Source organism: Thermococcus sp. LS2 (genome assembly GCF_012027375.1).
In the GTDB taxonomy this organism is placed as follows: Archaea; Methanobacteriota_B; Thermococci; order Thermococcales; family Thermococcaceae; genus Thermococcus_B.
Window position 1 is genome coordinate 1 of the sequence record NZ_SNUI01000010.1, and the last position, 57,671, is coordinate 57,671.

The following is a 57,671-nucleotide window of genomic DNA, read 5'->3' on the forward strand; positions in this document are numbered from 1 at the left end:
TTTGCTGATTGTTTTTGTTTTGAATTCTGTTTTTTCGTGTAGTACTATTATCAGGTGGATTTTATCCTGATCAAGTTTCATGTTCTTGTGCTTAATATGTCTTGCGAAATAATTTTGGGATACAACAAGATTGGGTGAGCATCAAAAAACTTATAAGTAAAGTTCTACAAAAATGGTGCGATGTCCATGAGGGGGGATTTATTTATCCTCGGCTTTGCATTTTGCCCATGATAACTTGGGCTGTTCTGTTAGCTTAGTCTATTCTACAAACTTTAGGAGGTTTTTAACATGATAAGGGAACCAGAATTTAGAGAATACAATGCCCAGCTATTGGAAGAAAAGATGGAAAAGTTTTGGGCTGAAAACAACATATACGAAAAGGTGAAGCAGAGCAGAGCCAATGGGCCAAAGTACTACTTTTTGGATGGACCACCATATGTTAGCGGTGCAATACACCTTGGTACAGCTTGGAACAAGATAATCAAGGACATGATAATAAGATTTAGAACCATGCAAGGTTACAACGTAAGGAGACAGCCGGGTTTTGACATGCATGGTCTTCCAATTGAGGTTAAAGTAGAGCAAGCTTTAGGACTGAAGATAAAGAAAGATATAGAAGAGAAAATTGGCGTTGATAACTTCATAAAGAAGTGTAGAGAATTTGCACTCAAAAACCTCAAGATAATGACCGAGCAGTTTAAGATGCTCGGCGTTTGGATGGACTGGGACAATCCATATATGACAATAAAGAACGAATACATCGAATCAGCTTGGTTTACCCTTAAGAGAGCTTGGGAGAAGGGCTTACTTGAGAAAGACATGAGAGTTCTTCACTGGTGTCCAAGGTGTGAGACAGCTTTGGCAGAGCATGAAGTCAGAGGCGAGTATAAGATAAGGGAAGACCCAAGCATATACGTTAAGTTCCCGCTTGAAGACAAAGAAAATGAGTATCTCCTAATCTGGACGACTACACCATGGACTCTGCCAGCCAACCTGGCCGTAGTGGCTCACCCAGAGTATGATTACGTTAAAGTTAAGGTCGAGCTTGACGGAAAAGAGGAGTACTGGTATCTAGCAAAGGCACTTGTGGATAAAGTTCTTGAGGAGATAGGAGTTAAAGGAAAGATTGTTGAGGAGTTCAAAGGAAAAGACCTTGAAGGACTCAGATACTTCCACATATTCCTTGAGGAGTATCCAAGGCAAAAAGAGTTTAGAGAGAAACATGAATGGGCTCACCGCGTAATTCTTGGCGATTTTGTAACACTCGAAGAAGGTACTGGATTAGTTCACACAGCTCCTGGACACGGTGAGGAGGACTTTGAGGTTGGAAGAAAGTATGGACTGCCAGTGTATTCCCCTCTTGATGATGAGGGAAGATATGTAGAAGGCAAGTGGAAAGGCGTTTACGTCAAGGATGCAGACCCAGAGATAATAGAGTATCTCAAAGAGAAAGGTCTTCTCGTGAAAGCTGGAACTATAGAGCACAAGTATCCGCACTGCTGGAGATGTAAGACTCCTCTCATATTCAGAGCAACAGAGCAGTGGTTCCTCAAGGTCAGTAAAGTAAAAGACCAGATAATCAAAGAAAATGATGAGAAAGTCACGTGGTATCCGGATTGGGTCAAGATAAGGTTTGACAACGGCGTCAGAGACAGTGGGGACTGGGTCATCAGCAGACAGAGATACTGGGGAATACCCTTACCAATATGGCAGAGCGAGGACGGTGAGATATACATTGTGGGCAGCTTTAGAGAGTTAGTTGAGCTTTCCGTTGCTATTGAAGTGAACGGCGAAAGGATTGAGCTTCCAGAGAGCTATGAAGAAAAGATCAAAGTCATAGAAGAGAAGCTCGGTCCAGAAGACTTGCACAGACCTTACGTTGATGCCTTCATAATAAAGGTGAACGGCAAAGAAATGAGGCGTGTAAAAGACGTCCTTGACGTGTGGTTTGACAGCGGAATAGCATCATGGGCTTCTCTCGGTTATCCGAGGAAGAAAGAGCTGTTTGAGAAGCTCTGGCCTGCTGACTTCATAGTTGAGGGTGAAGACCAGGTTACAAAGTGGTTCTACTCCCAGCAAGCTGCAAGCGTCATAGCATTCGACACAGTTCCCTACAGAAAAGTTGCAATGCACGGCTATGTTTTAGACGAGAAGGGCGACAAGATGAGCAAGAGCCTTGGAAACATCATAAGGCCAGAGGAAGTTGTGCAGAAAGAGGGAAGAGATGCTTTCCGCTTTTACATGCTCTGGGCAACGACTCCTTGGGAGAACTTGAGATTCAGCTGGAAGGGATTAGCTCAAGTCAAGAGGATGCTTAACATACTTTGGAACGTCTACATACTTGCAGCAACTTACATGAGCCTTGACAAGTTTGAACCAGAGAAGGTTAACCCAGAAGAGCTGCCTTTCAGGGAAGAGGACAAGTGGATTCTAAGCAGGGTGAACAGCTTAGTTGAAACTGTTACAAACGGAATAGAGACATTCTATCTTACAAGAGCGACAAGAGGAATCTATGACTTCGTCGTTGAGGACTTAAGCAGATGGTATGTGAGATTGATAAGAAAGAGGCTCTGGGTTGAGGGAGACGATCCAGATAAATTGGCTGCATACTGGACTCTCTGGAAGGTCTTTGATGTGCTGTTAAGACTTATGGCACCGTTTACACCATACATAGCCGAGGCAATCTACCAGAATATGGTTGGCAGAAAGGAGAGCGTTCACCTAGAGGACTGGCCTGTCAAAGAATTCACGGATGAAGAGCTTGAGACGGAGATGGCAATAGTTAGAAAGATAGTTGAGGCGGGAGCGGCAGCGAGGCAAAAAGCAAAGATAAAGCTCAGATACCCAGTCAGGCAGATACTCATAGAGACAGAGGATGAGCTTACAAAGAAAGCTGTGGAAAGATTGAACAGAATTTTGAGAGACCAGCTCAACGCTAAGGAAGTCAAAGTCGCAAAGGTAGAAAGAGAAATAAAAGTCAAGCCAAACTTCGCAAAGCTCGGTCCGCACTTCAAGGGAGATGCAAAGCTCATAGCCAAGTGGATTGACGAGCAGAACGACAGAGAGCTTTATGAGAAGCTCATGAAGGGCAAGCTCAAGGTTGAAATTGAAGGCAAAGAATTTACTCTCGAAAGAGACCACATAGTTGTTGAAGAGCATTTGCCAGACTTTCTCGTTGGTGAAGAGTTCGATTACGGAAAGGTCTTCGTTGACAAGACGCTTACAAGAGAGCTCATGATGGAAGGGCTTGCAAGAGAATTCGTTAGAAGAATACAAGAGATGAGAAAGAGGCTTGACTTAGACGTCAACGACAGAATAAAGGTTTACATTGAAACCACAGAAGAGAACAAAGAGCTGCTTAAAGACATGCTTGACTACATAAAGAGGGAAACGAGAGCAGTTGAAGTGTTCTTCGAGGAGCCAAAAGGCTACGTCGTTGATTGGGAGGACGTGAGTGCAAAGATTGGAATTGAGAAGGTTGAGTGAGCTTTTGTTTTCTGATTTTCTTCAATTTCTCTTTCCGTTATCATCGTATAGGACATTTACGGATTCTGAGGAATGAGTTCTAGTTTGAGTCCATATTTCCTGAAAACCTCAAAGTCATTATCACAGGTGAAGAGTATCTTATCATGTGCTATTGCACTTGCCGCTATTAGAAGGTCTTTTGCTGGTGGCAATTTGCCCTTACGCTTCAGATCGCGGTAGATTTTTCCGGCTATTTTAGCACTTTCTTCTTCAAACTCCAACTTTGGGAGCTTTTCTAGCATTAGTTCTTCCCTCTCCTTCAACGTTCCGCAGTGAAGTTCAAAGAGCGTTATCGTCGATACTCCATAGATAAGTCCCTTCTTGACTAAAGCATTAAGAACCTTTTTGTTTCCGCGGAAAATTTCTATTATCACGCTTGTATCAAGGAGTCCATCCATTCTTCTGCCTCCTTTAATTCATGTTTCAACTCATCGATTTCCTCTTCACTCCTTGTGCCGAAACCTATCATGAGAACATCAATATTCCCTCTCTTCTTTATTAGCTCCCTTAAGAGCTCTGAGAAGCTTTTCTTGCCCTTCATCCTCACGAGTTCCCAATACACGTCGTCTGCTATGGTTATCGTCTTGCCCATCTTATCACCCTATCATGCATGTATGCATGAAGATAAATAAACGTTTCGAAACCCTCACAACTACCCAGTTATTTACAGTAGCAACTTTGTATAGCAACGCTAATTTATTGGCGTCCTCTCAACCTCAATCCTATCCCATGTTGGATACTCCTCCACGATATAAAACCCAACATCCCCCTCTATTGCATCAGCCAATTCAAGGGCAACTTCAATCGGCATTTCAATCCTTCTCTTTTTCCTGTTTAAGTAAAGCCACTCCTCTGGAATTTCAGCATCTTCAACTAAAAGGTTGTAGAGTTCATCCAAATCTTCATATTCCGCTATTGCAAACTTCAGCGTTCCATCCTCAGTTATTTCCATGTAAGGCTTTGCAACATTTTTCGCCATTCTCCTCAATCTATTTTTCAGTTGCACTGCATCTTTCAGCTTTGCAGTGCAGAGATGATAGCTAAGTGAGGTATTCTCTTCTCCCCATTTGAGGATTTCAAGTCCAAGCTCTAGGCTTCCTTTAATTGCTGAACTCTCATCACTTATTGGCTGATACCCTCTGCTGATGAGTGCTTTCAGATTTGTCTCGCTGAACTCAAGCTCATTTATGTTTAGAAATTTGGCTCCAAGCTTGTCTAAAAGTTCGGCAAACCACTTTATCCTTTCCCCTTGTCTTGGAACAGCCGGAACTTCTCCGCCAACGTCCCAATCAAAATCAAAAGCGTTCTTTATGTTCTCAATTTCAACTTTGAAAAGCTTCGAGTTCGGATTGAACAAATCTGGGTGAAAGCGAATCTCATCTAAGCCAGCATCGTAAAGCTTCTCTAAATTTTCCTTTGTTGCTAAAGCCCCAGTAGTGTAGAGATGGATGTGGAACTTTTCGCCAAAATTCTCCTTCAAAACTTTGATGTATTCTACTGTTCTATCTAGCCTCGCCAAAGGATCTCCACCTGTAACTCCAGCTCCTAAAGCTTCTTGGATTTTGGCTTCTTCAATTATGTCCTCAATTTTCTTTACTGGCCTCTCATTAGCATAAACAACGTCTTTTCTACGCCAAGGACTCAGGGGACAGTAGAAGCAATCTCTTGGACATACACCCGTGGTAAAAAGCACTAACTTGGCTCCTTTAACACAGAGCTTGCATCCTTCGGGCAACTCACCAACGACATATGAGTAATACCTGCTCTCTCTCATTTTATCACCTTATGCAACATCAACTTGCTCATAGTGGGGTAGATCTTTCTTGTGCCTTATGAGCATTTCGTAGAAAAACTCCTTCATATCAGGGCTCATGTTGTCATCCATCAGCAAATCAGCTTTTCCTTTGTATCCACTCTTCTCTGCCTCTTGTATCAAATTGTTTATAACAGGTATAAGTTGCTGAATTAAGGTCCTTACAAGCTCTGGATATGCATCTTCATCAATTTCCTCATCGCTCTCAAGACCGAGGTAAATTATGTATCCTTTCATCTGTAAAGCTAAGACAAATTCAGTCTCCGTTATCTCAACAAATGAGAAGTTGTAGCTCTTTGAGTCAGTTCTTGCAATCATAACTCCCTTAATTGAAAGCGTAACAACCTCATCGTCAATTTCAAAGATTAGATCTTTAGCTAAGTCTCTCTGGACTATCGCATAGAGGTTTATCATTCCACCACCTCCACTATATCACCCTCTCCCGGTGGCAGAATTGCCATCAAATCTTCTTCAGCAACTTTATATCCCCATCTCTCGAGGATTTTCTTAATCTTCTTCACAAGCTCGCTCTTCTTCAAGTCACCGGGTCTTATTACGATGTATCTTTTTGTGTGGGCTTTAACAGCATCAACTGGGCCACACATTACCAAATCTTCTCCCTCGTAGTTTATTACCCCAACTGCCAGCTTGAGAGGAATTCCATGATACCAGTTTCTCTTTCCATAAATCATAAATGCACCTTTTCCAAGATATTCTCCGCTTGGAGCTTTTTTAGTAACTTGATTTGGATATGCCCAGTAGGCATCTGCTGAGTAAACGCCTTCGCTCCATGCTTTTGACATTGAAACAGCAAACTGACATGCTTCAAATATAGTCTTTTCACTCGCTTTCTGTCCGTCTTTGATTACAACGTGAGGTGCTCCGTGAACATCAGCGTGACAATACAAGTCATTTTCGTCCATGTGCTTTTTAACTACCATTTCATTGGTCGTTGCATCTTTTCCTCCTATAACGAGAAATCCTTCGCTGCTTATGAACCATCTGAACTTCTCAAACCACTTCTTCTTTCTCTTTTCCAGCTTTTTGACTTTGAGTTCCTTTTTCATCTCTTCCTCAATCAGCTTTTCAATTTCTTGAAGTTTCTTCTTGGTGTCTTCATAAGCCTTCTTTGCTCCTTCTAGCTTGTGCTTGGCTTTTTTAGCTTTCTCATAATAAATCTCGGCATTTTCACCAATGCTTTTGTTGAGATACAGCCTAATTTTCTTGCCATCAATCTCAATTGTGATAGCCTTCTCCTTGGGGTCTATTGATTTAACCATTAGAGCTATCTTATTTCCAGCTTTCTTACCTTCCTCTATGCGTTTTTTGAATTCTTCCCAGCCGAGTTTTTCAACCGCTTTTGAAAACTCTCTCAAAAGATTATCAATGAAGGTGAAATTCGCATATATTAAATCGCCAAGCTCTTGGTTTTTCTTCATCTCAGCTTCAAAGCCTTTCATTTGCTCTTCTTGCCTTCTAAGCGTTGCCAATATTTGCCTCTTTTTCTCTTCTAAACGCTTAGTTCTCTCAATTTTTGCTTTTTCTACAGTTATCTTTCCAAAGTACTCATCTAGGGCTTCGCTGAATGTTTCAAAGTATTTTTTCTCATAATTTTCATACCATTTGAGCTCAATTGGGACTACATCAATCATTGTTCCATCTTTATATATGATGTTTGGCTTCTTTGGAGCGTTGAATACCTCTTTCATCTTTTCAAAAATCAGCTTAAGCTCCTCTTCGCTCAACTCGTTTGCTTTCTTTTTCTTGTCAATTTCAGCTCTCAGAAGAATTTCTTCTGCGTAGAGACCTCCCATGTTCAGCTTTCTTGCAAGTGCCCTTACAATCTCAACGTCTTCGCTTTTAATTAATTCAAGGAATCTCTCCCAGCTCACTTCTATAGGACTTTCCCTTGCTGGGGGGAGTTTATACTCATGCTTTGGCTTTATTGCTCTATCCTTAAATTCTTCATACCTCAAAGCGCCAATGATAATGTTGTTTTCATCAACCAGAACTATGTTTCCTCTCCTAAAGAGCTCGGCTATGAGAGTATAGTTACCAATCCTAATCTTTACAATTCTGTCAAAGTCATGCTGCTCAATTTCATCAAAAAAGCCGCCGCTTAAGTGTTTGCGGAGAAGCATCGTGAACGATGAAGGCATCTTTGGAGCTTCTTTTATGTAGCTCGTCAAGTGAATTCTTTTGCCAGCCTCAATGATTAAATCTTTTCTTCCCTCGCCTGCTTTGTGGAGCTTAATCCTAATCTCGCTTCCATCATGATAAATCTTGTCAATTCTCGCGCCTTTAAGAGACTTAAGCTCTTCAACTATGTATTTGATGTCAACGCTGCTCATTTCTTCTTTCATTAGTCTCACCTAAGGATGCTTGTCATGATTAGTTTTTAAACTATATCTCTGTTTCAGAGTCTATTTAATAGAGTTGTTATACTACAAGTATTAAAAATCGAAAAGTTTAAGCACTCTATGAGAAATTCACATCTAAAGTGGTGAAAATGAGGAAAAAGCCTCTCATTTTTTGCTTCTTTATGCTCCTCTTTACCCACTTAGCTTATTCTTTGGCCATTAACAACGCTCTAATCGGAAATCCAACAATTTTTAATATTACAAATTCATCAACTCAACTTTTAGCAGTTTATTTCCCTTCAGAAGATATATTTGAGCTGTTGAACTTGACATCATTTCCATGCAAAATCGATGTTTGCTCTAACTTCACCATGATTCCCCTTCACTGCTCTTCTCAAGGATGTCTCTTTTATGGATGTGAAGGCTGCAATAGGCCCTTGCCTGGTAGGGTATATGATCACTATGGCTACCTTTATCCTAATGGAGAATTTAGGGAATTGCTCAGCTTTCGGAATGATGGAGCAGTAAGCATTTTCTGGAACCAGGATTACTACCTTATACTCCATCCCTTCTACTGCTTCTCTATGTGGTGCAATTTGGAGCATTTTGATTCCCTTCTCTGGCTGTCCACTATTGAGGATGGACGAGTAAAGGTGGAAAAGTATGGGTATTTAACGGGAGATTTCAAAAATGCATCTTCACCTCTGTTGGCTCAAAAAGGCTATCTGTATTTTGTTCGCGATCTTAAGAATGGTGCCTTAGCGATTTTTAATCAAAACTTTACCGAAGCTGTAATTCTCATAGATGCGGTTCCAGTGCTAAAAATAACGTCGCGGTCCCCTCTTAGTAATTCCCAGTTAATTTATGACTCTGAAAGGCTTTATCTGCTCTACAACAAAACCCTTTATATGGTAAAACCTTCGAAAGGCGATTATCACTTTCCAGAAGATTTCAGAAAGGTTGCAAGTTTTTCGGACAACTTTATCTCCATAGGAGCATATAAGGGAAGGCTCTTTTTAGTTAGCAACAATGGAACATACCTCTATGATGCAAAAAATGCAAGCCTTAGTATTGTTGTGAGTTCCAAAGCCCAAATGTCTGGGTTTCACAATGGTGAAGCTTTGCTTTTTGCTAATAGCACGCTCTATGATGTCTCAGACAACATTGTTCGAGTGGGGAAAATAAATCTCAAAACCTTCAATGCATCTGAATTTCACAAGCTCTTTTACATAACACTTGACTGCCGTAAGGAGCACTTTGAGGAGGGTACTAATGTTTTCTGGAGTTCTAAGGGTTGGTTGATTTACAATGGTTCTTCCCTTTACTTCTTTAATGGAACTCTTAAGAAGGTCTTGGATAATGTTTCGTGGATAAGATGGATTGGTTGGGATGGAAAGGAATTCATCTTGGCAGGCAATAGCACCATCTTAAAATTTGATGGACAAAGAATTGAAAACCTAACTCCAAAGCTTAAGGAATTTCTGGGAACTACTTCCCCACCTTCAAGTCCAACGCAAGTTTTTAACTTCAGCGAGGGTACTATTTTAATTCTGATAGTTCTATTATTCCTGTTATTCCTGATGGGGATTTATCTCGTCAGTAGAAAGAGGAAATGGTAGAGCATATGAGAATTATTTCACCATCATGAACCATTTTTGAGCTATAAAAGGTATTTCCATTCCGAAATTGTTAAATACTCAAAAATAATTAATGATCAATGGAATTTAAGCTTGGAGGTGTATTTTATGGTGAAGGGATATTTTACGTTTGTATTGCACACTCACATTCCTTATGTGAGAAAACACGGCAAATGGCCGTTTGGCGAGGAGTGGATATTTGAAGCAATAGCAGAGAGTTATATCCCTCTTTTAATGGAATTTGAGCGCTTAAAAAAGAAAGGCGTTAAGTTTCAGCTGGTCATTGGGATAACCCCGATTTTAGCGGAGCAGCTTGCAGATGAATATGTGAAAGCTGAGTTTGAGAAATATATGGAGAGAAAGCTCAACGCTATGCGTGAGGATTTGAAGAAGTTTGAAGACGCTAAGTTGAAGAAAGCTGTTGAATACACGCTCAATTATTTTGAAGAAGTCTTTGAGTATTGGAAGAGCATCAATGGTGACATAATCGGGAAATTCGAGCAGTTCCAAGATGAAGGATACATTGAAATCATAACTTCTGCAGCAACTCATGGTTATCTGCCTCTCTTGGGAAGAGACGAGGCGATTGAAGGACAGCTCATAAATGGGATATTAACTTATGAGAAGCACTTTGGAAGAAAGCCAAATGGCATATGGCTCCCAGAATGTGCCTATCGTCCAGAAGGCTTTTGGCAGAGTCCAAGCAGTGGGGAAATTTTGTGGAGAAAAGGCTTGGAGAAGTTCTTAGAGAAGTACAACCTTAAGTTCTTCTTTGTTGAGAGTCATCTCATTGATGAAGGGCCTGCAAGCTTTGGTTATGGAAAAATCCTTCCAGCCAAGACTCCGAAATTAACGTTGAGACCATATTTCATAAAAGGCACAAACATAGCGGTCTTTGCAAGGAACAGAGAGACTGGACTACAAGTTTGGAGTGCTGATTTTGGATATCCCGGCGATTTTTGGTATAGAGAGTTCCACAAGAAAGCTGAGAAGAGCGGGGGCCAATACTGGCGCGTTACTGGAAAGCACATTGATTTAGGTGATAAAGAGCCCTATGTTCCAGAAAAAGCTTTGGAAAGAGTTGAGGATCATGCAAAGCACTTTGTTGGTTTAGTGAAGAGATTACTTGAGAATTATGAGAAAGAGACGGGAGAGAAGGGCATAATAGTTGCTCCTTATGACACTGAGCTCTTTGGTCATTGGTGGTTTGAAGGTGTCAAGTGGCTTGGTCGTGTATTAGAGTTAATGAGTGAGGAGGGAATAGAGACAACTACGATTTCAAGATTCCTTGAAAGTTATAAAGGAGAGAGGTATGAGATAGAACTCCCAGAGGGTTCATGGGGGATGTATGGGACTCATTATACATGGTGGAATCCTGAAGTTGAATGGATGTGGGGGCATATACACAAAGCTGAGGACAGAATGGTCGCTTTAGTGAGCAAATACCTCCATGAAGATGAGTTCGGTAATAGGATTTTAGAGCAGCTTGGAAGGGAGCTTTTGCTGATTGAGAGCAGTGATTGGCCGTTTTTAATTACAACAGGTCAAGCTAAAGAGTATGGAAAGAGAAGACTTCTCGAGCATGTAAATGCTTTCCACCGCTTGGCAAATGCCTTGGAGGAGTACTTTAAGAATGGTGAATTCAAGGGGATGAAATTCCTAGAGGAGATTGAGGAGAAAGACAATCCGTTCCACCCGATAAACATTGAGGTCTACGTCAGCGAAGAACCTCCAACTGTTCCCGAGCGTGTAGAACCCCCAGAGGTTCCAGAAGAAAAAGAAAGTTCTAAGTGAGGAAAAAATTAGAGTTTATGCATACACAGTAGTCCAGAGGGCTTATGAAAGAGGAAAGATGAAGCACTTAAGAGATCGCCTAAACCAAAATAAAGAGGGGAGAAAAGCCCAAAGCGAGCTTTTGAAAATAAAAGAGATTAGCCCGAGGATCCTTAAAAAGCCCGAAAAGTTGGAATAAAGACGGTTGAAGACTTGAAGAGCACTGATTTAGAGGAAGTTACAAGAAGAACAAGAATCTCAGTAAAGAGATTGAAGAAGTTCGTAGCTCAGATTGAAAGCTGAGCTTTTTATGCTTTTGCTTTTTGCAATGTTTTACCTTTCTATAAATCAATGAAAACTTTTATTTTCTTCTAAGTCAAAAGTGTTTTGGTGATACTTGTGAGAAAAGTTGAAGCTATCATTAGGGAAGAAGATTTTGAGAAAGTTAAAAGTGCTCTTAAGCAGCTTGGCATTATCCCCTTAACTGTGTATCCCGTTAAGGGCAGAGGTGTTCAAGGAGGAGTTCCTCCCTATGATTTGTTGCCAAAACTCAAGATTGAGATTGTAGTTAAAGATGAAGATGTCGAGAAAGTTGTTGATGCTATAGTGAGGAATGCAAGAAGAGGAATCCCTGGGGATGGAAAGATATTCATTCTGCCAGTTTACGATGCTATAAGGGTAAGGACTGGAGAAAAAGGAAATAATGCTTTGTACTAAAGGAATGCATGTCTGTGCTTGTAAAGACCATAGGCTGCATAGCTCAGCAGAGTAACTTCAATTATCCCCATTACAAGCAGAAATATTATTGCAAACTGAGCAAAGCTTACACTTTTTCCCATTTGCTCAGCTATTCTTACAAGCTCTCCTGGGGTTGTTAGCGCCCAGATGCTGTATCTAATTGTTAAAGCTCCCATTACAAGAGGAATTGGGATAACTGCATATGCTAGCATTAGTCCAAGGCTTCCTCTCTTTTTCATGCTGAACAGTGAGAGCAAAGCAGGTATAACCAATATCAGCGCGGTTATTGCATATGCCGGTCCAAAAATACCGGAGATTATGAAAAACGGAATCATCCCATAGAGATATGCCTTGTAAACTTTGCTCAGCTCTTTTATCTTTCCGGAGAAGTCGTAGGGGGCAGCTTTTGAGTATCTATTTATTCTCTCAACATCTCTGATGTATTCTTTCTCTCCAAGTCTCTCTATTCTCTTATCGTATGTGTTGTTCTTCAGCTCGACAGCCTTTTTACGGAAGAACTCAGCAAGTTCTACATTGTCAATGACGACATCACTAGAAAGCTCTTCAAAATTTCTTGCAGCTTCATCCAGCAATCTCAAAACTTTCTGCTTATTTTTTTCTGAAAGTGCTTTTAGGTTTAACACCCTTTCCTTTGTCTGTCTGAGAACCTCTGCAGTCTCCTTAAGAATTCCTGGGCTCTTCACAAAATACACCTCCTAAAGTTAAAAAGGAAAAGAAGAGGCTTTAAGCCTTTTGCTGCTGCTCAGCCTTGAGGAGCTTGGTAATGCTCCAGTACATCATGAAAAATATTGAACCCCATGCAAAGAGCAGGAAAGCCAACGCACTGGCTTTCATTTTCCACCACCTCACATCTTGATGATGACTTCGTTCTTCTCAAGCTCCTCTCCGTACTTCTTCTTGATTGCTAAGTATGCTTCGATGGCACCTATGACAAGGATTATGAGGATCACTATTCTTGCTCTGGTGATGAGGCTGATTATCTCTGGAGTGTAGTCATAGCCGAGTACTTGGGTTACATAGTACTCTGAAACAGAGAAGGCTCCATTTCTGATGTAATCCAAAGTGTTTCCGCCAAGGAGGAACAGCATAAATATTGGGGCAATGTACATTATGATTGGCTTGAACCACTCTGGAACCTTGATGAATGCACCCTTGTGGAGCTCTTCCCAGAAGTTGTCTGGCTTGAAGAGCCATACACCTACAATGACGTCGAAGAATCCAAGCAACACTAGGAAGTATGAGCCGACCCACATGTCAAGCTCACTCAGGTAGACTAAGCTGCTGTCCAATGCAACTGGCAGTCCGAGGAGGAACAGGAATACAAACACTACCCATGTGCCGACTTTTCTGTCAATCTTGAGGTCTTCCTCAAGCATTGCGACTAGATAGTTGTACGTTGCGATAGCTGATGTGAATCCTGCAAACCAGAGTAAGAGGAACCACATTGCACCGAATATTCTTCCTCCGGGCATGTGCATGAAAACGTTTGGCAGTGCCATGTAAGCTAATCCAACACCACCCTTGATTGCTTGCTCAGGTCCTAAGTATGCGAATGCAATTGGAATAGCCAATGAACCACCGAGGATTACTTCAGCAAATTCGTTGAGTGAGACAGTTGCCAAACCGGAGAGAGCAACATCATCTTCTGGCCCAAGATAGCTGGCATAGTTGTGAATGATACCCATACCCAAACTCAATGTGAAGAATATCTGTCCCGCAGCGGCTAGACTTATCTTGAAGAAGTTTTGCTTTAATGCCGTGAAGTTGGGTGTCCAGATGTATTCTAAACCTTTGATTGAGCTCCACTCTGGCTTAACTGGTGAACCAAGTGTTAAAGCTCTGATAACCAGTAAGATAGCGAACACATACAATAGTGGCATCATTACCTTGACCCATCTCTCGATACCTTTGCTGACACCCTGCCCAACTGCTATGCCCAAGAGAACCATCGTTATGCCCCAGAAGAATATTACCGCTTTGGTGTTTGCCACATAGTTAAGGAAGAACTGAACTGTGTCCTTTCCAAAGTATGCCCCAGTTAGGCTGTAGTATGTGTAAGCCGCTGACCAACCGATAACTTGGTAGTAGTATGAGCTGAGCAGTGATGAAACTGAGAATGCTAACATACCACCGATGATACCGAAAATCAATGCGCTCTTTGGTTTCAGACTCTCTCTTGCCATCAAGTAGAACATTGGTCCCAATGTACCGTGTCCGTATTTTCCACCGTATCTTCCTGTTGTCCACTCGATCCACATGACTGGGATTCCAAGGAAGAAGAGCGCGAGGAAGTATGGTATCATGAATGCACCGCCACCGTTGCTGGCAAGCTGGTATGGGAATCTCCAGAAGTTACCGAGACCAATGGCGTTTCCTGCCATAGCTAAAATCAAACCAAGTTTGGTTGCCCACCTATCTCTTTGCTCCATAGTGCTTCACCCCAACCTTTGATATACCAAAACACTACAGCAATGCTCAAATATTTGCAATTACACTATACACTTGTACTCATTAATAAAGCTTTCTCTTTTTTGATTTCGGCAAAAGACGATTTACTTGAGCTTAAAAGTAAGTAAACAGCATTTTTGTCATTTTTTCAATACCATGAAGAAAAGTAAAAGATTTTTGGTCTTTCCGGTAATATTTCCAATTTGATATCCGTTCAACTACAACGTGCATAAAAACTTTTAACATTTACCCCATAATTTCATATCGCCCGATGATTGGAACGAGAGTGAGCTGAGCAGTGATGACCGACTTCTCTCTGAGGGTATCTATTTTGTTATTCTATTTTGTTATTATTTTTGTTGTTTGTCAAAAAATTTCATATATTTGAAATTTTAGAGCATTGATAATCTTTCATGTGCATTGATGTATGTAAAATCAGACCCTTGACAACTTCTTTAAGCCGAAAAGTTTTGGAACTTTTCCCGTTTTGTCTGAAATTTCCATACATAATCTTTTGTTTAGAAATAAGAGTTTTCCAAGCTTTTTCAGCGAAAGGTTTATATAGGTAATTGTCCAAAAATGTATCGCCAATCACCTAACTTGGAGGGATGAACATGGTTGAGCAAGACCCATTTGAAATTGCTGTTAAGCAGCTTGAAAGAGCTGCCCAATATATGGACATAAGTGAAGAGGCTTTGGAGTTTTTAAAGAGGCCTCAAAGAATTCTTGAGGTAACAATTCCCGTTGAGATGGACGATGGTTCTGTAAAAGTCTTCACTGGTTTTAGAGTTCAATACAACTGGGCTCGTGGTCCAACAAAGGGTGGAATTAGATGGCACCCCGAGGAGACTTTGAGCACTGTTAAGGCTCTCGCTGCTTGGATGACCTGGAAGACTGCTGTTATGGACCTCCCATACGGTGGAGGTAAGGGTGGTATAATCTGTAATCCAAAAGAGCTCTCTGATAGAGAGAAGGAAAGACTTGCAAGAGGTTATATAAGAGCTATTTATGACATTATCAGCCCATACACAGACATTCCAGCTCCAGACGTTTACACTAACCCACAAATCATGGCTTGGATGATGGACGAGTATGAGATGATTTCAAGAAGAAAGACCCCAGCCTTTGGTATCATTACAGGTAAGCCACCAAGCGTTGGTGGTATCATAGCAAGAATGGATGCAACAGCTAGAGGTGCTTCATTCACAGTCAGAGAGGCAGCCAAGGCTCTTGGATGGGACACCCTTAAGGGCAAGACCATCGCAATCCAAGGTTACGGTAACGCTGGTTACTACATGGCCAAGATCATGAGCGAAGAGTACGGAATGAAGGTTGTTGCCGTTAGCGACAGCAGAGGCGGTATCTACAACCCAGATGGACTCAACGCTGACGAAGTCCTTGAGTGGAAGAAGAAGACTGGTAGCGTTAAGGACTTCCCAGGAGCAACAAACATCACAAACGAAGAGCTCTTAGAGCTTGAAGTTGACGTCCTTGCACCAGCTGCTATTGAGGAGGTCATCACCAAGAAGAACGCTGACAACATCAAGGCTAAGATTATCGCTGAGCTTGCCAACGGTCCAACTACACCAGAGGCAGATGAGATACTCTTCGAGAAGGGCATCCTCGTAATCCCAGACTTCCTCTGTAACGCTGGTGGTGTTACAGTCAGCTACTTCGAGTGGGTGCAGAACATAACTGGCGACTACTGGACAGTTGAAGAGACAAGGGCAAAGCTCGACAAGAAGATGACCAAGGCATTCTGGGATGTCTACAACACCCACAAGGAGAAGAACATCAACATGAGAGACGCAGCTTACGTCGTTGCCGTCAGCAGAGTCTACCAGGCAATGCTCGACAGAGGATGGGTCAAGAAGTGATTTCCTTCCTCTTTTCTTATTGTTCTCTTCTACGAAAATTAGCTTTTGCTTTTCTGAGAGATTAATTGAAAAATCGAATAGAGAAATTAAGCTTTAGCCCAGTACTCCTTCTCCTCCACCATCGCGTTAATCATCTCATCCTCATCTTTAAACATCGTTCTCCTCGATGGATTCTGCATGCCATAGAACTCCATGAATGGACTTGGTCTTCTCTTGAATGGATAATACAGATAAATTGCTGCCAATGTTCTGTAAGCTTCTGCCATCTCACTTATAACCCCAGCAGAGATCCCTTCAGCATAGTGATAGACAGCTATTGCTTTGCTAACATCAACTAAGTTGAAATCTCTCTCTACTAACTGCCTCCTTAAAATGTTAGTTGCCTGCTCTATATCTTCCCTATCAAGCTCCTCAACTTCTTCTCCGTCAAAGATGTTCTTAATCTTGATTTTCCTTATCTCTGGATTCCTCTCGACTTGGTTGTCATACTCCGCAACAATCCACCAGTCATCTAAAGCACCAGGGTCGAGAACTGTGAAATATCTGCTGAGCTTTTCATAGAATCCTCTAACGCGGTGATAGTATTCCTCTTCATGTCCAGTCATTGGGTAGCTGAGATAAACGAGAGGCTTTTCTTTCTCGTGGAATATTAAGTCTATGAACGTTTGATAGGGATGTCTTATTCCGAACTGAATGATATAACGAACCTCTATCCCCTCTTTTTTCAGCTCGTGAATGAGGGTTTTAACGTGGTTTATTGCATCCTCACGCCACATAACTAAGGTGGTCAGCTTTATGTTATCCTTTTCATTTCCAAATCGCTCGAACCATTCTGGGTCGTTTATAATCCTTCTCCTGACGCTTAGAATGTCGTCAAGCATTATTACAACCCTATCTGGTTTCAGCAGTTTCAGATTACTCAGTGTGAAGCCTAAAACGCTCCCGCTTCCCCACCTGAAGAGAGAAGGCGTTGAGACTAAGTGGAACTTTTTATCACTCTCGTCTATGTCTTTCCTTATTTTCTCAAAAGCTTCATCTCTAATATCGTTCATTAGGTCTGGATGGCTTATTGCAAAGTCAAGAACGTTCTTCCTTGTAATTTTAACACCTCTTTCTTTTCCTACCTCTTTGAGGTACTCAAAAACGTGATAATAGGCATAGCTCTCTCCTTCAGCAAGCTTTAGGGCTTCCTCAATGTACTCATCTCTGCCGTTTAATGGCGGCCCGGTTAAGAGAATTACCTCTTTCATTTTATCACCTCCATCAAAGTTATTGGAATTTTGTTAATTAGGTTTATAAACAAAATCCTAAAATGCGAAAACTTTAAATAGTATTTGAGGTTAGGGGGTTTTGTAGGAGTTCTATCTGTTCTACCATTGCTAAAGGGGTGTTGCACTTGAGTAAATTTAAAGGGACAACGACAGTAGGCATTGTTTGTAAGGGTGGAGTAGTGCTAGCAGCAGATATGAGAGCAGCCCTTGGAAACATGATTATGGCAAAGAATGTTACAAAAATCTTCCAGATTGATGAGCACTTGGCATTAGCAGGAGCAGGAGATGTTGGAGACATCTTGAGCCTTGTCAGAATGTTGAGAGCAGAGACAAGGCTTTACAGAGCTAGGGTTGGCAGGGAGATGAGTGTTAAAGCCTTAGCAACATTGACAGCCAATATCCTCAATGGAACTAGGTACTTCCCGTACTTTGGTTGGTTCTTAATTGGTGGTTATGAAGAGAAGCCGAGGATTTATTCTGTTGATATGGCTGGAGGAATGACTGAGGATAAATATGTCTCAGCTGGTTCTGGTATGGAGTTTGCTTATGCCATTTTGGAAAATGAATATAAAGAGAACATGCATGTTGATGAGGGCGTTAAATTAGCTGTTAAGGCTATAAATACTGCCATTAAGAGAGACGTCTTCACTGGAGATGGAATAATGGTTGCCACGATTACGAAAGAAGGATACAAGGAGCTTAGCAGAGAAGAAGTTGGTGAGATTCTTAAAAGCCTTTAAGTTCAGAGGTGATTACGGTGATAAAGAGGGAAAGTTCTGTAGATGAAATCCTAAGGGAAATGAGAGAAATCATAAATCAGATGGTTCCTAAGGAAGCGAAGATAACGGATATAGAGTTTGAAGGACCCGAGCTTGTGATTTATGTTAAAAATCCTGAAGCAATAATGCAGGATGGAGATTTGATCAAAAACCTTGCTAAGGTTCTTAAAAAGAGAATTAGTGTGAGACCTGACCCTGATGTTCTCCTCCCGCCCGAGAGAGCTGAAGAATTGATCAAGGAGATTGTTCCAGCTGAAGCTGAAATCACGAACATAAGCTTTGACCCCTCTGTTGGTGAGGTTATTATCGAAGCTAAAAAACCGGGATTAGTGATTGGAAAGAACGGTGAGACGTTAAGGAAAATAACCCAAAAAGTTCACTGGGCGCCAAGAGTTGTTAGAACTCCGCCATTGCAGTCTCAGACAATCTATTCAATTAGGCAAATACTCCAAACAGAGAGCAAAGATAGAAGAAAGTTTCTCAGAAATGTCGGAAGAAACATCTACAGAAAACCAGAGCTTAAGAGTGAATGGATCAGAATTACTGGTCTCGGGGGATTTAGAGAGGTTGGGAGGAGTGCTTTGCTCTTGCAGACAAATGAAAGCTTCGTATTGGTTGACTTTGGAATAAACGTTGCGGCGCTGAATGATCCTAAAAAAGCATTCCCTCACTTTGATGCTCCTGAATTTAGATATGTGTTACGTGAGGGGCTTTTAGATGCTATAATCATCACACACGCTCACTTAGACCACAGCGGATTGCTGCCATACCTCTTCCGCTACAACCTATTTGATGGACCAATTTACACAACACCGCCAACGAGAGATTTGATGGTTCTGCTTCAGAAGGATTTCATTGAAATACAGCAGAGCAGTGGCATTGGACCTCTCTACAGACCTAAGGACATCAAGGAGGTTGTAAAGCACACGATCACACTTGACTATGGAGAAGTCAGAGACATTTCCCCAGACATGAGGCTTACGTTGCACAATGCTGGACACATCTTAGGTTCCGCCATAGTTCACCTCCATATAGGAAATGGACTTCACAACATAGCTGTCACTGGAGACTTTAAATTCATTCCAACAAGGCTATTTGAGCCTGCTAATGCAAGATTTCCAAGACTTGAGACATTAGTCATGGAATCAACGTATGGTGGAAGCAACGATTATCAGATGCCAAGAGAAGAGGCAGAGAAAAAGCTCATCGAGGTAATTCACCAAACAATAAAGAGGAAAGGAAAAGTGCTCATTCCAGCAATGGCAGTTGGTAGGTCCCAGGAGATTATGATGGTTCTCGAGGAGTATGCCAGAGTTGGTGGAATTGAAGTACCGATATACCTAGATGGAATGATCTGGGAAGCAACAGCAATCCACACAGCTTATCCAGAATATCTGAGCAAAAGCTTGAGGGATCAAATATTCCATGAGGGATACAATCCATTCCTAAACGAAATATTTAAGCCAGTGGCAAATGCAAGGGAGAGGCAAGATATAATTGACAGCGAAGAGCCAGCAATCATAATAGCCTCATCTGGTATGCTTGTTGGAGGGCCAAGCGTTGAGTACTTCAAACAGCTAGCGCCAGATCCAAGGAACGCTATAATCTTCGTCAGCTATCAAGCAGAGGGAACACTCGGCAGACAGGTGCAGAGAGGTCTTAGGGAAATTCCAACAATTGGGGAAGGCGGAAGGACAGAAGTGATAAAGGTAAACATGGAAGTCCACACAATTGATGGATTCTCGGGTCATGCTGACAGAAGGGAGCTCATGAGCTATGTTGCAAAGGTTAGGCCAAGACCTGAAAGGGTAATCACAGTCCACGGTGAACCACAGAAGTGCCTTGACTTAGCATCTAGCATTCACAAGAAATTTGGACTCTCGACAAGGGCACCCAACAATCTGGATGCAATAAGGTTAAAGTGACCTTTTTCACTATTTATCTTTTGGTGATAGCATGAAATGTCCAAGATGTGGGAGAGAGTGGATTTCTTTTGTTCCCCCTCAATGCTTATGCGGTGAGCTACTTGAGATAACCTATGATTATTCCAATGTTGATCCCAGAGAGTGGAAAAAACGTGATAGAGGAGTCTGGCGCTATAAGGAGCTTTTACCAAGGGTTAATGAGATTATAACTCTTAAGGAGGGGGGAACTCCTTTAGTAAGAGCTAAAATTGGTGAAAAGCTGAATCTCAATGTCTATATAAAAGATGAGACCCGAAACCCTACCGGCTCTTTTAGAGATAGGTTTGTAACTGTTGGAGTTTCTTATGGTCTTCCTTATGCTGATAATGGTTTTATAGTTGCAAGTGACGGAAATGCGGCCGCTTCTTTGGCTGCTTACGCTGCAAGAGCCAACAAGGAGGCTTTTGTTGTAGTGCCGAGAAGGGTTGATAAAGGGAAGCTCATCCAGATGATAGCTTTTGGTGCAAAGATAATCCGCTATGGAGACAGTGTTGATGAGTGCGTAGATTACGCTAAAGAGCTTGCAAAGCTCAATGGTTTGTATGATATAACTCCAGAAAACAACATAATTGGATTAGAGGGGCAAAAAACTGTAGCTTTTGAGCTTTGGGAAGAGATAAACCCAACCCATGTTGTTATCCCAACGGGAAGCGGGAGTAACCTCTACAGCATTTATAAGGGTTTTAAAGAGCTTTTGGAGATTGGAGCAATAGATGAGCTGCCGAGACTAATAGCTGTTCAAACAGATAGGTGTAATCCAATAGCAAGTGAAATTTTGGGAATAAAACCAAAGAGGGAGTTTACGAAAGCCTTGGGACTTTATGTTAAAGACCCAGTAAATCGAGAGAGAGCAGTTAAAGCTGTGAAAGAAAGTGGTGGAACAGCTGTTATAGTAGGGGAAGATGAGCTTGACTTAGGGGAGAGGCTGTTAGCCAAGGAGGGAGTATTTGCTGAATATGCATCTGCTGTCGTAGTTCCAGCTCTCCTTAAGCTTAATGAGGAGGGGTACTTTGAAAAAGATGACAGAATTGTTCTCATTGTCACTGGCTCTGGGCTCAAGGGCTATTACATAGAAGAGCGTGAGAAGTTCTCCATTGGTGGAACTAAGCTTAAAATTCTCAAATTGCTGAAAGAAAAGCCTATGTACGGCTATGAAATATGGGAGAACTTAGAAAAGCCAATGAAGTATCAAGCTGTTTACCAGCACATTAGAGAGCTTGAGAGCTTAGGACTCATAGAAGAGGCGTATAAGAAGGGAAGGAAAATTTACTACAAATTGACTGAGAAAGGACAGCGCTTGCTAGAGAACTTTGAAGAATAGAAAGAATTTTAAAGACCTTTAAATACTAAGCCTTTTAGGTGGGAAACGTGAGAGTTGAAAATAAAGTGTCACTTGCCATCTATGTAATGGGAGCTTTGGGCGGAATAATCAGTGGTGTACTCTCTGCTAATGCTAATCTTGGCTATGTCGCTGGTTTACTTTTGTATTTCCTGACTCCTAAAGTGATTAAAGCTACTATTAAGGACCTACCTGGAGAGCTACAAGATGACAATGTTCTCCTTAGGAAATCATTTTGGGGCTTCCTGTTGTTCTGGTTCTACTTCACGATACTTGTGTACAACATAGTGCTCCCACAACAGCCTGTGTTCTACTCAAATCAGAGCTTATTGTATAACGCAACAAAGGGATGAGAGATGAACACTGAAGATATGAAAAAGCTGGTTGCAAAGGAGGCTTTGAAATATATTGAGGACGACATGATAGTTGGATTAGGTACTGGTTCTACAACAGCGTATTTCATCAAAATGCTTGGTAGAATGATTATGAACGAGGAGCTTTTTGATGTTTATGGACTGCCAACTTCATATCAAGCGAGAATTTTAGCTCTAGAAAGTGGAGTTCCTGTTGTCAGCTTAGACGAAGTTGATGCAATAGATATAGCCGTTGACGGGGCAGATGAGGTTGACCCGCATTTGAATCTAATTAAAGGCAGAGGAGCAGCTTTAACAATGGAGAAGATCATTGAGTACAGAGCTGGAACTTTTCTCGTTCTCGTTGATGAGTCCAAGCTTGTAGAATATCTCGGACAAAAAATGCCTGTTCCAATTGAAGTGGTTCCAGCAGCTTGGAGGGTTATAAAGGAAGAGCTTGAAGTTTTCAATGCTACAGCTGAGCTCAGAATGGGCGTTAAGAAAGACGGCCCTGTGGTTACAGACAACGGAAATTTCATACTTGATGCTAAGTTTGAGAGGATTGAAGACCCTCTGGATTTAGAGATTGAGCTTAACAACATTCCCGGCGTCGTGGAGAATGGGATCTTTGCTGATATAGCTGATATTGTCTTAGTTGGCACTAAAGAGGGCGTTAAGAAATTAGAACGTTAAAAATAAAAAGAGAGCTAAGCTTCAATTATTCTTTGCTTTTCTTTTTACGGGGGCTCAACTATTACACAAAGAATTCATCGCCGCTCTTGTTCTCTAATCCTGGATGAATATCAAACCTAACGACACCTACTGGCACTTTGCCTCCTACAGCTTCAGTGACTTTTGCTACCCCAACATGTCCAAATCCGCCGCAAAGTTCAATAGCAACGATCCCATCTTCAACAAGTTCTTTTGCCACTTCACAAGCTTCGTTATAATTTTTAACTCCAACTACGTGGAGTTCTACAATCGGCGTTGCAACTACAGCTCTGTGCTTTTTAGGGTCTGCCTCAGGGGCTACAAATATAAAGGCTGCTTTAAGCTCCCCCATAGCCTAATTCCTCCTTAAGTTTCCACAATTAACTTCATTTACTCTTCCCACGACCAAGAGGGCGGGAATCCAGTTCTCTTTGATGGGAAGCTCAGAGGTATCGCAAATCCCCAATGTACTCCAGCATATGCTAATACAAATGCTTGTATTAAATAGTAAGTATCTTCAGGTCCCGTTGGAGGCCATATGGATTTGGTTATTGCAATGCTTACCAAAACTGCTATGATTTGTATTATGATCACGCCTATGAATCCCACAATAGCACCCAACGTTGGTGGCTTAATTTTCCTCCAGGGCCAGCCCTCAAATATTACAAATACGCTCCAGTTAAAGCTACATCCCGCTCCAAACCATATTAGGAAGTATAATGAGTACCCGCCTATTAGTGAAGCATATGGATTCTCTAGAGAGAAGTTAAAGTATCCGAGTAATGATGCAAATGCTATTATTAGGAACACTACAGCCAGATTTATTGCCCAATATGTGATGCCTCTTTCACCCTCATTCATATCCTTAGTCCAGTATGCTATAATGCCTGAACCCAAAAGCCATTGGGTAGGAATGAACCACCATGCAGGCATAAGTCCCGGTTTGGGTAGTACTATTATTGTCACTATGACTAGTGAATACCATAGTAAAAGACCCAATACTGCTTTTTTAGGCGGTGCTACTTTACCCCATAGGTTGAATGAAAAGTTCGTCACTACTATCCAAAAGAACAATCCTGCTAATATTGGGAAGCCATAAGTTTGCAAGTCAACTATTTTGCTAGCAGTATACCAACACAGCACTCCTAAGATCCAAGCTACACTGAGCATTGTAATGCCACGAGCCCACCAATTCTTGATTTTGTTAAATGGCCAGTACCCCCATACCACAAATGCAAAGATCCACCATAGAGGCCATAGATATGTTCCAACGATATCAAGCCATTCTAGTCCACATATCGAAACCCTAGTAAATATCATGTGCCCAATCCACCAGTTTAGAACAGAAGCTATAATTACAGCGAGCATTACGGGCCAATGATACCCCCACTTAGTGCTCTCACTTTTTTCTTTCTCATCAGCCATATTTTCCACCCCTCACATTTTGTTAAAGATAAAAAGAAAGAAAAAATGTCTGAAATCACTCTATCCATGGAATTTTAGCGTCAGTTGGATACACTGCATCTGGTTTTGGCCACTTGAAGTCTTTGGGCGGCTTGTAGATTTCCGCAATAAACTTCAGGTCATCTTCGGTGGTTAGGTATGTGTAGATAAAACCGTGCCATGTGCCGCCTTGTAGGATTCCATGACCCTTAGAACGGAAGAACTCCATAGCTTTATCATAATCCTCAACTGCAAACGCCACATGATGGAGACCCTCACCATGGGTGCGTAGAAATTCTGCATAAATGCTCTTGTCATCTTTAGGTTCTATTAGCTCCCATTGAACCTTTCCAATGTTACAGAGAGCAATGCGCATGGCATAATCCTCTCTTTTATCTCTGATGATCATGTCTTTTACTGTTTCAGGGTTAAAATCGTATATTGCCCATGGACCTATACCATACTCATCAGCATATTTTTTAACCGCTTCATCTACATCTCTCACCACAACAGCCACTTGAAGTACATCTGTAAATATTGGCTTCTCCACTATTCTCACCTTCTTCTCAATGTTTAAAAAATAAAAAACAGAATCAAAGAACCTCTCTAACAGCTTTTTCAATCTTTTCAGAACTTGGTATCCATTCTTTCTCGAGAGCCGGGCTGAATGGAACTGGCGTTGCTGGAGGTGTGATTATCTTAACCGGGGCTTTTAGAGCATCAAATGCTCTGCTTACAGCTAATGCAGCAATATCGGTTGCAAAGCCACATCTTGGATATCCCTCATCTACAACAACGAGCCTTCCAGTCTTCTTTATAGAATTGAGTATTGTGTCAACATCTAAAGGCACCAAAGTCCTTGGATCAACTACTTCAACGCTTATTCCCTCTTCTTCGAGCTTCTTTGCAACTTCCAGAGACTTGTGAACCATTGCTGCTGTTGCCACGATTGTAACATCTTTTCCCTCTTTCTTAACGTCAGCCTCTCCTAGTGGAATTGAGTATGGTTCTTCTGGAACTGGCCCTTTAATCGCATAGAGGCCCTTATGCTCTATGAATACTACTGGGTCGTCGTCTTCTATTGATGAAATTAGCAGCCCTTTTGCGTCGTAGGGTGTGGATGGCATGACGACTTTAAGACCTGGAACATGTACAAACAAGGCGTGAAGTGATTGTGAGTGCTGTGCTGCTGCCGAGAAGCCTGCTCCACAAGTTGTTCTGAGAACCATTGGTATTTTCGCCTTTCCACCAAACATGTATCTCATCTTTGCTGCTTGGTTGTAAATTTGATCATATGCAACTCCCAAGAAGTCTATGAACATCAGCTCAACCACTGGCCTTAAAAGACCTGTTGCCGCGGCACCTACAGAAGTCCCAATGAACCCACTTTCTGCAATTGGCGTGTCTCTAACTCTTTCGGGTCCATATTTATCATAGAGGCCAGCTGTGACTCCATAGATTCCACCGTATACTCCTACGTCTTCACCCATGACGACTACTTTCTCATCCTTTGCCATCTCATAGTCCAAAGCTTCGTTTAAGGCTTGAGCGAATGTGATTTCTCTCACCACTGCCATACTAGCACCCCCTTGGTTGGTGTTGAGAAGACGTCTTCGACAACATCCTCCTTGGTTGGCCATGGACTCTCTTCTGCAAACTTAACTGCATCTTCGATCTCTCTCTTTACTTTCTCCCAAATTGCATCAAGCTCCTCTTTTGTAGCAATGCCCTTGCTCAAGAGTTTTTCTTCAAAAAGCTTTATTGGGTCTTTGTTCTTCTTCCACCACTCAACCTCGTCCTTTGATCTGTAAACCTCAGGATCGCCCTCAAAGTGTCCTCTGAACCTGTATGTCTTCACTTCTATTAGTGTTGGCCCTTCTCCCCTTCTGGCCCGTTCAATAGCTTCTTTGGCCACCTCATAAACAGCCAAAACATCTTGTCCATCCACTGCAACACCCGGAATCCCATATGCTTTTCCCCTTTCTGCAACGCTCTTAATTGCCTGTTGCTTTGAGTATGGGAGGGATATTTGGTATAAATTATTCTCACAAACAAATACCACTGGAAGCTTCCATATTGATGCTATGTTTATTCCCTCATGGAAGTTCTGCTGGTTTGAAGCACCTTCGCCAAAGAATGCAACTGCAACACTGTCAAGACCGTTTAGTTTTATTCCCAAGCCTGCACCTACTGCATGTGGAATTCCGCCACCAACGATACCATTTGCTCCCAATTCACCAATATCAAGGTCAGCAATGTGCATTGAACCTCCTTTACCTTTACAAATCCCCGTCTTCTTTCCAAAGAGCTCAGCCATTGAAGCTTCTATACAACCCCCTTTTGCAATGTAGTGTCCATGTCCTCTGTGGGTGCTTGTAATGAAGTCATCTTTCCTCAAGTTTGCCATCACGCCTACTGCCACGGCCTCTTCGCCAACATATAGATGGACAAATCCTGGAATTTTTCCTTGTGCAAAGAGTTCTGCCACTTTTTCTTCATGCACTCTAATCTTTACCATGGTCTCATACATCCACAACAGGGTTTCTTTTGGAATTTCCTCTACAACCATTTTGTCTCCTCCATAGGTTTTAGATTGTATCGACTAAAGTCTGTTCCATGAGTTAATCAAGAACAGATTTTTAGTCCATTAGTAATTTGTAAAACTACTATATATGTTTTTCGCAAAGATTATATACCTATAGCTATTATTAATAGATGAGAATATTGTTATACTGGAGGTAGAATTATGCCAAAGATTAATATAATTATGCCAAAATTTGGAATGACTATGCAGAAAGGAACAATAGTGGAGTGGAAGAAAAAACCGGGTGAAAAAGTGGAGAAAGGGGAAGTTATAGCGATTGTAGAATCGGAAAAAATAACGGGAGAAATAGAAGCCCCAGCATCTGGGATATTAGCGGAGATTTTGCACGGAGTAGGCGATGAAGTCCCTGTGGGCGAGAAAATAGCCATAATTGAAACAGAAGAGTGATCACATGGTAAGTGAAGAAGTTAGAATGCTGGCCGAGCAATACGATATTGATTTGTCAAAGATAACGGGCTCAGGACCAAATGGGGAAGTTACTCTTCAAGACCTTGAAGCTTACATAAAAGAGCACTATTTTCCAAAGGTTAGGCAAGAAGTCAAGATTCTTGGAATTAGAAAGGTTATAGGGGATAGGCTTTCCAAAAGCTACAGAGAAGCAGTTCATGTAACACTTAACATGGAGGTTGAGATGGACAAGATTATTGAAACAAGAGAAAAATTGGCAAAAAAACTTGAGAAGAAGCCATCATATACTGTTTTAATGCTTAAGTGTGTTGCAAAAGCAATTAGAGACTCCATAGAGATAAATGCAACAATGGAAGGTAATAAGATAATAATCTACGATAGCATAAACATCAACATAGCTGTTGATAGTCCAATAGGTCTTATCACACCTGTTATTAGGGATGTGGACAAAAAAAGCTTGGAAGAACTTTTAAGTGATTATCAAGATTTGGTTGAGAGGGCCAAAAAAGGCATCCTTAAGGAGAAAGACTTTGTTGGAGGAACTTTTACGGTAACGAACCTTGGCATGTTTGGGATTGACTCTTTCACCCCAATAATTAACCCTCCACAGATAGCAATTTTAGGACTTAATAGGATTGTGAAAAAACCTGTAATAAAAGAGGGGGAGATTAAGATTTGCAACGTCATGAATCTATCTTTAAGTTTTGACCATAGGGCAATAGATGGTGCTCCAGCGGCTAGATTTCTACAAAAGGTTAAGCACTACCTAGAAAACCCAGAGGAAGTGTTTGAAGTTGAATGAATGGAAAAGATATGTCATAGAAATTGGTATGGGGATTGATCAGCATGGTCAAGACTCAACAAAGGTAGCTATAAAAGCAGTTAAAGACGCTATAAGTAGGGTTTGCACCGTTGGATTGCTTGAGTTGTTTGAGCTTGATTTTGAAAGAGATGTAAGAGTCGAAGCTGCTATAGGCGTTCCATATCCAGAAAAAGTCGATGTTGAAAAAGTCCGTAAAGCTATTCCATTAAAGTGTGAGAAAGTCATTAACGTTGTTAATGGCGGATTAAAAGGCCCAGGGATAGCCCTTGAAGAGTTTGGAGATAAAACGAACGAGATATTAATAGCAATAGCATTTATTACGATTTATGTGAGGAGAGAATGCAAATGAAAAAAACTACTGTTGGCATCATCGCAAATCCAGAATCTGGGAGGGATATAAGGCGATTAGTGGCGCATGCAAGTGTTTTTGACAACATGGAAAAAGTCAATATAGTGGAGAGACTTTTACTCATAATGCAAGAATTAGGAGTTGAAAGAGTTATTGCTATGCCAGAAACTTTTGGAATTGTCCCAGCGGCCCTTTATTCATTAGGAGATCGTCTATCTATGGAAGTTGAGGTTCTCTCAATGAAAATCTTGGGTGATTGGAGGGACACTTTAGAAGCAACAAAAATAATGAAAGACCAAGTAAGTGCCATAATAGTAATCGGGGGAGATGGAACCAATAGAGTAGTTGCAAAAGCTTCTGACAACGTTCCAATAATGCCGATCTCAACCGGAACTAACAACGTTTTCCCATACATGATAGAAGCAACAATAGCAGCTGAAGCAGTTGCGGCAATAGCTACAGGTATTGTAAAGTCCGAGGAAGGAACTTACAAAGCTAAAAGGGTCGAAATTTTTGAAGATGGTAAACTAAAAGATATAGCGTTGATAGATGCTGCTGCAACCATGCACTCCTTTGTGGGTTCGAGAGCTGTTTGGAAACCCGAGTACATAAAGGAAATCGTCGTGAGTATATGTTTGCCTTCAAATATTGGGCTAAGCTCAATTTCAGGGATAATAAAAGAGATACGTGAAGATGAGGATTTGGGTTTATATGTTGAGCTTGGAGAGGGAAAGAAGATAAGGGCACCAATAGCTCCTGGAGTTTTAAGAGAAGTTAGTATTAAGAGCTATAGAACCTTAGAGCTCGGAGAAGAAGTTGAAATAAAGACTACTCCCTCTCTATTTGCTTTGGATGGTGAGAGAGAAGTTGAAGTGGAGGGAGAAGTTACAGCAAGAATTACAAGAAATGGTCCAAGAGTTATAGATTATCAGAAGACACTGAAGATTGCAACTGAGAGGGGATTCTTTGACGGCTAACTTTCTAGAATCTCATTTATTTTCTTTTCAATTTCTTTTTCATCTATTTTAGGGGGCACTTTGAAGTTCCATTCGTCTTTCAAGTACTTTTCTTTGAGGAGAATATTGGCAATGTTGAGCTCTTCTTTTCTCGGTTCATCAAAATAGTAGTCACTCATGAGTATTTTTGAATAGCTGGAGATTAAAGCATTCATTATTTCATCAGCATTAACATTTCCAAGAAATGATGAAAGGTTGGCAACTCGGTACTTTACGGGATCTATTGATGGTTTAATGTTCTTTGGAATTTTTAAAAGAAGGTAAAGCATTTTTAAGTCTGAATTTACTAAAATTGAACCATGCAAAAACAATACGCCCCATTTTATGCTTGCTGCAGTGCCAGAAACTTTTCTTTCGTTCACTACGATGTCATTGGTATTTTTCACATATGCATTAACTCCCAGCTTTTTTAAAGCAAGCAACGTGCCTTTTAGGAGTTCATTGTAAAGATAAGAGATCGGGAACTCAACGTCTCTTTTTATTACTAAAGAATAATTGACACAGCCAATATCATGATAGACAGTTCCTCCTCCGCTGAAGCGTCGAACTATCGGGATTTTTCTTTTTTTAGCCACTAAAAGATTGATATCTTCCTCGGGATTTCTAAAGTACCCCAAAATCAGAGCTTTTTCATTTCTCCATATTCTTAACGTATCCTCAACTAAATCCTTTGACCTAGCTCTCGCTAAAGCTTCTTCAAAAGCTAAGTTTAGGTAAGGATTATCTGGAGTTTCATGGGTAAGTATTCTTAGCATGTTTTAGAATTTGGGAGTTGTGGGTTAAATAGTTTGGTGATTTCGGTTATGATGAATCAAAACCTTAAAAGTGAAAATTTAGTTCTCGGAAAAATGTAAACCATAAGGTTTTTAAAACTGCACTATTGTATAGAGAGATGGAGTGCGGGGGTTGCCGAGCCTGGTCAAAGGCGGTGGACTCAAGATCCACTCCCGTAGGGGTTCCGGGGTTCAAATCCCCGCCCCCGCACCACAACAAACTCTTCTGAGAAAAGTTTGATCAAAGTCCGTTTATCCTTCTCCACAATGTCACTCTTTGAGTGGATTCTTAACCAATTAACGATTCTAAGGTTTCACTCAAAAAAATGTCCTACGGGGGCGGAAAGAAAAGAAACCACTTAAAACCCTACCATTAGTGGAATCCACGCTTATTTAGGTATAATCTAAGGATAAACAAACCTTTTGTGTCCTTTAAATAGTTTAAACATTTTGATCAAACTTTTCCAAAGTTTGCTTTAATTAGCAGCTTTTCTGATATCTCCTTCGATAATTCTCTTCATCCAAGAACCTTTGAAAAACCACAGCAACGCTACTCCAGAAGCTATAAAGTTGCTCAACCCCATGCCCAAGAAAACGCCTTTTGAAGACATGAAAATGTAGTATCCTAAAATGTAGCTTAATGGAATTCTAAGCCCCCAAAGCCTTAGAATTCCCAATATCATGCTCTTCTTTGTATGTCCTGAACTCCTAAAGACATTATCAACAACCATGAAAATGCCGTTGAAAAATGGCACTGAAATGAGGAAGTACTTCAGCACTATTGCGCTCTCCGATATTACCGCGGGATCATTTAAGAATACCCTAAAAACTTGAACCCTAAAAATCCCAATTAAAAGAATCGCAATGCTTGCAATGGTGAAGTTGACCATCATGGTCCTTTCAGCAATTTTCTTTGCCCTCCCATACTTCTCCGCCCCAATATTTTGGGCAATCATCGTTCCCATTGCCATTGAGATTCCTCTTGAAATGCTCGTCAGAAAGTTCACCAAACGGGTTGTTATGGTGTAAGCGGCGTAAGTAACGTCTCCAAATCCAAAGATAATCCTAGTTAAAATTACAAATCCAAAGCTGTTGGCTGAAGAGCCTATGCTTGAAGGCAGGCCTACTCTGAATATTTTTGCGTAGAAGCTCCAGTCGGGTTTTAAATCTTCTTTTGTTAAGTGAATGCCTACTTTCCCAGTTAATAGGAGATATGCCCCAATTATTGAGCCGGTAGTGTTTGAGATTATTGTAGCTAATGCAGCTCCAGCTACGCCAAGTTCTGGAAAGCCAAATAAACCGAAAATTAGGAGTGGATCAAGAACTATATTCAAACCCACTGTAAAGAAGCTTATCTTAACAGGAGTTTTTGTGTCTCCAGTTGCTCTCATGAGGAAGCTGAATGCCATGAAGCTGAAAGCAAATGGTATTCCAGCAAAGATTATCCTCGTGTAGCTTAATGAATATGGATATACGTTTTCGGTAACCTTCATGAACCTCAAAGCATAGGGAACTATCAAGTAGCCAACAACAGCGACTATGGAAGCAAAGATAAACATTAACGAATACAGCGCTCCAGCAGCTCTCTCGGCTTTCTTATATTCTTCTGCCCCTATATACTGCCCCACAAATGCAAATCCCGCTGTTGCAAAACCCATTCCAAGGCTCATGAGTGTTCCAATTAGAGGCCATGCAACACCCGGCGCAGATAGTGCTTCTCTCCCAATTCTGCCTAACCAAAAAGTGTCTGTTATATTATAGAGTACTTGAATTATGTTGTTCACTATTAAAGGCCAAGCTAGCCTAAAAAGGGTCTTTTCTATATTGCCCTCAACGATTTCTTGTCTCATCTCTTGTATTTTTGACATAGTAAAATATGAATCGAAGCGTTAATATATAAGATTAATGGTCTATTATCCTTCTCATCCAAGATCCTTTAAGGAACCAGGCGAGAGCTACCAAAGCAGATACAACATTGCTTAAACCCATTCCTAACCAAACACCAACTGTACTTGCTGTCAATTTACCCAGCCAATAAGCCAAAGGTATTCTGAGAACCCAGAGCCTTAACATTCCTAGCACCATACTCTTCTTTGTGTGCCCAGAACTCTGGAAAACATTGCTTACAGCAGCCAATATTCCAAAGAAGGGAAGTGAGAAGGCAAAGTACTTTACAAACACTGCACTCTCTGCTAAAACAGCAGCATCGTTTATAAATGCTCCAAAGATTTGGGGTCTAAACATCACCACAATTAGTGTCCCAATGCTTAAAATGATGAAATTCGTCAGCATAGCCTTCTCTGCAATCTTTTTAGCTCTTTCATACTTTTCAGCTCCAACATTTTGCCCAACCATAGTTCCCATTGCTTGACTTATTCCATTTGCTATGGCAAACATGAAGTTTGTCAGCCGGTTGGCTATTGTATAAGTCGCAAATGCAACAGTTCCATAGTAGTAAATAATTCTCGTAAGAACGATAAAGCCAAAGGCATCTGTGGAGAAGCCTATACTTGAGGGTAAACCTACTCTAAATATTCTTGCATAAAAGTTCCAATCAGGCTTAAGATTTTCGAGGGTGAGATGTATTCCTACTTTACCAGTGAATAGCAAATACCCTCCAATTATCGAGCCTACGCTATTGGAGAACATAGTTGCAACAGCAGCGCCAACAACACCCAACTTTGGAAATCCAAACCATCCAAATATCAAGAGCGGGTCTAAAACGATGTTTAGGAAGACTGTGAGCATGTTTATCTTCACTGGGGTTTTTGTATCTCCTACAGCTCTTAAAAGGAAGTTGAAAGCAAAAAGCGTGAAGGAGAAGGGAATGCCTATGAAAATAACTCTGATATAGTTCAGAGCGAATGGATAAACTTCTGGAGTGACTCTCATGAATCTGAGTGCATAAGGGGTTATTATTAATCCAAGCAGTGCAATAAGGACTGCAAATATCATCATAAGGGAATACAAAGCACCAGCAGCTTTGTTTGCCTTATCGTATCTTTTGGCACCGATATACTGGCTGACAAAAGCAAATCCAGCAGTTGCGAAGCCCATTCCTATGCTCATGAAGAACCATACGAGGGGCCAAGCTGTTCCTGGAGCAGAAAGCTCTTCCCTTCCAAGTCTCCCAAGCCAGAAAGTATCTGTAAGGTTGTACAAGACTTGAACCATATTATTAATGATGAGAGGATAGGCTAGCTTGAGAAGTGTTCTCTCTATGTTCCCTTCAACAATTTCTCTGCGCATCTCATGTATTCTCTCATCGTTCATCTCAATCAAATCAAAATCGAAACGTTATTATAAAAACCTTATTGTGGATAAAGCATCCAAGAGAACACAAAGGAGATTATATGAAAATTGAACACTAAATCCGAAATGAAAAGCAAAATTAACAAAAGGAGAAAAGTTAAGGGGCCTCAGAAGAGGTCTTCTTCGTCCTTGAAGATTTGCCTTCTTGCAGCCTCAAGCATTATCTTGCGCTCTTCTTGTGCAACGACCTTTCTGATTAATTCAACGGCATCTGGGTTGGCTGAGATGCTGTCAATTCCAAGTCTGACGAGGATTCTTGCCATCTTTGGATCACTTCCAGCCTGTCCACAGATGCTTGTCTCAACGCCGTACTTCTTACAGACCTTAATGACGTGCTTGATGAGCTTAAGCACAGCTGGGTGTGTCTCATCGTAGAGCTTTGCAACTCTCTCGTTGTCTCTGTCAAGAGCGAGTGTGTACTGGGTGAGATCGTTTGTACCGAAGCTGATGAAGTCAATTCCTTCCTTGATGAGGTCCTCGATGATTATTGCAGCTGCTGGAACCTCAATCATGACACCAAAGGCAACATCCTTGTGTGGCTCAAGGCCGACTTCTCTTGCAATTCTCTTTGCTTCTCTGATCTGGTATGGGTGGCTGACGAGTGGAAGCATTACACCGACGTTGTTGTAGCCTTCCTCAACGACCTTCTTGATTGCAGTGAACTCTGCCTTAAGGAGCTCTGGCTGGTCGAGGCTTCTTCTAATTCCTCTCCATCCGAGCATTGGGTTTCTCTCGTCTGGCTCGTCCTCTCCACCTGGCATCTCCTTGAACTCGTTTGTTGGAGCGTCTAATGTTCTGTACCAGACTGGTCTTGGATAGAATGCAGCTGCAACTGTTCTGATACCGTCAGCGAGTCTCTCAACAAGCTCGTCGAACTTTCCTTCCTTGATGAACTTGATTGGGTGCTGTCCGATTGTAAGGATCATGTGCTCGGCTCTAAGCAGTCCAACACCATCTGCACCTGTTGCAGCAGCTCTTTCAGCAACTTCTGGCATTGAAACGTTGACCTTGACCATTGTTCCTGTGACGAGTGGAGCGCCTGCAACGACAACTTTTCCTTCTGCCTTCTCCTCTTTCTCCTTCTTGACGAGGCTCTTGACGATTCCCTTGTAAACTACACCTCTTGTACCATCAACTGTGACGTAGTCGCCGGTCTTGAGCTTCTTGGTTGCCTCTTTTGTACCAACAACACATGGAATTCCGAGCTCTCTTGAGACAATTGCAGCGTGGCTTGTTCTTCCACCTTCATCTGTTACAATTGCAGCAGCTCTCTTCATTGCTGGAACCATATCTGGGTTAGTCATTGTTGTAACGAGAATGTCTCCTTCCTTAACCTTGTCGATCTCGCTAGCATCAAAGATCACGACAACCCTACCTGCGCCAATTCCTGGTGAAGCACCGAGACCCTTAAGGATAACCTCTGCCTCTTCGACTTCCTCAACTTCTTCTCCGCTGACTTCTTCTTTGAGTGTTGTGATTGGTCTTGACTGGACAATGTAGAGCTTTCCATCATCCTTGTCATAAGCCCACTCGATGTCCTGTGGCCAGCCGTAGTGCTCCTCAATCTTCTGGCCTATCTTGGCAACTTCAATGATTTGCTCATCAGTCAATACTTGCTTCTCAACCCACTCTGGGCCGAGGTATTCAGCGACCTTAACGTAAACGGTTCCCCTACCGGTCTCTGGGTTTCTGACAACCATGACTTCCTTCTTTGCAATGAACTTCTCCTTAATTGTCCATGTCTTCTTGTCAACTATGTACTCGTCTGGAGTAACTGAACCGCTAACTACAGCCTCACCAAGTCCCCAAGAAGCGTTAATCATGATTTCATTTCTGTTGTTTGTAACTGGGTTAGCTGTGAACATAACACCGCTCTTCTCACTGTTGACCATCTTCTGAACAACTGCACTCAAATAGACCTTCATGTGGTCAAATCCTTGCTTCTCTCTATAGAAGGTAGCTCTTGCAGTCCAGAGTGAAGCCCAACACTTCTTAACCTTGTCAATGACATCATCAGCACCGAGAACATCTAAGTATGTCTCCTGCTGACCAGCGAATGAAGCCTCAGGTAAGTCTTCAGCGGTAGCAGATGAACGGACAGCAACATAAACCTCATCCTTACCAAATCTTTGGCTGAGCTCTTTGTAAGCTTCCCTAATTTCCTTTTCAATTTCTTCTGGCATTGGGAGTGAAATAATCTTCTCCCTAATCTTGGCAGTGTTTTCTTGCAATTGCTTTGAGTCGTCAACGTTGGTCTTGCTGATTATGTCCATAATCCACTCTTGGAGTGTTCTTCCGTCTTCGACCTTAACATTCTCAACAAAGTACTTGTATGCTTCAGCTGTAACACAGAATCCTGGTGGAACTGGAATTCCAGCTCTTGTCATTTCTCCAAGGTTTGCGCCCTTACCACCAACAAGTGGCACATCTTCCTTGCTCAGTTCTTCAAACCACTTTATGAATTTGTATGCCATCTCAATCCCTCCTTTTTAGAACAACCGAGAGTGATATACGGAGGAGGATTATTTAAAATTAACTGTCCAGATATGGCTTTTAGATTTATAAAACAAGAGAGTGAGTTTCATTTTTTAAAAAGAAATCCAAAAATTTTTGGTTAAAAAGCTAAAAAGGGTGATGTTCTAAAATGTTCTCTACTATTTCTATTGCACGTTCAAGCCCATAGCTGTACTCTAATGCCCTTAATATGTCAAGGGTAGCTTGTAAGGGTCTCGGTTCTTTTTGCAAGTCATAAGTTTCTTCGATTATTTTGAGCATCTGCTCTTCTTTGTCTTTCATGCCAGCAACATGATATATGAAAAGGACATTTGCATAAGTTGCTCTCGAGTATCCATAACCGCTCTCTCCTTTGAATCTTCCGTTTTCTTCTTGCTGTTCTGAAATCCACTCAGCGGCTTTCTTAATTGCTGGTAAAACCCTTTCGTCTCCACTGAGCTGATAATACCTTGCTAATCCAAAGGCTGTAACAATAGTTCCGCCTAAGCTCTTCTTCCAGCTTCCATCATCCCTCTGCTCTTCAAGGATCTTTTCAATCAAGTTGTTTGTTGTAGTTTCATTCAGAACCCCAAGCTCGTAAAGTATTGGTAACATCTGTGCCTCAGCAAATAAGTCTCCTTTCTTGTCTTTTGGTGTTGTCATTATGTAATCTTCCTTTACTCTGCTTTTTAGATAGTTGAGGGTCTTATTTTTTCCTTCGAAAGGCAAATCTTTGAGAGGCTCCATCGTGAACGCTGTGTATAATGTGAAATCATTTGGCGGAATTCCTTCGGGAAAGCCTCCGTTATCTAATTGTTTATATGTCAGCCACTTAAGTAGCCATTCATATCTCTCCTTGAACTGCTTGTCACTGGTTTTTTGGTAAAGGTAAGCATATAGCCGGGCAATTCTTGCATTTAGGAAGAAATCGGCTTTGTATCCATCGTCAAAATCGGCATAATTAAAGCCAGTCCAGAACTTCTCCAAAAAGCTGACAACTGCTGAGTATTCTCCAGTATAGTTTAGTGGGTTTAGGTCATAAAGCTCCAGAGGTGGGTTTGGAATGAACTTGTAGATTTCAGAGTTTCCGTTAACAAAAAGAGTCTTGAAGTGGGTGTCATAGGCTATGTATTCCATAAGGCCGTATTTGATTAGACCCAAGCTTCTCATTCTCCTATCCGAATAAACATAGGTTACATTGTACTTTTCCATGAGCTTATACACTCTTTCTCTCTGTGTCGTTCCAAACATCGTTACAACGTCATTATATGCCTGTATGGCTTCTCTTGGATTGGGTGCTTTCTCAAAAAATCCTTGATAAACCTTCTTCCACATAACTATATCTTTTCTGTGAGTGTTTCCAATTAAAAGGTAGCCAACATCCCACCACGTTAGAAATACTGCATCTGGAGGTGTGTTCTCTCTAATCCACTCGAAGGCCTCCCTGTCCTTCACCGTTGGGGGGATTATGTATTTATATGAGGAATATGCTCCCTGAACGATTGGAACCAGTATAAGTGCAGCAATGATTACTGCTCTCGTTTTCTTGCTCAGAACGATCCTCTTAAACAGCTCAGCACCTTTTCCGCTTGCATCTTTGATTACAGCATTCAGCCAAGTGTTCAAATTAGGGAGGAACTCATCATGGAAGAACTCAGCGGCCATAATTGAAAGTGGCAAGGAAGCATATGGATCTCTGAATCTGAAAGCTGTAGCTCCAGCAATCATGAAAGCCCAAGCCCAGAGTGCAATTCCTTGTCGTATAGGGTCGCTTTTGAGATATTTTTTAGTTGCAAGGACTCCAAAGATTAACTGAACAACACCAATCCATTTAAGATATCCCAGAGCTGTAACTTCCTCTTTTGGCATTCTCAGCAGGAGACCAGCGATAAAGTGGTTTATTGGGGGGATGAAGTATAGTACTACACCTATCAGCACAGCTAGGGCAAAGTAGTGAAGGTTTTTCTTTATCCAAGGGATTAGGTGAATAAAGAGCATTATTACAGCAACTGCAACGAAGAAGACCCAACCCCTGTGGGTGAGCATGTAAATTGGCAATAGAACTAGTAATCCTATTATATATTTATAGTCCCAGCTTTTGAGAAACCTCACAAGAAGTATCATTCCGGTTATGAAAATCACAAGTCCAAGGTTTTCTGGGATGTAAAGGCTTGTTCTATATACAAAATTTGGAGCAAAGGCTAGAAAAGTCGTAGCTAAAAGGGCTTTTTTGTTGTCTCCAAAAATCTCCTTTGAGAGCAGATAGAAGAGACCTACACTTATCGTGCCATAAACTGCTGGGAGAATGAAGAACACATACTCAGTTGGAAAGAGCTTGTACACAATAGCCCCAACTATGTGGAAGAGAGGAGGATAGCTGTATGCTTTAAGCCCGAGGAGCGAGCCAATGTCCTTTGAAATTACGCCTATCCCTTCGTTGACAATTCTCAGGGTTATATCCCTATGTAGGTATTCGTCGTATACCGCCAGCAGCAGATTTCTGTGAGGTATGAGCCTTATTATGAATGAGATTAGGAGCAATAGAATGAGGTATATTTTTTCCTTCTTCACTTTTAACACCCCTAACTCTTTTAACATAAAGTTCGCTTTATTAAATTGGTGGTGAGATGAAATCCTTAAAACTCTTTAGCTTGGCGTTCTTTTCTTATCTTCTTCTAATGCTCTGCTCTCATTTAGTCCTTAAAGAGTATTCTGCTTCTCGAGATATGCTTCCGCTTTCTCTTGCAGTAATACTTATCTTTTACTGCTGTTTTGTGGTTGGATATCTTAGACCTTTATATCTGCCAAGTGAAGCTGTGTGGATTGCGATATTTTTGCTGGCAGTATATTTTGCACGATATGTTGTGTTAGCCCCAGCTGCTGTAGTGTTTTTGTATATCCTTCTCAAATATGAGCCAGAGTTTTTTAAGAAGTTCTCTTGGTTTGTCTTTTTGCTAGGTGTCGGCATCGTTGGTTCCACTTATCTCTTTGTTGGGGTTCCTTTCTTTGAGTATCCCATTAGATTTGAACTAACGGAGGTGCTTACACTATCTGCATATTTGTTCTTAACGGCGATAGCTTTCGAGCAGAGGGGAAGAATTAGAAGCTTGTACTTCTTTGTATCTTTTATTTTGCTGTTCATGTCAACTTTTCGTTCTCTCTTGATTCTCGTGTTTTTGGCTTATGTAATCCCTTATTATCTCTCTGGAAAAATTAAAATGCAGGAGATACTCCTAGGGGTTCTTGTTGGAATAGCTGTTTTAATTTTAAGCGGTAATCTTGAGAGACTTTTGATAAGAGTGGGTTTTACTTTTCTTATTTTTGAAAATCTCGTTAAAATTTCACTCCCCTTTGGATTTTATCACGGTTCCTTGCTTCTTAGCTACTCTCCTGGTAGGAAAATAGCATTTATGTTCACCCTCGCTAGGAATATATACTCGTCTTTTATTTTTGGACAAGCTGTTGCTGATTTTGGGATATTTGGAGTAATTGAAGCCTATCTTTTGGGGGCTATACTCAAGTACTCCGAGAAAGATTTGAGCTCTCTGACAGTTGTTCTGTCTCTTTTAATTTATCTCATCGAGGTTGGTATTGATGCTTTTGTGCTAGCTATTATGCTGTTTTTTGGCATAATCTATGTCCAGAAAATCAACAAAACGAGCCTCAATTCTTTTAATATGTGAAGTCGAATTTAGTAACTGGTGGTACTGTGAAGTCTCTAAAGCTCTTTAGCTTGGCCTTTTTCATCTATATCCTGCTTACCCTTTGTGCCAATGTTTTTCTTAAGGATAAGTTATATGCTGCTGAGCTAGACATGTCCAGAATATGGACTGCTTCACTGGTTGCAATTTTATTCTTTGTTTTTCTTGTAGCTGGATATCTAAAGCCCGCTGAGCTTCCTGCTTGGGCTTACTGGTTGATGCTTTTTGTGCTGTCTTTTGCTCTCCCGCTCTATGGTGCCATTGCAGTGGCGTTTATCTTCTTATTTTCAATGAAATACAATCCGTTTGAAAAGCATGCCCACATTTGGTTGGTTTTTTCAATAATTCTGTTAGTTTCTATTTACCTTTTCAAAGGAGTCCCGCTTTTTAACTGGAATTTAAGGTTTGAATTAAGTAAGATTCTTGTGTTTTTAGCTTTTCTAAGTGGAGTCTCGCTAGTTTATGTGAATTGGGATATTAGATTTAAAACTCTGGCTTTTTTGATTCTTGAAATGCTGTTTTTCCTTGGAACATTTAGATCGCTTATGCTCCTTATATTCCTAATGTACATTCTACCTTTTTACTTTGAAGAAAGGCTTACATTGGATAAAATCTGCCTCGCTATTCCAGTGTTTTTACTAATTCTTTATCTCAGCGGAGGCTTGGAGGGGTTATTAGTTAGAATTGGCTTTACGTTTTTAATTTTCCATAACTTAGTCCATGTATCCATGCCCTTTGGATTTTTCCATGGGAGACTTTTGCTTCATAGTGATCCAAGATGGAGAGTTGCTTTTATGTTCACTCTAGAGAACCACTACACTTACTTTCTTTTTGGTCAGCTGGTAGCGGATTTTGGAATTTTTGGAGTGCTAGAAGCTTATCTCGTTGGAACGTTGCTTAAGTTGTCTGAAAGAAATGTCAAGACAGCAGTAATTGTTCTTTCAACTCTAATCTATGCTATTGAAAGTGGAATTGATGCATTTCTGTTTTCAGTCTTAATTCTCTTTGGTGCACTTTACTCTAAGACAAATATCGAAACACTAAAATAATTATCTTTGTTAAATTATTTTCGGTGGTTTAAGATGAATCCCATTGAAGAAGCTTTGAAAATAAAAGACCAGATTATAGCGTGGCGCAGGGATTTCCACATGTATCCAGAACTCAAATATGAAGAGGAAAGAACCTCCAAGATTGTGGAAGAACACTTGAGAGAGTGGGGCTATAAAATTAAGCGCGTTGGAACAGGAATAATAGCTGATATCGGAGAGGGTGATAAAAGAATAGCTCTTAGAGCAGATATGGACGCTCTGCCAGTTCAAGAGGAAAATGAAGTCCCTTACAAGTCTAAAATCCCTGGAAAGATGCATGCTTGTGGACACGACGCTCACACTGCCATGCTCTTAGGAGCAGCAAAAATCATAGCTGAACATGAAGATAAACTCCAAAATGCAGTTCGTCTAATATTCCAGCCGGCTGAAGAAGGGGGCAATGGAGCGTTAAAGATGATTGAAGCCGGTGCTCTAGAAGGAGTTGATGCAATCTTTGGAATACATGTATGGATGGACTTGCCAAGCGGAGTTTTTGGAATTAGAGATGGACCAATCTTAGCAGGTGCAGGAACATTCAGCATTAAAATAAAAGGGAGGGGCGGCCATGGGGCAGCACCCCACGAAACTATTGATCCAATTCCAATTACTGCCCAAGCAATTTTAGCATTCCAAACGATTGTAAGCAGAAATCTCAATCCAATTGAGACAGGCGTTGTGAGTGTGTGCGCAGTCCAAGGGGGCACTGCTTTTAACGTTATTCCAGAAGAGGTCGAAATGAAAGGCACTCATCGCTTTTTCAGTGAGGAGGTTAGGAGGTTAATAGAGAAAAGGATGGACGAAATTTTGAGAGGTCTAACCTCAGCTCATGGAGCAACATACGAGCTCGACATCAAAGAGCTTGTTCCACCAACGATAAATCATCCAGGGATGACGGAATTTGTGAGAAAAGTAGCTTTAAAATACGGCATGAGGGTTGGAGAGGTTGCCAAATCTATGGGTGCAGAGGATTTCGCATATTATCTCCAAAAAGTTCCTGGAATGTTCATACCCTTGGGAATTAGAAACGAAAAGAAGGGCATAATCTATCCGCACCATCATCCAAAATTCGATGTTGATGAGGATGTTCTTCATCTAGGGACTGCTTTGGAAGTTGCTTTAGCATTTAACTTCTCAAATTTATAGTTCCTTTTCTTTTTCTTTTGTTTGATTTTGTTATCTCTTATTACTAGTGTTGTTACAACTACGCATTGATCACTTTACAGAGTTTGCTAAACGAGCGTGAATGATTTATATTAACCATCAAAGTTCAAAATATGAACTTTGCTCACAGAAACTTTTATATTTTTGGCGTGAGTAGTATATGACTGAACAATTATAGACGGAGGTGTCCAGATGAATAGAAAGACAGTGAGCCTTCTTATTGTTGTATTAATGGTTCTCTCAGTAGTTCCAGCAACCTTTACAGAAGCAACCAATGTTTCTTCTTCACCAACTTCAATGCCACAGATAGAGTCAGGAATTCTTAAACTGAACGTTAATACAGAAGAACCAAAACAGTATACGTCACCCATGGAAAAAATTGATCCAAAACTCCTGGAAATCCTGAAAAACAAGACTAATGGAGATATTGCGAAATTGGACAGTAAAAATCTTATGTTTGTTCAGATTGTAGCTACAGAGGACATCGAGAGAGTTCTTACCAACGCAAAGATTCAGATTGTTGGGAGGACAGAAGTTGCTGGCATGACAGTGTACTTAGTGCTTATCCCAGTAAAAGAGGAGAGTGAAAAGACACTCTTAAAGATAGCATCCATTCCCCAAGTAAAGGCTATCACGAGGCCAAATCCATTTGAACCAATCGGCAAAATTAAGGAGCCCGATGCCGAGGATATCTCGGAGAATCTTGTAAACATCCCAGTATCAAAATACGCCTACAGAGTAGACTCATGGAAGCCAAAGGTCAGCATGGTAGATGGTATAAAGGTCTCAACTATGAAGTCCCTGGTTCCAGAAAAGCTTAGAAAGCTTAAGGTAGCGGACGGCTGGAAAGTTGCGGCTAGGGTGTTCCAAAGCAGCAGCCCGCTGACTACTTTGCAATCTACCACCATGGCGCTCTTGATGCTTGGTCTGATCTTGGGATTACAGGAAATGGAGTAAACGTTGCCGTTATAGATAGCGGTGTCGACTTTGGAAATCCTGACCTGCAGGATGCCTATGCGGTTGATATGAATCCAGACTCACCTTACTATGGATGGCCGATAGCCTTTGATGGAAACTCAATGCTCTGGTACCTTGTTCTCGGAGAAAAGTTTCCAAGTTACATCTTTTCCTGGTATGCTGACATGCCATTCACGATTACTCCAAAGCTTCTTGAGCGCTACATCGGTATTGGCTATCGCGGCGAGAATTTCACAACTGCCTTCACTACAGTGAGCCTTGCCAACATTCCAGATGACTACGAGAGGGCTGTAATTATAAATAACACTCTTAACTGGTTCGGCAATGTTACTAATGTTCTGCTTGTTGACGACGACGGTGGGGATATCTACGAGTTCTTCTATCTTATCTCACTCAACATGCTTGGTGTTAACTATACCTACTATGACGTCTGGTTCAATGAGAACTTCCTTAACGAGACTGGCCCAAGCCTAGAACTCATGAGCAACTACAGTCTAGTCATTTGGTTTACCGGTGGTGCCTATGACACAATAACCTACGACGACATCGAGCTCTGGAAAGCCTATCTCAACAATGGAGGAAAGCTTTGGCTCATCAGTGAGGACTATCTTTATACCTATGAAAAGACTTCCTTCACTCTGGATTACCTGCATGTGCTTGCATCCGTTCAGGACGTGCCAGTACCAACCATTATTGAGGACTACACTGGAGAGAGATACTACGGTGGAGAAGTTTACTGGGGAGCTTACATCAGCCCAACAGACATCTTCGCCGACTATATAGTTCCAGACTCTGAGGCAGAGCCACTACTCACGGGATACACGGCCTTTGCATACAGTCCAGACTTCGATGAGATACTCTTTGACGTCAAGCTCCCGCTTGACAAAGACCTGAACGTGCCGAGTGTTAGCGGTGAAATGAAGCTCGGTTATCATCCAGATCTTGCCTTATGGGCATATTGGGCTGGTGGTTATGTTCTCGTGACTGACAGCGAAGAAGCAGGCAAGTACGATACAGTTTACGTTGACTTGCTGCCATCAACAGTCATAGACTTCAACAAGGACGTTGGTCATACCAAGGATAACCCAGTAGTTCAACTGGACTTCCTTGACACGCTCGGTGGTCCTCTGGAGGTCGATACAAACCATGATGGGATACCTGACAAGGGGATAAGCATTGACATAAACGGCGATGGTATAAATGACGGCTGGTTCGGTCAAGATGGTTATGCTGACCTCTCTGGAGGACTAATATATTTCATAGCCGACGGTGAGACTCCAATACCGTACTCAGATGTAGTAGCGGAGAGATGGGGAATCCCACTCAAGATCCCAGAGGCTGGTGAACTCGTTGCCTTCATGATAGGCACTGACTTTACTTATGGAGGCGATCACGGAACACTCTGTGCAGCCGCCGTTGCCGCGAGGGGAAGAACTTACTATGGATACTACTACTCTGCAAACACATATGGAACCGCACCTGGAGCAAAGATAATCGCTGAAGGCTCACTGTACTCTGGTGGAATCTGGCTGGATTACATATTCTTCGCCGTTGAGGGTTACGATGGCATACCTGGAACCGGAGATGAAGCCCTTGTCGTCAGCAACAGCTACGGAAACTCTTACGTCATAAACAAGGGCTATGACTGGGAAGACAGGTTCCTCTACTGGATCACCTCAAATTATACACCATGGGTGAGCTTCCTCTTTGCGGCTGGTAATGGTGGTCCGGGTTATGGAACCGTCACAAGTAATGGCGCTTCGCCTGGAGTGATAACTGTTGGTGCTGCAGTTGAATACGGCTACAGGAACCTCTACGGCTATGATGGAGGACCATTAGGTTTTGAGTACGCTAACTACGGAGATGTTGCTGGATTCTCCAACAGAGGCCCAAACGCGCTCGGTCAGGTTGACCCCGACGTCTTGGCAGTAGGTATGTTTGCCGCAGGTAGCTTACCAGTTAACAGCGTTGGAAACGGTGTATTCGCCTCAGATCTGTGGGCAGGAACAAGCCTAGCAACCCCCATGGCAGCTGGAATAACTGCACTCGTTTACCAAGCATACTACGAGGCTCATGGCACGTTACCAACCGCACAGGAGGTCAAGGAGATACTCATGAGCACCGCTGACAACGTCAATCATGATGTCTTCAGCCAAGGTGCTGGATTCCTCAATGCATACAGGGCAGTTAAGGCTGCGATGGAGCTCGATGGAATAATAGTGTCACCCTCAATGTGGCAGGCTGGAGAGACCGAGTATCCAGCCTTTGCCAACATCATGTATCCAGGAGAGAGCGCCGAAAAGGTGTTTGAGATTAGGAATGCCAACACTACTGCCAACAAAGAGGTCGAGGTCTCTGCGGAGATATTCAAGAAGGTCGGCGAATACACATTCACAGTCAACTCGAGTCAGTTCGGAGAGCTAATAAGGATTGACCAGTACCTCCCAGAGGACGTTGACTTACTCAAGGTAACTGTCTACACACCGTACGAGCAGTTCCTCGAAGCTGGTTATATATATGCAGAGCTCTTTGCATGGACCGACGTCAACGGAAATGGAACCGTTGAATTCTGGTACGAGACCAACAGGATACAGTCAGATGTTAAAGCAGGTACAACACTCTCGCTAACACTTGGAAACCCACGGAGCAAGTTTGTCGATGGCCTGCTCTTCAGGCTCAGGAACGGTGGTGAGGTTAACTACGTCAAGCTCGAATTCTACAAGCGCGTCCCATGGAGCTGGGTAGAGATAACACCGGAAACTGTGCTTGTCCCAGCTAACGGCACGGCAGTGTTTTCAGTCAAGCTCACGGTTCCAGAGGATACTGCTCCAGGAATCTACGAGGGTGCAATCTACCTCAAGTACGACGGAGTCGAGACTACTGTACCTGTCAGCGTCGTTGTCGCAGCTCCAGTACCTGAGTTCGAGTTTGGAGGATACACAAACTCAACCGGCCTCTACGACAACAGCAACGTGTACGGCTACATGGACTGGTGGTGGAGGTATGAGAGCGGCGACTGGAGGCTGTTCTACTTCAACGTGCCTGAAGACATGAATGTAAGCGAGACATACATAATCACCGATGTTGCATGGGATGGAGCCTATCCGACGGATATCAATCTCCACGTACTTGGACCGCTCGTGGACGACTGGAGCATGATGAACCCGGACGTCTTCGGGCCATACACCCTTTACGAAATAGCTAGAAGTGATGACAGCTATATGGGCAGTGGAAGGTTCGCCTACAAGACCACAAGCGGTGGACCGAGGGAGATTATCGCGGCTCCAGCCCAGAATGGCCTGCATGCAGTATGGCTCCACAACGTGCTCTTCGATGGTCTCTCAGACCATAGAACGTTCTATGGAAGGATTGGCACCGCAAAGGTAACTCCAAGTGCCATTGAGGCTGTAGTCGAAGAGCCAGATGGAGAGTTCAACGTCCTCTTCAAGAGAAGCTATGACTTTGGAAACCTCACTACTGACGCCTATGGTCTAATAATCCCTGAGAAATACCTTAACGTGCTCGCACCACCAACTGAGGAGTCACACTTCTACGTAATTCAGGTCAACGAGTCAGGACAGCTCGATGTAGTTCTCACAAGCATATATGACGACCTCGCTGGGCTTGACCTCGACTTATATGTCTACTACACCACGGACTTCGAGAATCTTGAAACTGTAGGAAGCTCAACAAGTCCGTATGCAGACGAGAGGGTAACTATAGACTTCCCAGAGCCAGGCTACTACATTATCGAGGTTTACTCATGGTACAACCCGGCATTTGGGGACACCTACTACGACCTCTACATCTACGACTACGAGAAGAAGAACGTTGACACAAGCGTTGCAAAGGTTGATGAGAACGAGTACAGCATTACGGTTGGGTATTCACTTCATGAGCCGAACTTCGTTCAGCTTGCAGAAAGCGGTGAGCCACTGCTTGGTAAGCTCTTCATAGGTTCAGTCTACGCACCGACCCTTATACAGGTTCCAATGAAGGTCATAATAAGCAATGCTTCCTTAACGGACATTGAGGTTTCCTCAATGAGCATCGAGCCAGATGTGATAGAGGTCGGAGACACAGCAAATGTCACATTCATCCTGAGGAACAGGGGTGAGAAGACTGCATATGACGTTGTCGTTGAGCTTCTTGATGAGAACGGAAACGTCCTCGCTAGCGACACTATTAATGAATTCGCACCAAGCGATGTCTATGAAGCCTACTACATCATACCGCTCAATGACACTGAGATCCACAGCTTCACCATCGTTGTTAAGGCGCTTAACGACAGAGATGAGAGCAACAACAAGTACTACTTCACTCTCAGCGCAGCAGAGCCAGGCTTCCTCATGAATGAAGGTGATGCCTATGTTCCGTACACCTACAGCAACATCTCAGCATACGGCGAGGTCGTTAAGGTCGAGCCGCTTGAGATAACTGACAGTGGCGGAAGCTACGGCATATCAGCTAATCTCGCTGGAGAAGGCAAGCTCATCTTAGTGCTTCCGGGCTCAACAGAAAACGTTACTATAAGCGTAATTAGACCTTGGGCGTACTATAGTCTCCTCCTCAACCCGTTCGACGACGTCAGTCTCGGCCAGGGTGAGGTTCCGTACGTCATAACCGTCAACGGAACACCCAAGTTCAACCCGTTCGCAGTTCAGAAGGTCAGGGAGGCTCTCAACAAGCTCATCAGCAGGAACTATGTCGTTGAGTCAATAATAGGCGAGAATACTACACCAATGTACGGACCAGTAAAGTACTGGGATGCCCTCTACGGAGTGCTCTTCAGCATTTACAACATGACTGGCGTTGTAAGCTACGACGAAGAACAGGCACTGACGGAGATAGATGAAGCCCTCAGTGAGGCCGCAGAGGAGCTTGCCAAGTACAATTACACACTCGAAAAGGTCAACGGCACCTGGCTGTTCAACGGAGAGCCTGTAACGATAACTGGAATTGGAAGGGTCGAGGACTTCAGGCAGGACATAGCCCACTACATCGCAGACCTCCTCGAGAAGGCTGGAATACATGTCGAGCTCAACATAATTGACAGAAGTACTGCGGGTCTAATTGTATATGTCAATCCAGACTACACCAAGAACTTTACGTGGGCGTTCTACACTGAGGGATGGATTAGTGGCAGAATACTAAACAAGGATGAGATTCCAGAGTATCTATGGTGGTTCTACGCTCCATATGGATTCTACCCGAGCTGGGCCGTCAGGTACTATCCAACGCTTACCGTCAGTGATGTAATCGCCGAGTTTGGAGGCTACAACGAGACTATTGAAGGCCTCAGGCTCTACTACTATGACACCCCAGAAAAGCTTGCAATGATAGCGAACTTCACTGTAGTGGAGCTCACGGACATGCTGATGAACGCGACTGACGATGACCAGAAGCTCGACCTTGAGAAGCTCATCATATATCTTGGCATAAAGGACGGTGTCAGGGACTTCATAGCGGCAACCTATGAAGGAGCCAATGACATAATCAAGGGCTACGACCTCGTTGACTACGAGGGTAAGAAGCTCCTCATAATAGCATTTGAGAACAATGACTGGAGAACAGGGTTCTGGTTCACAGTTGACTACAAGCTCCACGTTGAGCAGTATACCGAGGAAGTCGTCGAGGAAGTTGAGGAAGTTGAGGAGACCATAGAGAACGTTGTAGAAACAGTTCAGGATGTTATCGAAGAGCTCACCAACGTTACCGAAACGGGCGAGAGCATAGAGGAGACCCTCCAGGTGCTTGAAGAGGTCACAGAGGAGAACCCAGAGGTCATTGAAGAAGTAGCAGAGCAGCTCAACATGACTGTTGAGGAGGTTCAGGACATCATCGAGGACACCCACGTCGAGCAAATTGACGAACAGACCACGGCGCTAATGGTCATAGCGAGCGAGCTTAACGGTGATGCAGAGATAGTCAAAGATGAGACAGATGTTACAGTTGAAGAAGTTAAGGAAGGCAGGGAGGAAGTCAAGAAAGCTGAGGCAAAGATAGTTGTTGATGGTGACCACGGCACAGTTGTCACACTTGCCATCAAGCTACCGCTTGACATTGATGAGTACAATGTTACGGTCAATGATGCAGACCTGCTCGGAACCCAGCTCATTCCGAAGGATACATATTCACTACTTGTAGTAACAATTAGACTTCACTCACCAGCAGAAGTTGACGTGACAGCTATTGACAAGGAGGAAGAGAGACGGCAAATTAACTATGTCCAGACTCTCAACTTCATCAATTACATGTACTACAAGAAATATATCAAAGAGTTCGAGAATCTTTACAACAAGAGCGTTGAGCTCGGGATTGACAATGCAATTATTCAGGAAGCTCTTAACTACAAGCAGATTGCAGAGCAGTACTTCAAGGCTGCAGAGGGGTATGGTCCAATAATCAACAACCTTGGTAATCCAAGGATTCTAATGCCACTTAGAAAAGCATACCTCAACATGAAGAAAGCAGTAGAAATTCTAGAGAAGGCTACAGAGGAAGCTGAAAGCTCTTGAAATCTTTCTTTTCTTCCCTTTTGACTTTTCTAGTTCTTTTATCCAGTAACATAGTCCTTAACTGACGAAAACTTTATATTGGATTCTACTGACAAAAGTTTGAATACTACATGGGGGTGTAGTAATGCCAGCAACTTTTGCCCTTGTAATATTAGGTGCTTTTCTCTTGTTGATGCTTGTTTTGAGCGTTAAAGTTATCAGACCGTATCAAAAGGGTCTCGTTGAAAGACTTGGAAAGTTCAACAGAATCTTAGAGCCGGGAATTCACTTCATCATACCCTTTATGGAAAGGGTTAGGATAATAGACATGAGAGAGCACGTCATTGATGTTCCGCCGCAGGAAGTTATCTGTAAGGATAACGTTGTCGTTACAGTTGATGCCGTCGTTTACTATCAAGTTATTGATCCGGTAAAAGCCGCATACAACGTCAGCGACTTCCTCTTGGCTATCATCAAGCTTGCACAGACAAACTTGAGGGCAATAATTGGTGAAATGGAGCTTGATGAAACATTAAGCGGAAGAGACATAATAAACGCTCGCTTGAGAGAAGAATTAGACAAAATCACAGATCGTTGGGGTGTGAAGATTACAAGGGTTGAAATCCAAAGAATTGATCCGCCGAGGGATATACAAGAGGCAATGGCCAAGCAAATGACTGCTGAGAGAGAAAAGAGGGCAATGATTTTGATAGCTGAAGGTAAGAAGGAGAGCGCAATCAAGCAAGCTGAGGGTGAAAAACAGGCGAGAATTTTGAGAGCAGAAGGTATCAAGCAAGAACAAATCCTAATTGCTGAAGGTCAAGCTGAGGCTATAAAGAAAGTTCTTGAGGCTTTGAGACTGGCTGATGAAAAGTATCTCACGCTTCAATATATTGAGAAGCTTCCAGAGCTGGCTAAGTACGGCAACCTAATAGTTCCATATGATACGGAGGCATTAATTGGCTTGTTGAGGGTTCTTCAAAAAGTTGGCAAGACAAAGCTGCCAGAGCCGAGAGAAAACCCGCCTAGAGATTCATCAAAAATGGGGGAAACAGAAAACGATAAAACTGATGAAGAATTAAAGAAAGTCTGGGAGTGATGTGTGATGGATTATTCCCCCTCTTACTTTTAATTTTAGGTTTGTTAATAATAGTCCTTGACATGATGGTTGCAGCGTTTATAACGCCGATTGGAATAGCCTTTGCCATTCTTGGCTTGTTGCTTGTGTTTGATGTGAATTTCAACATTGCCTTTGTAGTATCATTAGTTGCTGCGGTTATCAGCTATCAGCTCTTTGCCAGATTTATAAAGAAAGAAACCATTGATATTGGAAAGCCCAAATACACCTTTGAGCTTAAAGGGAAAAGAGGAAAAGTGAAGAGAATTAAAGGAGACGAAATTTGGGTTGAGCTTGAGGGAGAGGAATGGCTTGCTAAACCTCTCGATGATGTTAAAGAAGGAGATGAGGTAGTTGTAGTTGATATTGATGGGGTAAAGCTCATTGTTCGCAAAGCTTGATTAGATTTTTAAATCCCCTGTCCCTTTTTTATTAAGGTGGCTCAAATGAAGATATACGTGAAAGTTTATCGTGTTCAAGGTGAGATTTTGCTGGCAGCGTGTGATGAGGAGTTGTTGGGGAAGACCTTCAGAGAAGGCGAGCTTAAGTTAGAGGTTAAGGAAAGATTTTACAAAGGCGAGCTCAGAGATATTGAGGATTTAGAGAGACTTTTAGAGGAGGCGACAATAGCCAATCTTGTGGGAGAGAGATGCGTTAATAAGGCCATTGAGCTTGGTTATGTCAGCGAGGATAGGGTTTTATACATTCAGGGAGTTCCCCATGCACAAATGGCCAAAATGCTATGGTGAGTTTGGGGTGATAGTTATGAGTGAGAGATTCTGTTATAGATGTGGGATAGGTGAGAGTGAGGGAGGGCCTCTAATAGATGGACTGTGTCAAGTTTGCTTCAGAAAAGAGAATCCTGTACTTCTAATGGAGAGTGAACTCAACACCGAGTTATGCCAGAACTGTGGGAGCTATAAAAAGAAAGGGGTGTGGGTTGATCCGCAAAATTACGAACTTGACCAGCTGATATTTGAAGTTGCTGAAAATGCTCTGCTTGAAAATTTAGCATTAGATGAGCGCGTCAAAGAAATAAGAATAATCCCAAAGGAGGAGCTTGATGAGATTGAAGAGCTCCCAGTTGGCGTTGCATACGTAAGTTACGAGCCAGTTAACTGGCACATTGACTACTTTCCTGCAATTGTCATTTATGAAGTTGAAGTCAAAGCTCGCATACACGAACTTCAAAAAGAACTGCACTATGAAAAGAAGACTGTTACAGTTTATGTAAGGCAGACGGTTTGTCCGAGATGTCAAAAGTTCCTTGGAGGCTACTTCGAGGCTATTCTGCAAGTTAGGGCTGAGGACAGAGAGCTGACTAAGGAGGAGAGAGACGAAATTGTAAAGCTCGTCCAAGAGAAAGTGGATGAGATAATGAAGAAGGACAGAATGGGGTTTATTCAAGACACCGTTGAGCTTGATGAGGGTATTGATTTCTACATGGGCTCTACAAGGTCGGCAAGAAAACTTGCTCAAGCAATAAGAGACAAATATGGTGGAACTATAAGTGAAGCATATGAGCTTGTAGGTCTTGACAGACAGACGAGCAAAGAAGTTTATAGGACGAGTGTAAGTGTTAGACTGCCCAAGTTCAGAAAAGGGGACATCGTTAGTGACAAGAATGGAAATGTATATCGTGTCGAAGAAGTTAACGGAAAAGGCATGAACCTCACAAACCTAGCAACTCATGAAAGCGAGCACAAAGACTGGAAGACTATAAAGAGAGAGGGTGTTGATCTGGTTGAACATGAGAGGAAGGAAGCCATGCTCACAAGCTTAACTCCTAAAGAGGCTCAATTCATGGATATGGAAAATTATGAAACATTCGAAATTGAGAGGCCGAAGATTGATCTGAAGGAAGGAGAAATCTACAAGCTTGTGAAAATTAAAGGCAAATACTACATTGAGAGTAAAAAGGAATAATCTCACAACTTTTATAATTCTTGGCGTTTCTCTTTTTCTTGGGTGATAAAATGAGGGTTATAGGTGTTGATCCTGGAACAAGGAGCTTTGACGTTATTGGTCTCGAGGATGGAAAGATAAAGCTCGACTTAAGCTTTCCAAGTGAAGTTGTAGCTGAAGAGCCAAGTAAAATTGTAAAAGCCATTGAAGAGTTCAACGCTGATATAATAATTGGGCCTTCTGGCTATGGAATTCCGCTGAAGCACATTAGTGAGCTAACTGAGAAAGACAGATTTGAGATGACCCTTGTTAGGGAAGAGGAGATGATGCAAATCCCCGTTTTAATTGGTCTCCAGAAGATGGTTGATGAGATGAGAGAAAAAGAGATGAACGTTTGGTTTATTCCAGGAATAATACACCTCCCAACGGTGCCCGAATTTAGGAAATACAACAAGATTGACATGGGAACTGCAGATAAACTGGCAATAACTGTTTTAGCAATCTACGATCAAGCTAAGCGCTTAAGCATTCCCTATGAAGAGGTTTCATTCGCTTTGCTTGAGGTCGGCTTTGGCTACAACTTTGCTGGAGCAGTTGACAAAGGAAAGATAGTCGATGGAATTGGCGGAACTATCTTCCCCGGGCCGGCATTTGTCAACAGCGGCGCTTTGGATGGAGAGGTTGCTTATCTGATTGGTGAGATAAGGAAGTGGCACCTCTTCTACGGAGGGGCTTCAATAATAGCAACTGGTGAGATTTTATCTCCAGAAGAGTTTGCCAAGCGCTTAGATGAGGAAAGCTTTGCAAAAGCTTGGGAAGCAATGAAAGACGGCTTTGTAAAAGCCATAGCAAGTGAACTGGCAGTTATTGAAAAGCCGAGGGAGATAATCCTCTCTGGAAGGCTTATGCGCATCAAAGAGCTTAGGGAAGATGTTAAAGATCTCCTCGAGGAAAAGTTCGGTTTGCCTGTGGTTAAGCAGAGAGGCTTGGAAGGAAAAGCCAAAGAGGCTGCTCAGGGAAGTGCAATAATCGGCGATGGTCTCTTGGGGGGTCAGTTTAAGGATTTAGTTGAACATGTTGAGATTAAAAAAGCTAGAGGAAGTGTTTTAGATTATGTTAAGTTTCCTCTGAATCTTTAGCTTTTCCACATTTTTGCCCGTCAACCTTTTTAACCTTTGGTTTTGAACCTTTAGCGGTGAAGAAAAATGAGCAAACGAGTTGTAATTATTGGTGGTGGAGCTGCAGGAATGAGTGCTGCTTCAAGGGTCAAGCGTTTAAAGCCTGACTGGGATGTTAAAGTCTTCGAAGCAACGGAATGGGTAAGTCATGCTCCTTGTGGAGTGCCCTACGTTGTTGAAGGAATTTCCCCAAAAGAAAAGCTGATGCATTATCCTCCAGAGTTCTTCATAAAGAAGAGGGGCATTGATCTGCACTTAAATGCTAAAGTTGTGGAAGTTGAGCAAGGACAAGTTAGGGTTCAAGAAAAAGATGGTGAGCATAAATATGAGTGGGACTACTTGGTTTTTGCCAACGGGGCCTCCCCTAAGCTTCCACCAATTGAAGGAATTGACTTAGAGGGAGTTTTTACAGCTGATTTGCCTCCCGATGCAGTTGCGATAAGGGAGTATATGCAGAAATATGATGTTAAAGATGTAGTGGTTATCGGAACGGGATACATAGCACTAGAAATGGCTGAAGCCTTTGCTGCTCAAGGAAAGAATGTAACGCTCATTGGGAGGAGCGAAAGAGTTCTAAGGAAAAGCTATGACAAAGAAATCACAGACATCGTCGAGGCAAAGCTTAGGGAGCACATAAATCTCCGCCTGCAGGAGCTAACAATAAGACTTGAAGGCAAAGAAAGGGTTGAGAAAGTCGTTACTGATGCAAACGAGTACAAGGCTGATTTAGTTGTGATAGCAACGGGAATAAAGCCGAACATTGAGCTGGCAAAGCAGCTTGGCGTTAGAATTGGAGAAACTGGTGCAATATGGACGAATGAAAAGATGCAGACTAGTGTTGAAAATGTTTATGCGGCTGGAGACGTTGCTGAGACAAAGCACATAATTACTGGGAGGAGAGTCTGGGTTCCTCTAGCTCCACCAGGAAATAAGATGGGCTATGTTGCTGGCAGTAATATAGCTGGAAAGGAAATACACTTCCCTGGAGTTCTTGGCACTTCAATAACAAAGTTCATGGACTTGGAAATCGGAAAGACAGGTTTAACTGAAAGCGAGGCATTGAAGGAGGGATACGATGTTAAGACAGCTTTCATTGAAGCAAGAACAAAGCCTCACTACTACCCCGGTGGAAAGAAAATCTGGCTCAAGGCAGTGGCAGATAAGGAAACAAATAAGCTCTTAGGACTTCAAGCTGTTGGTTCAGATATACTTCCGAGAATTGACGCATTTGCTGTTGCGTTACAAGCTGGTTTTACGACAAAAGACTTATTCTTTGCCGATTTAGCCTACGCTCCACCATTTGCACCGGTGTGGGATCCACTAATAGTGCTGGCAAGGGTTTTGAAGTTCTGACTTCTTATTTTCTTTTTCGCTTTTTCATAAGCTTTATCATAATAACTTCATGTGAAAATTTTCTCAATCGAAAGATTTTTCAGATGGAAGTTATTAACCTCGATGGGGTGAATAAATTGAAATCAAAGGTTGCAGAGAGAGAATTTACGCTTCCTTGGGATTTTCTTAAGGAGGTTTTGAAGAATTCGCAGATTGTTGTGAGATATTTCCCGTACTTTGACAACATAGAAGAGCGCAATGGAGAGCTCTATGTGAGGTTTAAAGTTCCAAAATTCCTCTTTAATTTTGGATTTGAGTTCAAGCTTGAGGCTGGATTTGAAGAGAATAAGTGCATTTACACATTTAAGGGTGATAAGGGAATTCTAACGATTACGTTTGAGTGCTTGGACAACAAGCTTAGAGTTGAAGCGAGCTGGTCTGGATTTGGAGAATTCATGATGGGCAAAAATCTTGAGATATTTGCAAACGGCATAGCTGATTCTATCAAACGCTTTTGCCAAAGCCAGGCCGAAGTTTATGAAAAATGCGAGATATGCAAAGCTGGAGAAAAAATTACCGCTCACATCAAAGAGCTGACACCTTCAACTCTTCCTTCACTTTTAATGAGGCTTTGCCTTTCTAGTGGCAGTGCAGACATTGAAATCCGAGGAGAATCAGTGGATAAAGAAGAGTCATTTAAGGCATATGTGAAAGATGGAAAGTTGACTCGCTTTGTATTTATCTCAAAAAGCAAAGTTATTGACTTTGAGATGAATGTTGATTTGAAAGATCTTGAAAAAGAAAGAGATGTCTTCAGGGATGTTCCGATTTCTGGAGCGTTTAAAGTTACGGTCTCTCCTTTTAAATTCTAATTTTCTTGAGCGTGATTAGGCTAAGCACTGCAAAAACTCCAGCCGCTGTAAAGTTTATCAAAAATCCGCCGCTATATACTATGAATCCGCTGGCAAAGCTCCCTATTATGTAGCCGATTGAGTTAACTAAATTAAAAGTTCCCATTGCGGCGCCTTTTTCCTTCTCACCAGCGAGCTTCCCAACTATGGACGTTGAGGAGATGCTGATAAAAGACCATGAGTAACCAGCTAGAAAATACGATAGGAAAGCAAACGGCAACAAATATGGGGTAAGTATACCAACAATTAAAGTTATTACTCCAAGAAGCCTCAGCGTTATTCCTTCTCTTAAGACCTTCGTGTTATCTCTGTTCTTAAGCATTAGTCCAACTCTTAGATACATGAACGCTGAAACCGCTGAATTTAAAATTGCTGCTAAGTAGATAACTCTCCTCTCAAATCCGCTCTCCACTAAGAGGACAGGAAACTGTGAGAAGTACATGCCGGCTGAAATCCAGAACAAAAGAAGGGCTAGATAGAACTTCCCAAATCTTGGCTTTCGTATGTTGGTGTGGAGTATGAAAGTCGGAAGATAGCGGGTTTTTTCGACAACGTAGTTTCCAAAAACTTTGATGCTCTTCCTGTTAATATATATTGGGATTTCTCTCATGGTTTTGGCTCCCCATATGAGTGAGGGGACATTGAGGATAGCAAATAGAAGCAGGAGCTGTCTTATTGTGAGATACTGTGATAGAGCAAATCCTAGACCAAGTCCAAAAACCCATGCCCATCCGCTTATCTCGTTGAACTTTCCGATTCCATAGTCCCAGCTGTGCTTTCTAACGCTCCTAAGAACTAAGACTATTGGAACTGAAAGAGTTGATGCTAAGAAGAAGGAGTAAACGGCATTGAGCAGAATAAACTCCGTTGGGCTGTCTGTGAAAGAGAGGGCTGTTAGGAATATACTCACGCTGAGAAATCCGAGGAGTATGAAGACTTTTCTCCTTAACGTTTTATCGCTCAGCTTTCCCCAAAACAAGCTGCCGATCATTGAGGATAAGCTTGCGAGAGAGTTCATTATTCCAACCATCTGGGCATTTCCGCCAAGCTGGAGGAGGTAGAGGGGCATTAGGATTGAGCTTCCGCCAGTTGAGATTTTGAAGGGCACGAAGGAGTAAAACCACTTAGGAACCTTTGATATTCCATAATACCTATGAGAGACTTTCTTTGCATGCATTGTGGCGTTTATTCTTTGACTCATCCAAATCACCTTGAGGCTTGTGAGGAGCAAATTTGGGTTTATAAAGGTTTATGTTTTCATAAGAGATGTGATGAACAGTTATGTGCAGAAGATTGTTGCTAGAAAGAATTTCTCTGTGTCAATGGGACAAAAATAAAGCAAAAAGAATAGGTAAGCTTGGGCTAATACCATCGGGTATACCAATATGCCCCTCTACCGTAAATCCATCCGGGCCTTTGCCAGGGTGGAAGATAACTAAAAGGCCCATTTCCTGGCCATGGTCCAGCCCATCTACCCCTACCAGACCAACCTCTTCCTCTACCTCTTCCCCATCCTCTTGGCATGAGCGTCACCTCCATTTGCTTTTGACCAAACCAAATCTAACGCAAAAATAAAAATTTCAAAGGAAAAGGTTCACCAGTCCCACCAGTATGTCCACCTGGGGTAGTAGTATGGATAGTAATTCCTAAGCCATGCATAATATCCCCATGGTCCTCCAAAGAGCCACCAGCACGCTCCCCTTCCAAAGAGCCATCCAGGTCTCAGCCATGGTGGAAGCCAACTGAATGGGCCGTTTCCAGGCCAAGGCTTCCACCAATACCAACCCCAACCCCACGGCATCACCACCACCTCCAAGGAGCGTTCTTTGGGATGAAAAATGGGCAAGCGGGATCATCAGCGTGAACAGTTAGATTCCAAAATTCACACTTGCCATCCTTATAGTGGATGCAATCCTTGTGCCTTGGTGGCTCTGGTATCGGTGGTCTTGCTGGCATTGGGAATGGAGGATAG

At 42.2% G+C, this 57,671-nt stretch carries 48 protein-coding genes, 1 tRNA gene and 1 pseudogene (1 of these 50 running past the window's edge); 27 read left to right on the top strand and 23 right to left on the bottom strand.

Annotated features, from left to right (window positions below):
- Positions 1 to 288 precede the first annotated feature (288 nt).
- Positions 289 to 3,486 (top strand): isoleucine--tRNA ligase, encoded by a 3,198-nt coding sequence (ileS, locus tag E3E24_RS10905; protein WP_167916026.1) that lies wholly within the window; start codon positions 289 to 291, stop codon positions 3,484 to 3,486.
- Between the two features lie 56 nt (positions 3,487 to 3,542).
- Here ileS and E3E24_RS10910 read toward each other — a convergent pair whose 3' ends face one another.
- The 6 genes from E3E24_RS10910 to E3E24_RS10935 form a co-directional block, all read right to left on the bottom strand.
- Positions 3,543 to 3,923: a type II toxin-antitoxin system VapC family toxin gene (locus E3E24_RS10910; RefSeq protein WP_167885113.1), complete on the bottom strand. Its 381-nt coding sequence runs from the start codon at positions 3,921 to 3,923 to the stop codon at positions 3,543 to 3,545.
- Positions 3,896 to 4,117, bottom strand: a complete 222-nt coding sequence (locus tag E3E24_RS10915) for an antitoxin VapB family protein (RefSeq protein WP_167885114.1) — start codon at positions 4,115 to 4,117, stop codon at positions 3,896 to 3,898. Before E3E24_RS10915 ends, E3E24_RS10910 begins: the two co-directional genes overlap by 28 nt.
- A gap of 99 nt (positions 4,118 to 4,216) precedes the next feature.
- Positions 4,217 to 5,299 carry a radical SAM protein gene (locus tag E3E24_RS10920; protein WP_167885115.1) on the bottom strand — a complete coding sequence of 361 codons (1,083 nt, stop codon included), beginning with the start codon at positions 5,297 to 5,299 and terminating at the stop codon, positions 4,217 to 4,219.
- Positions 5,300 to 5,308: 9 nt separating this feature from the next.
- Positions 5,309 to 5,752, bottom strand: a complete 444-nt coding sequence (locus E3E24_RS10925; RefSeq protein WP_167885116.1) for a hypothetical protein — start codon at positions 5,750 to 5,752, stop codon at positions 5,309 to 5,311.
- Positions 5,749 to 7,701, bottom strand: a complete 1,953-nt coding sequence (rqcH, locus tag E3E24_RS10930) for a ribosome rescue protein RqcH (protein WP_167885117.1) — start codon at positions 7,699 to 7,701, stop codon at positions 5,749 to 5,751. Before rqcH ends, E3E24_RS10925 begins: the two co-directional genes overlap by 4 nt.
- 329 nt (positions 7,702 to 8,030) lie before the next feature.
- Positions 8,031 to 8,303 carry a hypothetical protein gene (locus tag E3E24_RS10935; RefSeq protein ID WP_167885118.1) on the bottom strand — a complete coding sequence of 91 codons (273 nt, stop codon included), beginning with the start codon at positions 8,301 to 8,303 and terminating at the stop codon, positions 8,031 to 8,033.
- Between E3E24_RS10935 and E3E24_RS10940 the strand changes: the two genes are divergently transcribed.
- From E3E24_RS10940 to E3E24_RS10950, 3 genes and pseudogenes are all read left to right on the top strand, one after another.
- Complete coding sequence (locus E3E24_RS10940) at positions 8,295 to 9,317, top strand: hypothetical protein (protein ID WP_167885119.1); 1,023 nt, start codon at positions 8,295 to 8,297, stop codon at positions 9,315 to 9,317. The two genes, E3E24_RS10935 and E3E24_RS10940, sit on opposite strands and share 9 nt — an antisense overlap.
- A gap of 129 nt (positions 9,318 to 9,446) precedes the next feature.
- Positions 9,447 to 11,411: pseudogene (locus E3E24_RS10945) on the top strand (1,4-alpha-glucan branching protein).
- Positions 11,412 to 11,507: 96 nt separating this feature from the next.
- Entirely contained in the window at positions 11,508 to 11,825 is a 318-nt protein-coding gene (locus E3E24_RS10950) for a P-II family nitrogen regulator (RefSeq protein WP_167885530.1), read from the top strand.
- Here the strand turns inward: E3E24_RS10950 and E3E24_RS10955 are convergent.
- Both E3E24_RS10955 and E3E24_RS10960 read right to left on the bottom strand, forming a co-directional pair.
- Positions 11,822 to 12,550, bottom strand: a complete 729-nt coding sequence (locus E3E24_RS10955) for an alpha-glucosidase (protein WP_167885120.1) — start codon at positions 12,548 to 12,550, stop codon at positions 11,822 to 11,824. The genes E3E24_RS10950 and E3E24_RS10955 overlap by 4 nt on opposite strands.
- Before the next feature lie 162 nt (positions 12,551 to 12,712).
- Complete coding sequence (locus E3E24_RS10960) at positions 12,713 to 14,296, bottom strand: sodium-dependent transporter (RefSeq protein WP_167885121.1); 1,584 nt, start codon at positions 14,294 to 14,296, stop codon at positions 12,713 to 12,715.
- 633 nt (positions 14,297 to 14,929) lie between these two features.
- Here E3E24_RS10960 and gdhA point away from each other — a divergent pair.
- Positions 14,930 to 16,192, top strand: coding sequence for a glutamate dehydrogenase (gdhA, locus tag E3E24_RS10965; protein WP_167885122.1), 1,263 nt, complete (start codon positions 14,930 to 14,932; stop codon positions 16,190 to 16,192).
- 86 nt (positions 16,193 to 16,278) lie between these two features.
- Here gdhA and E3E24_RS10970 read toward each other — a convergent pair whose 3' ends face one another.
- The gene (locus tag E3E24_RS10970) at positions 16,279 to 17,442 is read right to left on the bottom strand and encodes a hypothetical protein (protein ID WP_167885123.1); all 1,164 of its coding nucleotides are present in this window, start codon (positions 17,440 to 17,442) and stop codon (positions 16,279 to 16,281) included.
- Between the two features lie 137 nt (positions 17,443 to 17,579).
- Between E3E24_RS10970 and psmB the strand changes: the two genes are divergently transcribed.
- Genes psmB through rpiA form a run of 5 tightly spaced genes read left to right on the top strand, consistent with a single transcriptional unit; the run spans position 17,580 to position 22,591 of the window.
- The gene (gene psmB / locus E3E24_RS10975) at positions 17,580 to 18,203 is read left to right on the top strand and encodes an archaeal proteasome endopeptidase complex subunit beta (RefSeq protein WP_167885124.1); all 624 of its coding nucleotides are present in this window, start codon (positions 17,580 to 17,582) and stop codon (positions 18,201 to 18,203) included.
- A 17-nt stretch (positions 18,204 to 18,220) separates the two neighbouring features.
- Complete coding sequence (locus E3E24_RS10980) at positions 18,221 to 20,167, top strand: beta-CASP ribonuclease aCPSF1 (protein WP_167885125.1); 1,947 nt, start codon at positions 18,221 to 18,223, stop codon at positions 20,165 to 20,167.
- 31 nt (positions 20,168 to 20,198) lie between these two features.
- Positions 20,199 to 21,527, top strand: coding sequence for a threonine synthase (gene thrC / locus E3E24_RS10985; RefSeq protein WP_167885126.1), 1,329 nt, complete (start codon positions 20,199 to 20,201; stop codon positions 21,525 to 21,527).
- A gap of 47 nt (positions 21,528 to 21,574) precedes the next feature.
- On the top strand, positions 21,575 to 21,898 hold the full coding sequence (locus tag E3E24_RS10990; RefSeq protein WP_167885127.1) for a hypothetical protein: 324 nt from the start codon (positions 21,575 to 21,577) through the stop codon (positions 21,896 to 21,898).
- Positions 21,899 to 21,901: 3 nt separating this feature from the next.
- Complete coding sequence (gene rpiA / locus E3E24_RS10995) at positions 21,902 to 22,591, top strand: ribose-5-phosphate isomerase RpiA (RefSeq protein WP_167885128.1); 690 nt, start codon at positions 21,902 to 21,904, stop codon at positions 22,589 to 22,591.
- Positions 22,592 to 22,652: 61 nt separating this feature from the next.
- On the opposite strand, the gene E3E24_RS11000 is transcribed toward rpiA, so the two are convergent.
- From E3E24_RS11000 to E3E24_RS11020, 5 genes are read right to left on the bottom strand one after another with little or no spacing between them, the layout of a single operon-like run.
- Positions 22,653 to 22,961, bottom strand: a complete 309-nt coding sequence (locus E3E24_RS11000; RefSeq protein ID WP_167885129.1) for a DUF6506 family protein — start codon at positions 22,959 to 22,961, stop codon at positions 22,653 to 22,655.
- 38 nt (positions 22,962 to 22,999) lie between these two features.
- The gene (locus E3E24_RS11005; protein WP_167885130.1) at positions 23,000 to 24,034 is read right to left on the bottom strand and encodes a hypothetical protein; all 1,035 of its coding nucleotides are present in this window, start codon (positions 24,032 to 24,034) and stop codon (positions 23,000 to 23,002) included.
- A 55-nt stretch (positions 24,035 to 24,089) separates the two neighbouring features.
- A complete protein-coding gene (locus E3E24_RS11010; RefSeq protein ID WP_206204906.1) occupies positions 24,090 to 24,602 on the bottom strand; it encodes a VOC family protein in 513 nt (170 codons plus the stop codon).
- Positions 24,603 to 24,645: 43 nt separating this feature from the next.
- Positions 24,646 to 25,629, bottom strand: coding sequence for an alpha-ketoacid dehydrogenase subunit beta (locus E3E24_RS11015; RefSeq protein WP_167885131.1), 984 nt, complete (start codon positions 25,627 to 25,629; stop codon positions 24,646 to 24,648).
- A complete protein-coding gene (locus tag E3E24_RS11020) occupies positions 25,617 to 26,621 on the bottom strand; it encodes a thiamine pyrophosphate-dependent dehydrogenase E1 component subunit alpha (RefSeq protein ID WP_167885132.1) in 1,005 nt (334 codons plus the stop codon). The genes E3E24_RS11015 and E3E24_RS11020 overlap by 13 nt, the downstream gene beginning before the upstream one ends.
- 177 nt (positions 26,622 to 26,798) lie before the next feature.
- Between E3E24_RS11020 and E3E24_RS11025 the strand changes: the two genes are divergently transcribed.
- The 4 genes from E3E24_RS11025 to E3E24_RS11040 are packed head-to-tail and all read left to right on the top strand — an operon-like array spanning position 26,799 to position 29,214.
- On the top strand, positions 26,799 to 27,044 hold the full coding sequence (locus tag E3E24_RS11025) for a biotin/lipoyl-containing protein (protein WP_167885133.1): 246 nt from the start codon (positions 26,799 to 26,801) through the stop codon (positions 27,042 to 27,044).
- 4 nt (positions 27,045 to 27,048) lie between these two features.
- The gene (locus E3E24_RS11030) at positions 27,049 to 27,867 is read left to right on the top strand and encodes a dihydrolipoamide acetyltransferase family protein (RefSeq protein WP_167885134.1); all 819 of its coding nucleotides are present in this window, start codon (positions 27,049 to 27,051) and stop codon (positions 27,865 to 27,867) included.
- Positions 27,860 to 28,237 carry a Lin0512 family protein gene (locus E3E24_RS11035; protein WP_167885135.1) on the top strand — a complete coding sequence of 126 codons (378 nt, stop codon included), beginning with the start codon at positions 27,860 to 27,862 and terminating at the stop codon, positions 28,235 to 28,237. Before E3E24_RS11030 ends, E3E24_RS11035 begins: the two co-directional genes overlap by 8 nt.
- Positions 28,234 to 29,214, top strand: a complete 981-nt coding sequence (locus E3E24_RS11040) for an NAD(+)/NADH kinase (RefSeq protein ID WP_167885136.1) — start codon at positions 28,234 to 28,236, stop codon at positions 29,212 to 29,214. The genes E3E24_RS11035 and E3E24_RS11040 overlap by 4 nt, the downstream gene beginning before the upstream one ends.
- On the opposite strand, the gene E3E24_RS11045 is transcribed toward E3E24_RS11040, so the two are convergent.
- Positions 29,211 to 30,008 carry a biotin/lipoate A/B protein ligase family protein gene (locus E3E24_RS11045; RefSeq protein WP_167885137.1) on the bottom strand — a complete coding sequence of 266 codons (798 nt, stop codon included), beginning with the start codon at positions 30,006 to 30,008 and terminating at the stop codon, positions 29,211 to 29,213. The two genes, E3E24_RS11040 and E3E24_RS11045, sit on opposite strands and share 4 nt — an antisense overlap.
- Positions 30,009 to 30,152: 144 nt before the next feature.
- Between E3E24_RS11045 and E3E24_RS11050 the strand changes: the two genes are divergently transcribed.
- A tRNA-Leu gene (locus E3E24_RS11050) sits at positions 30,153 to 30,240 on the top strand.
- A 262-nt stretch (positions 30,241 to 30,502) separates the two neighbouring features.
- On the opposite strand, the gene E3E24_RS11055 is transcribed toward E3E24_RS11050, so the two are convergent.
- From E3E24_RS11055 to E3E24_RS11070, 4 genes are all read right to left on the bottom strand, one after another.
- A complete protein-coding gene (locus E3E24_RS11055) occupies positions 30,503 to 31,894 on the bottom strand; it encodes an MATE family efflux transporter (RefSeq protein ID WP_240912106.1) in 1,392 nt (463 codons plus the stop codon).
- 34 nt (positions 31,895 to 31,928) lie between these two features.
- Positions 31,929 to 33,299, bottom strand: a complete 1,371-nt coding sequence (locus E3E24_RS11060; RefSeq protein ID WP_167885138.1) for an MATE family efflux transporter — start codon at positions 33,297 to 33,299, stop codon at positions 31,929 to 31,931.
- Positions 33,300 to 33,445: 146 nt separating this feature from the next.
- Positions 33,446 to 35,812 (bottom strand): phosphoenolpyruvate synthase, encoded by a 2,367-nt coding sequence (ppsA, locus tag E3E24_RS11065; RefSeq protein WP_167916027.1) that lies wholly within the window; start codon positions 35,810 to 35,812, stop codon positions 33,446 to 33,448.
- Positions 35,813 to 35,960: 148 nt separating this feature from the next.
- Positions 35,961 to 38,402: a glycosyltransferase family 39 protein gene (locus tag E3E24_RS11070; RefSeq protein WP_167916028.1), complete on the bottom strand. Its 2,442-nt coding sequence runs from the start codon at positions 38,400 to 38,402 to the stop codon at positions 35,961 to 35,963.
- Between the two features lie 56 nt (positions 38,403 to 38,458).
- Here E3E24_RS11070 and E3E24_RS11075 point away from each other — a divergent pair, with 56 nt between their 5' ends.
- From E3E24_RS11075 to E3E24_RS11130, 12 genes are all read left to right on the top strand, one after another.
- Positions 38,459 to 39,514, top strand: coding sequence for a hypothetical protein (locus tag E3E24_RS11075; protein WP_167885141.1), 1,056 nt, complete (start codon positions 38,459 to 38,461; stop codon positions 39,512 to 39,514).
- A 26-nt stretch (positions 39,515 to 39,540) separates the two neighbouring features.
- On the top strand, positions 39,541 to 40,581 hold the full coding sequence (locus E3E24_RS11080; protein ID WP_167885142.1) for a hypothetical protein: 1,041 nt from the start codon (positions 39,541 to 39,543) through the stop codon (positions 40,579 to 40,581).
- Positions 40,582 to 40,614: 33 nt separating this feature from the next.
- Positions 40,615 to 41,763: a M20 family metallopeptidase gene (locus tag E3E24_RS11085; RefSeq protein WP_167916029.1), complete on the top strand. Its 1,149-nt coding sequence runs from the start codon at positions 40,615 to 40,617 to the stop codon at positions 41,761 to 41,763.
- 210 nt (positions 41,764 to 41,973) lie between these two features.
- Positions 41,974 to 42,738, top strand: a complete 765-nt coding sequence (locus tag E3E24_RS12720) for a hypothetical protein (RefSeq protein WP_206204909.1) — start codon at positions 41,974 to 41,976, stop codon at positions 42,736 to 42,738.
- Between the two features lie 68 nt (positions 42,739 to 42,806).
- The gene (locus tag E3E24_RS11095) at positions 42,807 to 49,277 is read left to right on the top strand and encodes a S8 family serine peptidase (RefSeq protein WP_167885144.1); all 6,471 of its coding nucleotides are present in this window, start codon (positions 42,807 to 42,809) and stop codon (positions 49,275 to 49,277) included.
- A 124-nt stretch (positions 49,278 to 49,401) separates the two neighbouring features.
- The gene (locus E3E24_RS11100; RefSeq protein WP_167885145.1) at positions 49,402 to 50,355 is read left to right on the top strand and encodes an SPFH domain-containing protein; all 954 of its coding nucleotides are present in this window, start codon (positions 49,402 to 49,404) and stop codon (positions 50,353 to 50,355) included.
- The gene (locus E3E24_RS11105; protein ID WP_167885146.1) at positions 50,355 to 50,774 is read left to right on the top strand and encodes an NfeD family protein; all 420 of its coding nucleotides are present in this window, start codon (positions 50,355 to 50,357) and stop codon (positions 50,772 to 50,774) included. The genes E3E24_RS11100 and E3E24_RS11105 overlap by 1 nt, the downstream gene beginning before the upstream one ends.
- A gap of 45 nt (positions 50,775 to 50,819) precedes the next feature.
- Positions 50,820 to 51,122 (top strand): DUF424 domain-containing protein, encoded by a 303-nt coding sequence (locus tag E3E24_RS11110; protein ID WP_167885533.1) that lies wholly within the window; start codon positions 50,820 to 50,822, stop codon positions 51,120 to 51,122.
- A 16-nt stretch (positions 51,123 to 51,138) separates the two neighbouring features.
- Positions 51,139 to 52,299 carry a 60S ribosomal export protein NMD3 gene (locus tag E3E24_RS11115; protein ID WP_167885147.1) on the top strand — a complete coding sequence of 387 codons (1,161 nt, stop codon included), beginning with the start codon at positions 51,139 to 51,141 and terminating at the stop codon, positions 52,297 to 52,299.
- Between the two features lie 50 nt (positions 52,300 to 52,349).
- Positions 52,350 to 53,417: a DUF1464 family protein gene (locus E3E24_RS11120; protein WP_167885148.1), complete on the top strand. Its 1,068-nt coding sequence runs from the start codon at positions 52,350 to 52,352 to the stop codon at positions 53,415 to 53,417.
- Between the two features lie 66 nt (positions 53,418 to 53,483).
- Positions 53,484 to 54,809 carry a CoA-disulfide reductase gene (gene cdr / locus E3E24_RS11125; RefSeq protein ID WP_167885149.1) on the top strand — a complete coding sequence of 442 codons (1,326 nt, stop codon included), beginning with the start codon at positions 53,484 to 53,486 and terminating at the stop codon, positions 54,807 to 54,809.
- Between the two features lie 116 nt (positions 54,810 to 54,925).
- Positions 54,926 to 55,660, top strand: coding sequence for a hypothetical protein (locus tag E3E24_RS11130; RefSeq protein ID WP_167885150.1), 735 nt, complete (start codon positions 54,926 to 54,928; stop codon positions 55,658 to 55,660).
- Here the strand turns inward: E3E24_RS11130 and E3E24_RS11135 are convergent.
- From E3E24_RS11135 to E3E24_RS11150, 4 genes are all read right to left on the bottom strand, one after another.
- Complete coding sequence (locus tag E3E24_RS11135; protein WP_167885151.1) at positions 55,650 to 56,900, bottom strand: MFS transporter; 1,251 nt, start codon at positions 56,898 to 56,900, stop codon at positions 55,650 to 55,652. The two genes, E3E24_RS11130 and E3E24_RS11135, sit on opposite strands and share 11 nt — an antisense overlap.
- 161 nt (positions 56,901 to 57,061) lie before the next feature.
- Positions 57,062 to 57,223 carry a hypothetical protein gene (locus tag E3E24_RS11140; RefSeq protein ID WP_167885024.1) on the bottom strand — a complete coding sequence of 54 codons (162 nt, stop codon included), beginning with the start codon at positions 57,221 to 57,223 and terminating at the stop codon, positions 57,062 to 57,064.
- A 70-nt stretch (positions 57,224 to 57,293) separates the two neighbouring features.
- Positions 57,294 to 57,500, bottom strand: coding sequence for a hypothetical protein (locus E3E24_RS11145; RefSeq protein ID WP_167885152.1), 207 nt, complete (start codon positions 57,498 to 57,500; stop codon positions 57,294 to 57,296).
- On the bottom strand, positions 57,500 to 57,671 hold the 3' portion of the coding sequence (locus E3E24_RS11150; RefSeq protein ID WP_167885153.1) for a NifB/NifX family molybdenum-iron cluster-binding protein. Its footprint extends 446 nt past the window's final position; only the last 172 of its 618 coding nucleotides appear in the window; its start codon lies beyond the right edge, outside the window; the stop codon is at positions 57,500 to 57,502. Before E3E24_RS11150 ends, E3E24_RS11145 begins: the two co-directional genes overlap by 1 nt.

Excerpts from the sequence above, each read along its gene's own strand:
- rpiA (WP_167885128.1), top strand. The coding sequence starts at position 21,902 with ATGAACACTGAAGATATGAAAAAGCTGGTTGCAAAGGAGGCTTTGAAA.
- E3E24_RS11095 (WP_167885144.1), top strand. The coding sequence starts at position 42,807 with ATGAATCCAGACTCACCTTACTATGGATGGCCGATAGCCTTTGATGGA.
- rqcH (WP_167885117.1), bottom strand. The coding sequence starts at position 7,701 with ATGAAAGAAGAAATGAGCAGCGTTGACATCAAATACATAGTTGAAGAG.
- E3E24_RS11115 (WP_167885147.1), top strand. The coding sequence starts at position 51,139 with ATGAGTGAGAGATTCTGTTATAGATGTGGGATAGGTGAGAGTGAGGGA.
- E3E24_RS11020 (WP_167885132.1), bottom strand. The coding sequence starts at position 26,621 with ATGGTTGTAGAGGAAATTCCAAAAGAAACCCTGTTGTGGATGTATGAG.
- E3E24_RS11030 (WP_167885134.1), top strand. The coding sequence starts at position 27,049 with ATGGTAAGTGAAGAAGTTAGAATGCTGGCCGAGCAATACGATATTGAT.
- E3E24_RS11015 (WP_167885131.1), bottom strand. The coding sequence starts at position 25,629 with ATGGCAGTGGTGAGAGAAATCACATTCGCTCAAGCCTTAAACGAAGCT.
- E3E24_RS11105 (WP_167885146.1), top strand. The coding sequence starts at position 50,355 with ATGTGTGATGGATTATTCCCCCTCTTACTTTTAATTTTAGGTTTGTTA.
- E3E24_RS11085 (WP_167916029.1), top strand. The coding sequence starts at position 40,615 with ATGAATCCCATTGAAGAAGCTTTGAAAATAAAAGACCAGATTATAGCG.
- E3E24_RS11140 (WP_167885024.1), bottom strand. The coding sequence starts at position 57,223 with ATGCCAAGAGGATGGGGAAGAGGTAGAGGAAGAGGTTGGTCTGGTAGG.
- ppsA (WP_167916027.1), bottom strand. The coding sequence starts at position 35,812 with ATGGCATACAAATTCATAAAGTGGTTTGAAGAACTGAGCAAGGAAGAT.
- E3E24_RS10970 (WP_167885123.1), bottom strand. The coding sequence starts at position 17,442 with ATGAAAGAGGTAATTCTCTTAACCGGGCCGCCATTAAACGGCAGAGAT.
- gdhA (WP_167885122.1), top strand. The coding sequence starts at position 14,930 with ATGGTTGAGCAAGACCCATTTGAAATTGCTGTTAAGCAGCTTGAAAGA.
- E3E24_RS11120 (WP_167885148.1), top strand. The coding sequence starts at position 52,350 with ATGAGGGTTATAGGTGTTGATCCTGGAACAAGGAGCTTTGACGTTATT.
- E3E24_RS11060 (WP_167885138.1), bottom strand. The coding sequence starts at position 33,299 with ATGAACGATGAGAGAATACATGAGATGCGCAGAGAAATTGTTGAAGGG.
- cdr (WP_167885149.1), top strand. The coding sequence starts at position 53,484 with ATGAGCAAACGAGTTGTAATTATTGGTGGTGGAGCTGCAGGAATGAGT.
- ileS (WP_167916026.1), top strand. The coding sequence starts at position 289 with ATGATAAGGGAACCAGAATTTAGAGAATACAATGCCCAGCTATTGGAA.
- E3E24_RS10960 (WP_167885121.1), bottom strand. The coding sequence starts at position 14,296 with ATGGAGCAAAGAGATAGGTGGGCAACCAAACTTGGTTTGATTTTAGCT.
- E3E24_RS11000 (WP_167885129.1), bottom strand. The coding sequence starts at position 22,961 with ATGGGGGAGCTTAAAGCAGCCTTTATATTTGTAGCCCCTGAGGCAGAC.
- E3E24_RS11040 (WP_167885136.1), top strand. The coding sequence starts at position 28,234 with ATGAAAAAAACTACTGTTGGCATCATCGCAAATCCAGAATCTGGGAGG.
- E3E24_RS11135 (WP_167885151.1), bottom strand. The coding sequence starts at position 56,900 with ATGAGTCAAAGAATAAACGCCACAATGCATGCAAAGAAAGTCTCTCAT.
- E3E24_RS11110 (WP_167885533.1), top strand. The coding sequence starts at position 50,820 with ATGAAGATATACGTGAAAGTTTATCGTGTTCAAGGTGAGATTTTGCTG.
- E3E24_RS11100 (WP_167885145.1), top strand. The coding sequence starts at position 49,402 with ATGCCAGCAACTTTTGCCCTTGTAATATTAGGTGCTTTTCTCTTGTTG.
- E3E24_RS12720 (WP_206204909.1), top strand. The coding sequence starts at position 41,974 with ATGAATAGAAAGACAGTGAGCCTTCTTATTGTTGTATTAATGGTTCTC.
- thrC (WP_167885126.1), top strand. The coding sequence starts at position 20,199 with ATGAAATGTCCAAGATGTGGGAGAGAGTGGATTTCTTTTGTTCCCCCT.
- E3E24_RS10920 (WP_167885115.1), bottom strand. The coding sequence starts at position 5,299 with ATGAGAGAGAGCAGGTATTACTCATATGTCGTTGGTGAGTTGCCCGAA.
- E3E24_RS10925 (WP_167885116.1), bottom strand. The coding sequence starts at position 5,752 with ATGATAAACCTCTATGCGATAGTCCAGAGAGACTTAGCTAAAGATCTA.
- E3E24_RS11025 (WP_167885133.1), top strand. The coding sequence starts at position 26,799 with ATGCCAAAGATTAATATAATTATGCCAAAATTTGGAATGACTATGCAG.
- E3E24_RS11005 (WP_167885130.1), bottom strand. The coding sequence starts at position 24,034 with ATGGCTGATGAGAAAGAAAAAAGTGAGAGCACTAAGTGGGGGTATCAT.
- E3E24_RS10910 (WP_167885113.1), bottom strand. The coding sequence starts at position 3,923 with ATGGATGGACTCCTTGATACAAGCGTGATAATAGAAATTTTCCGCGGA.
- E3E24_RS11055 (WP_240912106.1), bottom strand. The coding sequence starts at position 31,894 with ATGTCAAAAATACAAGAGATGAGACAAGAAATCGTTGAGGGCAATATA.
- E3E24_RS11145 (WP_167885152.1), bottom strand. The coding sequence starts at position 57,500 with ATGCCGTGGGGTTGGGGTTGGTATTGGTGGAAGCCTTGGCCTGGAAAC.
- E3E24_RS10935 (WP_167885118.1), bottom strand. The coding sequence starts at position 8,303 with ATGCTCCAAATTGCACCACATAGAGAAGCAGTAGAAGGGATGGAGTAT.
- E3E24_RS11075 (WP_167885141.1), top strand. The coding sequence starts at position 38,459 with ATGAAATCCTTAAAACTCTTTAGCTTGGCGTTCTTTTCTTATCTTCTT.
- E3E24_RS10915 (WP_167885114.1), bottom strand. The coding sequence starts at position 4,117 with ATGGGCAAGACGATAACCATAGCAGACGACGTGTATTGGGAACTCGTG.
- E3E24_RS11045 (WP_167885137.1), bottom strand. The coding sequence starts at position 30,008 with ATGCTAAGAATACTTACCCATGAAACTCCAGATAATCCTTACCTAAAC.